This window comes from Panacibacter microcysteis, from assembly GCF_015831355.1.
Lineage (GTDB): Bacteria > Bacteroidota > Bacteroidia > Chitinophagales > Chitinophagaceae > Panacibacter > Panacibacter microcysteis.
This window is the reverse complement of sequence record NZ_JADWYR010000001.1, coordinates 692,057-749,727: the sequence shown is the minus strand read 5'-3', so window position 1 is coordinate 749,727 and position 57,671 is coordinate 692,057. Positions and strand designations below refer to the sequence as shown.

Genomic DNA, 57,671 nt, shown 5'->3' with positions numbered 1-57,671 from the left:
ATGCCATACGTGAGCAATACAAGGCGGTATTAAAAAAGGCTGACCCTTCTGTTGATACAAACGACACCAATTATATTTTTCTTCGTTTTGTGGTAGATACATTGCCTGCAGGCCTGGTCGGGCTGTTAATAGCAGTTATTTTTCTTGCATCGTGGGGTTCAATAGCCGCAGCGCTTAATTCTTTGGCATCCTGCACCATGATCGATTTTTACTGCAGGTTCCGGTACAAGAATGCACATGTAGACGATACAAAACTGGATGAAGAAAAAAAATACAGGCTTTCAAAATGGTTTACCTTTTTATGGGGACTCTTTTGTATCGTAATTGCTGAGTTTTCTACTAATATGGGTAGCCTGATACAGGCTGTTAACGAGTATGGTTCTCTCTTCTATGGTGTAATACTCGGTATTTTTCTTGTTGCTTTTTACATGAAAAAAATAAAAGGAAGTGCTGTTTTCTATAGTGCTCTTATTGGTGAAGTTATTGTTGTAACCCTTTACATTCTTGATAAAACAGGCGTTATTGGTTTCAGCTTTTTATGGCTGAATGTAGTAGGCGCAATGGCTGTGGTATTGATTAGCTACCTGGTGCAGGCCGCTGTAAAAAAGATTTAGCGCCACATTTATTCCCACACTTAATTATTTACTTTCCTGTAAACCCGGTTTATCTTTTTATATTACATAAAAAAATAAATTAAATAAATTTGTATCTATCGAGCAAACACCAAAATTATCATGCTTATGAATTGCCTTATTGCTGACGATAATGAGTTAGCGCTGATTATGTTGAATAGTCTTATCGGGCAGGCAAAAAATCTTACAGTTGTATCTAAATGCAGGTCATCTATAGAAGTATATGAATACCTGCAAAATAGCCATGTAGATATTGCTTTTCTGGATGTGGAAATGCCGGGAATGACTGCGATTGAACTTATAAAGGCTTTGCCCGTAAAACCTGTAGTAGTGTTATTAACTGCTAACCCTGCTTATGCGGTAGATGCTTACGAGCTCAACGTGGTAGATTATATAGTAAAACCTGTAACGCTGGCCCGTTTGTTACAGGCTATAGAAAAAGCAACAGCATGGATCAATAAAGAAAAGCAGGAACCGCCTAAGCAGCATGAACAGGCTTTTCTTTTTATTAAAGAAAAAAGTGTGTTGAAGAAAATTATATTGAATGATATACTGTTTATCGAGGCAATGGGTGATTATATTAAGATTCACTGCGCAGATAAATGGTATACCGCCAATAATTCTCTGCGGGCTATGGAAGAAAAATACGGGCACTATTTCCTGAAAGTTCACAGAAGTTACCTGGTAGCAATGAACAAGATTGAAAGTATAGACGAAAACGTTATACATATTGGTAGGAATAATATACCGGTAGCAGAGTCTTTTAGAAAAAAGTTAATGGAAAAACTGGATCTTATGTAACACCTGTTTATAAAGATGAAATCTTCAAAAAATATCCGTCTCCCCTTCTTCTTTGTAACGAGCCTGTCAATGGCCTTGATGGCAATTATTATTTATGCGCGATACCAGGCAGACAAAAGTATCACCAGTTTGCGGAAAGGAAATTTAAATGCGGTAAATGTATTCAAGGTACACGTGTTGAGAGACGAAATTATTGATGGCATTTACACCATCGACTTCGGTATAGCAAACCTGAATGCCACAAAAGATGCTACAAACCTGAAAGACACTTTAGAAAAAATAAAAACAAATTTACCGCTACTCGATAGCCTTATTGCCATAACAGAAAGCGAATCCACCGGCAGAAAATTTATAAGGCTGGTAAATGAAAAGGTTAAGTCATATAATGCTATCTTGTTAGACACTTATTCACCGCAGTCACTTCAAAATTTTAATGCCCGTACAGACCTGTTAACAGACAGCATATATTTTTCTGCTATAGAACTCGAAGATAAACTAAGCGATTACCTGCAGAAAAATATTGCCGATAACGAAAAGCTGGCCATCAAAGTTTCGCAGATAGACCTCCGTTTAACATTTATAATCATCGGCGCAATCGCAATATTGGCTACAATTATTATACTGCGCCTGCTGCAAAACTTTCAATTGTTAAAAGCATTTTATGCAGAACGGCTCGAAGCAGAAAAAGCGGCAAGGGTGAAAGAACAGTTTCTCGCAAACATGAGCCATGAAATAAGAACACCTATTAATTCCGTAGTTGGTTTTACCAACCTGTTGCAGAAAACTGACCTTAAACCAGAGCAACAGCAATATGTAAGTTTAATAACAACGGCCGGGCAAAACCTGTTATCCATTGTAAATGATATACTCGATATATCAAAAATTGAAGCGGGCATGTTACATTTCGACAAAAGCCCATTTTCAATTCGGGAAGTATGTTACAATATAGAGATGCTTTTTCAGCACAAAGCAAAAGACAAAAAGCTGTTCCTTAAAACACATGTTACAGATGATGTGCCCGAATTACTGTTAGGAGACAAAGAAAGACTTACACAGGTATTGATGAACCTCACTTCAAACGCGGTAAAATTTACCGCTGCAGGCGGGGTATACATTAATGTGCGTTGTAAAAAGTTTAGCACAAACGACGTTACGTTAGGTTTTGAAGTAAAAGATACCGGGATAGGAATAAAAGAAGACAAGCTAAACGTGATCTTCGAAAGGTTTGAGCAGGCAGAAACAGATACCACCATCAAATACGGTGGCACAGGCCTGGGGCTTGCAATTGTAAAAAGCCTTGTAACCATGCAGGGCGGAAAACTCAATGTACTTAGCGAAGAAGGAAAAGGTTCTGTCTTTGAATTCGAGATCAATTACGAGATCTACAAGCAAAAGAATCCCTCACCTCCCGCAACGGGCTCAGAAGTAAAAGCTGTTTTGATACCCCATCCTGCTTTCGAAGGAAAAACAGTACTCGTAGCAGAAGACAACAAAATGAACCAGCTTTTACTTAAAAAAATATTTCAGCAATTACAACTCAAGGCAGCTTTTGCTACAGATGGCGCACAGGCTGTAGAGCTGTTAAAGAATCACCATTATGATCTTGTATTAATGGACATACAAATGCCTGTAATGGATGGCTACACCGCCACACAGGAAATCAGGAAAACATTACAACAAGCTATTCCCATTATAGCAATGACTGCAAAAGTTTTACCGGGCGAAAAAGAAAAATGCATTGCCGCTGGTATGAATGATTACATATCCAAGCCAATAGACGAAACCAGTTTTTATAACGTACTTGTTAAAACACTGTCTGTTGGTACAGCCAGGCCAGATGCACCATGTTTTATAAGTACAGACTATCTCAACAATATGTTAGCGGGTGATACCCAAAGCCTCATAGAGATAATGTCACAGTTTATTAAGCAATATCCTCAGGAAATTCAGTTGCTTGCAGCAGCCATTAATGAACATGATTATGATAAAGTAAAACGACTCAGTCATCTGATGCAAACCACCGTAAGAACCGTAAGTAATGCAAGCACCCTGTACCCGCATTTACTCAATATTGAAAACGCTGCAGCGGCAGAAAATACAGAAAGCATACAGGAATCTTTTGCAGCCATAATATATACCGAACCTTTTGTTATGCAACAGGCAAGGGATATCCTCGCAAACGCATCAGGCAGCATAAAAAGCAACTTTGTATGATCAGGTGACCAGCTATAGCACTACTATTAAGCTTTGGTTGTGTCACTCACTTGTACTTTCAGCACTTTATTGTACACTGCGGCAACAGTCACGGGCATGTATTCACAGCCTCGCAAAAAAATGAGAACTGTATACAGGAAAACAACACCAGAATTCGAAAAACAAAGCAGGTTTCATATAAAAGCGAAGCCTTTTAGAAAAATGATAAAAAAAGGCACTACATATTATAAAAAAATATTTTATATCCTAAAAAAAATGACTTCTTTTGCAATGACCGATCTTATAAAGCTGCTAAATGATATCACGCTCAAACATAACCAGTGTCTCTCTTAGTAAAGCTGGAAAAGTAATCAGCAGTAAAATCTTTATATCTCTCTGGCTTATCTGGACAGCCTTTATCGCAGGCAGCATCTTTTTATTATTAACCAATAACGGCTGGGCCATCCTCACAAAGAAAAGGTTTAAACTAAGCAAGGTAGAAGCTATAACAACAGGGCAACAGGAAAAAAATAATAAAGGAGCATTTGTATTGGTTGTGCGCAATAAAAAACTAACCCTCACCCGTTATACCGCTTATGTTGACAAAAATCAGGGCGATAGAAAAAACAATGTTACGACCGGTAACCCTAATGAATCCTCACCTTCTGAAATAGATACAGACCAAAGCAACAACAAAAACATTGAAGAGAAAGAATCAGATTTCTCAGTAAAAAGAGTTCCATTCCAATGACCAATTTTGCAAGTATTATAAGGCAGGCATGTATTGTCTGCGCGTGTATTTATTTTACGTCTTGTTATAGTGCCAGGCGGGTAGCAGTGGAAAATGCTGTCAAAGACGCAAGGCAAAACCTTTTTGAAGAATCAGATCTTTTAAAAGAAACGTTCAGGAAAAGAGACCGTGCAATGGGAGAGGAACGAATTGATACGACTATTAGCAACAGGGTAAACTTGCGCCTTCGCCGGTATATTGCTGAAATGGATTCAATCAACAGTGAAATAATTGCGCTCGAAAAAACTTTAAACAATAAAAAGACTTTCAGAAGAACGTATAGCGATAGCATTAAATTAAAGCTCGAACATCTTGAGCTGCGTAAAAAGGAAAATGCACTAAGGCTAAAACGCTTTAAAATGCTGAATGAAGCGCTGGATATTTCAAGGCAAAATCCCTTCGACCTTGCAGCTTTCTTTGGTTCAGGAAAATATACTATACCACAGGAAAAATACAAACAGGCCATCAGTCTGTTTGCACCTGCAATTGATTCACTGATCCATTTTTCCAATAAGTATGCAGATATGCCCCGCACGTCTACACTTGTGGTAAATGGTTATGCAGACGGGCAGGCAATAGATACTTCTTCTGCCTTATACGCAACCTTACTTAGGTATCTTGGTAAACCCGATGCGGGCAGGTGGGAGCTAAACCTGGCACTTTCAGAATTGCGGGCCGCCGAAATCAGCAAGGTAATGGAGCAATTGCTGGAAAAGAAAAAGTCAGCTTTTGTAAATCATAATACGATCAACTTTAATTTTTATGGCTACGGACAGGGGGAAACGTACCCCAGTAAAAAAATATCAAACTACCGTGAAGATGATGAGCGCCGAAGAATAGTACTGGTATACTGGAGTGTTATTCCTGATTAAAGAAACGCCCTGCACTTTGCAGGGCGTTTTTGTTACCGGTATGCAAATGTTAAAATTATAAAAAACGTGCAGGCAAACCACAGTGGTTTACGAATATCATCGTAGTTTTATACGAACGAATTCGTAATATAATAAACTATAAAACCAAAAGAATGAGAAATGCATCCATTTATTCGAAAAGCTTGCTGGTGGCTTGCCTGCTTATCACTGTTATTGGTGCTCTTGCATGGCAGACAGATGATAAGAAAAAAAATAAAGGCTCCGCAAACAAAATACAACGAGACACTATTATACCCCGGCGATATGATTATGATTCGAATGAATTTAGAATAAAAGATCTTGATATTGCGCTGGACAATCTTGATATTGGCCTGAAGGAATTGAATGACGGTTTAAAAGATCTGCATATAGATATTGCCAAAACGGTAAAGGAAGCTATGGCTTCGATAGACCTGGATAAAATAAGCCGGGATGTAGAGATCGGGTTATCCAAAGTAGATTTTCAGGAGATTGAAAAAGAAGTTGAGAGAGAACTTAAGAATATTAACCTCGGGGAAATAAAGATCGAGGTACAAAAATCTTTAAAAGAAGCTCAAAACGAAATCAAAAAAATTGACAAGCAAAAACTTCAAAATGAAATGAAAGAACTTCAGATCACCTTGAATAAAAATGAATTAAAAGCCGACATTGACAAAGCAATGCAGGATGCGCGAAAAGAGATTGAAAAGGCAAAACAGGAAATTAAGGACTTAAAATCATTTACATCGGCACTGGAGAACGATGGACTGATTGACCGCAAAAAAGGTTATACGGTTGAGTGGACGAAAGACGGAGATTTGATCATTAACGGTAAACTTCAGCCAAAAGAAGTGGCTGATAAATACCGCCGTTTTTATAAAAAAGATGGCTACAAAATTAAGATAAGACCGGATGATGATCTTGAAATTGATGGTTTATAAAATAACAGGCCACCTGATACTTATCATTTAGTATTAATATCTCAGGCAGATCGTTAGCGCCGGAAGATGGATTGTGTTGCTGTACGAATGTTTGAAAGCCTGGATAACCGTTCTGCGTACTATTAAAATAAGCGCCCGGCGTTGCCGGGCGCTTATTTTGTAACCGTTATACAATCTTTAAAGTATAACCGGCAGGACAGCTACTCTTAAAACAACCGTATGTATAACCACGCCCTCTGCTGCCATAAAAGAGGAACCCTGAAGTGAGTGACACAACAGGCGATGCCCAATGTACAGCAGTTGGTGCACAAACATTACTATAAAACATGCCGCGGGTTATTGATTCAATATTCCTTTTTCTTACTTTAGCCGCATACACAACCGCCTGATAATAATGAAAGCAATAATGTTTATAAGTGCTATATGCCTGGCTTGCACGGTACTATTCAGTTCTTTTCGCCAACAAACCTTTGATTTAAAGGCCAGCATTGAAAGAGGGAAGGATGTGTACAGTGCTTATTGCCAGGCTTGCCACATGGATGAAGGGCAGGGTGTGGAAGGCGCGTTTCCTCCGTTGGCAAAATCGGATTACCTGATGGCTGATAAAAAGCGTTCTGTTGAGCAGGTTATATATGGCGTAAAAGGTGAAATGAAAGTAAATGGTGTAATATACAATGGTGAAATGCCGGAAAGCGACCTGAGAGACGAACAGGTGAGCGATGTTCTTAATTACATACGCAATTCTTTTGGCAATAAAGGTGCTGCCGTAACCCCGGCTGACGTAAAAGCGCTGAGAAAATAATAAAATAGCATGTTTAACGTTTACATATTATGTATTCTGTGAACTAACAGCTATTTTCTGAAACATTTGTAAAACCATGTTATCCCTTTTTTCTTCTATAACGCTTGCACTAATGCTGGTAACATTTCTGTTGAAGATGGCATTTATTCTTCATTATGGATTGAGGAGAAATAATCAACTCATTGAGCACTCGCTCCTGTTCCTTTTTTCGAGGGCAGAGATAAAAAACAGTTTTTATAAACCTGTAACAAGGTATATGCGGGCGAGCAACAGGATCACCTATGCGTTTTACCTGCTGGTACCTGTTTACTGCATTATAAAATTTTTTGAGCTTGCGATCTAAATATACTGTTCTATTTAGGAAGCGAACTATCGGGAATATTTCGTAGCCCTGAGCCGTTGAAAAGTGTATAGCTGTTGAAGTTCTGGTCTGCAATAATACTGTCTCCCCGCATATTTTGGTTGCCAGCCTGCTTTATGATAACCGGCTTACTGTTGTAAAAAATTTCTTTATTCTTATCCCACCACAATTCATTGGTAAGCATAGTGTCACCTTTTTTCATATTGAAAACAAATACACTATCCCGCAGAAAAACTTTGCCCTGTTTCTCCAGGTACTTTCCATAACGTGCAAAGAGATGGCTTTCCGGTTTTGTACTGTCATCATAAAACTCTACCTGCAGGCTTTTGGGAAACTCTACAAGGGGTGTGTCGGCATCTGTTCTTGTCATTACAGGTGCTGTAAGTTTTGCCTTAACGATGCCAGCCTGGCTCATATAGCTGGTTACACTGTCAACTACGTCTACGCTGGCACGTTTTACATTAAGACTGTTTACTTCTTCCATGCTGTTTTCACAACTGCATATAAAAAAGCAGCCCGATAAAAAGGCTGCTGTAAATATTCTTGCGGAAGAAAAAGTTTTAGTCATACTTACGCTTTATAAACCAAAGGTCGGCTAAAGATAACCCCAATGAAAATTTGAAAAAGTTTTCTGTTACATTATTAACGTTACTGCCTCTTTTACCAATTTCAAAGGCTGTATTAATGAACGTGGAGTTATTATCATAGCTCGTAAACTTTTTTACAAAAAAACCAAACCCAAAAGTAAGGGCTCTCAGGTTGTAAGTATTGCCATCAGCATTTATATAATCTTTACCGGTATAAAAACCAAGCCTGTAAGTAGAGCGGCTGAAAAGTCTTGGGCTTGTTAGTGAAGGCACAAACTCGCCGCCAACCCTTAACATCCAGTTATCTATTACCCTGTCTTTTGCACCATAATAACTAAAACCAGACCATTTGCCTGCGCTGTAATCTGCGCCAATGGCCCATTTGGTGGCGACAGCATTCTGGCCAATTACATATTTCTTGCTAAGCATGAAACCGGCATTGTAGGTCATTGGTATTTCAATATTGCCATTTACATGAGACACGCTGTGCACAGTGTCAATAGGTACGGTGCCGCCGCTGGAATTATAACTGAATGTTTCTCTCAAGGTATCTGTAGAACTCTTTAACGTGTGTGCAAGTGTTGCAGCAGCTCCAAACTTTAAAAAGTATGCTTCACTGTACGCATTGCCTTCTTTCTTGCTTTCGCTTAATTTAACATTGTAAGAAATACCAGGCATTACATAAAGACCCCAAAAACTTGTATTTTGAGCGGAGTTAGAAGGGTAATAGTTGAAAAAACTTCCGGTATCTGTAAGTATAACACGGGTATTTACATCTTTTCTGCCAAACTCGTAACCTGCATTTACACCAATACTAAGGTTATTGAAGCGTTTGGCCAGACCTACAAAAACCTGGTTAAGGCCACCATTGCCTTCGTATAAGGTCTGTTTCAGGTAAGTGCTTTCCGTTACAGTGTCCTGTATATTGTAATGAATTCTTGTAGCAGGTTTCAGGCCAAATACAAGTCCTGCATTTCTCTGCCTTGCATCAGCTTTGCTGCTGAGTGGTATGCCGACCTGTATATAAGAAGGCAGAAGATTGGTAGACTTATAGGTTTGTCCCAGCGAAACACTTCTCAATGTTCTGTTATCGATGGAGAAGCCAAGATCATATGTTATAAGGCCGCCGTTTGTACCATTTGCATAGCGCACATACTTCAAGGCGCTATAAGATGCAGGGTTGGCGGTATTGAGTGCCTGCTCATTACTGTATGCGGCAGAAACACCACCCATACCACGGGTTGCAATATTTTGGGAAGGATAAAGATCACCCAAACCATATCTTGAAAAAGGTGAGTTTTCCTGTGCTGATAGGTGTGCGGAGAAAATTAAACCAATTGCTAAAAAGGCACTAAACTCAACTGTTGCTTTTACTGATCGCATATAAACCTTTATAGATTAAGTGTGGGTCTGCAAATATCTTCTTTTTGAAATGAGGGGCAAAAAAGGCCATATCCCCCCCGGTTAAAAGCACGTTAAAGTTGGCATATCTTGCTGCATATTCATCTGCAATGCCTTCTATTTCTTTGGCCATGCCTAAAATAACCCCGCTGAGCATGTTGGTCCTCGTATCATACCCAACCAGCGGAAAGTTCCAGTCGGCCTTTATTAACGGCAGTTTTGCCGTAAACTGGTTCATAGCTTTCATGCGCATCTCAAGACCGGGCGAAATGCCACCGCCAAGAAATTCATGAAAGCGGTTAACAAAGTTGTAGGTAATGCACGAACCAAGCCCGATAACGAGGCTATGCATTTGCGGGTGTAGTTGTACGGCTGCTGCTATAAGTGCCAGGCGGTCTGCACCGATTGTCTCCGGTTTGCCCACCGGCGTTGTAAATGGCAGCCTGCTTGTATGATCCAACTTATGAAAAACTGTTTGCTGCTGCAGTATATTTTCAATAGCCACGTCATGATGAACAACAGAAGAAAGAATGCTGTGCGTGGCTTTGTGTTGCAGTATCAGATCTGCAATGGTTTGCGGATTTGCATCTGCCAATACATCGACAGTAATCAATGTATCATTTTCAAATACCGCACATTTAAGCCTGGTGTTGCCAAAATCGAAACAAAGGGTAATGCGCATGAATAGTTGCAGTTAGATTTTTGTTGACAGGCTTCAACTCATTACTCATCGCCTGTTGTGTCACTCACTTGTACGTTCAGAACATTGATCAGCTGTGCGTGCCTTTATTACAATCTTGTATATTGGCAAAGCGGCGTAATTTGTTTATTAACACCAGGCAGCCGGCAATAAAATGTGCCAGATGATGCTTCGCACTTGTCTTCGCTTTGCTCATTAATGCTTCAACAGTACAAGAGTGCGACGCAACGAAAGCTACATGCATATTCAACAGCCGGGTTACAAAAATTATAAATATTGGTCTCCAATATTTCTTTTTACTTCTGCCACGTAATCTTTTATTTGTTGCTCTTTGTCCTTTTTACAGATCAGCAACACATCTTTTGTATCTACCACTATAAAATCATCAAGGCCCTGCAGTACCACCAGCTTATCATTTGGCGCAGAAACCATGCATTTTGTTGCATCGATGATCATTACATGGTCGCCTGCTACAGCATTACCCAGGTAATCTTTTTCTAAGTTGTCATACGCACTGTTCCAGGTACCCAAATCGCTCCAGCCAAATGATGATGGTATAACATACACATTGTTTGCCTGCTCCATGATGGCGTAATCAATGGATATATTGGTACATAAAGGGTAAATACGCTCCAGTGCTTCTTGTTCCTGCGGGGTATTGTAGTGTGGTATTTCTGCGGCAAACACTTCGTACATTTCTGGCTGGTGCCTTTCAAAGGCTTCTACTACCTGTTTGGCCCTCCATATAAAAATGCCGGCATTCCACAGAAAATCACCACTGGCTATAAAAGCTTTTGCAAGTTCTGTATTTGGCTTTTCGGTAAATGTTTTAACCTTATAAATGTTATCTGCAACTGACATTGCCTCGTGCTGAATATAGCCGTAACCTGTATTTGGATACGTTGGCTTGATGCCGAGTGTAACGAATGCTTTCATATGCAAGGCAAAATCCAAAGCTATTGTGGCAACACGCTCAAACTCAGCATTATCCAGCACCAGGTGATCGCTGGGTGCAACAATAAGTGCAGCTTCCGGATCTTTTTGCATCAGCTTGAAAGCAATATACGCAATACACGGTGCTGTGTTTTTGCGGCTGGGTTCAGATAAAATATTTTCGTCGCTAACCTGCGGCAATTGTTTTTTTACAATATCCGTATAATCAGCAGATGTGATAATAAAAATGTTTTCTTTGGGAATAAAACCTGCATACCTGTCAAACGTAGACTGGATAAGCGTTTTGCCCGTATTTAAAATATCGAGGAATTGTTTTGGAAACGGTGTTCTGCTCTTTGGCCAAAATCTGCTTCCTATGCCTCCTGCAAGTATTGCAACATAATTGTGATTGTTCATCTAATATTGGTTTAAATGATGCCTTCCCTTATAAGATCGTGCAAATGTAGTATTCCAAGATAAATATTGTCTTTACTGGTAACAATTAACTGGCTTATATCGTACTGCTTCAGTAATTCAAGCGCCTCTATGGCCAAAACACCTTCCATTACGGTTTTGGGGTGTTTATTGTAAATGTCTGTAACCAACAGGTTTTTTACATCACTTGTTGTTTCCAGCATGCGGCGTACATCTCCGTCTGTAACCACAGCCAATAATGCATGGTTGTTGTCTACAACAGCGGTTGCGCCCAGTCTGCCTTTGCTGATTGAGATGATTACATCCTTAAGGGTAGCATGGCCATACACAAAAGGCTTTTCATTTTGTTTATATAGGTCATCTACTTTCAGGTAAAGGCGTTTGCCAAGGTTGCCACCGGGATGATACTTAGCAAAATCCTTACCACTGAATTCGTTTAAATGCATCAGGCAAATAGCCAATGCATCTCCCATAACCATTTGCGCTGTTGTACTGGAGGTTGGCGCAAGGTTATTTGGACAAGCCTCCTGCTCCACACTGGTGTTTAAAATATGATCGGCTTCTTTGGCAAGAAACGATTGCTTGCTGCCAATCATGCCTATCAATGTATTGCCAAAATTCTTTATCAATGGTACCAGCACCTTTATCTCGGGGCTTTCGCCGCTTTTACTAATCACAATCACAACATCATCCTGCTGAATCATGCCCAGGTCTCCATGTATAGCATCTGCAGCATGCATGAATAAGGCAGGCGTGCCGGTTGAGTTAAGTGTAGCTACAATCTTATGACCAACAATGGCACTTTTACCAATGCCCGTTACTACCAGTCTGCCTTTAGATGCATGGATAAGTTCAACAACTTTTGTGAACGTATCATCAATAAAGGATTTTAAACCACTAAGCGATTTGGTCTCAATATCAATAGTGCGCAAAGCAATATCTTTTATCTCCTTATTCATTGCCGCAAAGGTAAACTTTAACAAGAATGCTCATTTTAGTAATATATTTGCAAACTAACTTCGTCAGAATCTATATTATTTTTCAATAATATTTATCTCTGCTATCACATAGTAATAGCTAAAAAAGGTAACTATTTAATTGACCATTCCGATCGAAATGTAGTATCTTATCAGTTAAATTTAAACATCCCGGAATATGAGCGGGGATGGAAATTACGTGAACAATGGGAACCGTTAGTAAAAAGTCAACTTCAAAGAAAGCTGTAGCAAAACCAGCAGCTACAAAACCAGTATCAAAAAAATCACTAAGCAACATTGCACATAATCATGATATTCTCGAAGGGCTTAGAGAACACTTCGGGTTTGATCAGTTTAAAGGCAGGCAGGAAGAAGCCATCAACAGTTTGCTGGATGGTAACGACACATTTGTAATTATGCCAACCGGGGGAGGTAAAAGTTTGTGTTACCAGCTACCCGCTATGATTTTGGAAGGTTGTGCCATTATTGTGAGCCCTTTAATTGCGCTCATGAAAAACCAGGTAGACCTGGTGCGTGGTTACAGCGAAAACGATAATGTAGCGCACTTTTTAAATTCGTCTCTTAACAAAGGCCAGATTAAAGAAGTAAAAGATGATCTTACTGCAGGCAAAACAAAGCTGCTGTATGTAGCGCCTGAAACGCTTACCAAGCAGGAAAACCTCGATTTTTTTAGTGATCTTACCATTTCATTTTTTGCTGTAGACGAAGCACACTGTATATCTGAGTGGGGCCACGACTTCCGGCCGGAATACAGAAGGCTCAGGGAAATGATGGATATTATAAATCCTGATATTCCAGTAGTAGCTCTTACCGCAACGGCTACTCCTAAAGTGCAGAGTGATATTGTAAAAAATCTTGGCTTAAGGCAGCCCAATATTTTCATCTCGTCCTTTAACCGCCCTAATCTTTACTACGAGATTCAACCGAAAGTAAAAAAAGATCAAACGGTGAAAAATATAGTCCGCTTTATATCCCAAAACATGGGTAAAAGCGGTATAATCTATACACTTAACCGTAAAACAACAGAAGAACTTGCAGAGGTACTGGTGGCAAATAATATTAAGGCGGTTGCTTACCATGCCGGTCTCGATGCTAAACTGCGGGCCGACAGGCAAGATCAGTTTTTAAATGAAGATGTGCAGGTAATTGTTGCAACCATTGCCTTTGGAATGGGAATAGATAAGCCCGATATCAGGTTTGTAATACATTATAACATTCCAAAATCTATCGAAAATTATTACCAGGAAACAGGCCGCGCAGGTCGGGATGGTATGGAAGGAAAATGTATTCTTTACTACTCTCACAAAGATGTTTTAAAGCTCGAACACCTGATGCGCGATAAACCGCTCAGTGAGCGGGAGATCGGCGCACAGCTTATTAACGAAACAGTAGCTTATGCTGAAAGTTCTGTGTGCAGGCGCAAGATTTTGTTACACTATTTTGGGGAAGACAGGCACGACGAAAACTGTCAGAACTGCGATAATTGCCTGCATCCGAAAGAAAAAATAGAAGCAAAAGAAGAAGCCGTTAAAGTACTCAAAGTGGTGAAAGCTTTGGATGAACGTTTCCCTGCTGAATATGTAGTAAACGTGCTGATTGGTAAACTCACACCGCAGGTTACCATGTTCCGGCACGAAAAAATTGCTGAATTTGGAATTGGGAAAGACAAAGATGAACACTTATGGAACAGTCTTATCAGGCAAATGCTACTGGAAAACCTGATAAGAAAAGATATTGAAGAATACGGATTACTGAAATTTACAGATGGTGGTGCAAAATTCCTTAAAAAGCCTTCCAGCTTTAAAATTGTACTGAATAATCTCTTTGAAGAAGCTAATGCAGATGATGATGAAGGAGAATCCGGCGGTGCAGCCAGTGCTGCCGCAGATGATAAGCTTTTCGAAATGCTGAAAGATCTGCGCCAGAAAGAAGCACGGAAAAAAGGATTACCGCCGTTTGTTATTTTCCTCGAATCATCATTGCAGGACATGGCTACCATGTTTCCCACAACATTGCAGGAACTGGAGAAATGCCAGGGTGTAAGCAAAGGCAAAGCAATCAAGTACGGCAAACCATTTGTTGAGCTGATTGCAAAATATGTAGATGAAAATGATGTAGAAAAACCAGACGATTTTGTAATGAAAAGTGTTGCCAATAAAAGCAACAACAAGATCTATATCATTCAAAATGTTGACAAAAAAATACCGCTGGAGACAATAGCCCGTAACAAAGACCTCAGGCTGGATGCACTGCTCGAAGAAATGGAAACAATTGTTGCAAGCGGAACAAAGCTTAACCTGAATTATGCCATTGAAGAGATGCTTGATGAAGATGAGCAGGACGAAATAATGGATTATTTTAAAAGCTGCCAGACATCTTCTCTACAGGTAGCGCAGGAAGAACTTGCCGATGGTGGTTATGATTGGGAGCAGTTAAAAATAATGCGTATCAGGTTTTTAAGTGAATATGGAAACTAACATATACCATGGTAAAAAAGTAAACCCATTTGCATTGCAAATGGGTTTTTTAGTAAAAGTTTTTTGAAGCCGGCTTTTAGCTTTTCAATCAGGCAACTGTTGCGTCGCACTCTTCAACTGATGAAACTATATTGAGCAAAGCGAAGAACGAAGCGAAAGGCTATTCCTCATTTTATGTATGCTTATAACACACACATCCTTAATTCAGTTTTTTCTTCAGGCTTGACACCTGCTCCTGCAAATTACTTACAAGCCCGGCAAGTTGATTTACATCCCAGCGTTGTACAGTATTGGCCTTTGTAATAACCATTTGCGCTTTCCACATTTCTATGATGTCTGTGGTACTTACGTTATAAGGTGTATACTGAGGGTTGTCACTCACCAGCGTAAGCTTATCTTTCAAACGGTTATTCTTCATAATACGTTTGTAAACGATTCCTTCTCCCTTGGAAACAACTATGTAGGTATTATTTGCTTTTATATCTTCAATATCTTCTACTTTCTCACCCACAATTACACTGCCGCTTGGTGTAGGCAGCATACTGTCACCCACAATTTCAAATGCCCTGAAGTTTCCCGAACCGAGCATTGGCAACGTAAATGTGTTGAGCTCATCAATAAACTCAGGATCTGCATAACCCGCCAAATAACCGGCCGCAGCTTTTACAGGCACAAATTGAATAACCTGCGTTTCAGCAGACATCTTTAGCTGCCTTCTTTTTTCGAGATAATTATCTGTGTTCTTTGTTGCTGAAAGATCTTTCAACAACAGATCATCAAGACTGAGTTTAAACAGGGCGCATAAGTTCTCTAATACATCCAGTCTTGGTTCGGCACGTTCTTCTTCATAAGCCCCGATAAGAGAACGTTTAATTTTTAGTTTGTTCGCAAATTCTTCCTGTGTCCATCCACGCAGCTTGCGCAGGTAACGAAGATTTTTTCCGGCATAACTCATAACTAACGCATTTAGCGCAATATACTAATTTTTTTAGTTTGTCAAATATTTCTTTCAATGTTTAATATTTATTCTGCAGATGAAAGGATTGCGACGCAACGAAGATGCCATGAAAAACTATAGCTGGTACCATTCTCATATTAAAAAATAATTTATCGAACACTTGCATTTGTCGGTTTAAGTTTATATTTTACTACAAGCTAACGATAAACTGCTTTTTCAAAATCAAGGCAAAACCGGATACCAAAACGAATTCTTAAGCACACGAGGCAGGCACCCTTTTACTACACTTTTATTGCAGCAACCTAAATCAATTATCATGAATTGTAGTGTACACATTACAGTAAGGCACGTTGCTGTGTGCTATAAATATTTTACGGGTTGCGATATACCGCCGTAACCCTGTTGCCAGCCAACGCTAACTATTTTATTAATTTTTAAACATCAACTTATGAAAAAGTCTTTGTATCTCTCTTTGGTCGTTCTACTTGCAGGCACATCATCATTTTCACAATGGACGGTAGGTGGAAACAACTTACCGGTAGGTGGTGGGGCACTTGGTTCCAACAATAACCGCCCCGTAATTTTCGAAACCAATAATATAGAACGAGCACGTTTACTTAGTACCAGTGGTTTCTGGGGCTTTGGCCTGGTAGCACCAAATGCGCAGGTGCACATCAATGCTACTGCAGCGGGCACCAACCCCTTCCAGATAGATGTAGTGAATGTTGCCCGGATGATCGTTAACTCAAACGGCCAGGTTGGTATTGGAACCACGTTGCCAAACACCAGGCTTCATATAAACAGCGATGCAGGTGAAAACCCGTTCAGGGTACAGGTTGCCGGATTATCTAAATTGTATGTAGATGCTGGTGGCGGTGTGTCAGTGGGCAGTTCGGCAATACCACCGGCCAATGGCTTATATGTGTCAGGAAATGCTGGTATTGGCACTACGCTTCCTGAAGGTAATTTGCATGTATTAAGAGGAAGTGCCGGGGCCGTTACCGCTAACAGTAATGCGCCGCTGGTTATTGAAAACTCAACAAACAATTATATAAACCTGCTCACGCCAAGCGCCAGCGAAAGAGGGATTTTATTTGGGGATAATCTTAATGCAGCAGACGGCGGAATTATTTACGTTGGAACTTCCAATACGCTGCAATTCAGAACCAATGGTAACATTACGAGGATGAGTTTATCTGATGCAGGCAATCTTGATATAGCAGGCGGGACACTCAGTTTTGGTTCTGTTGAAACACTCGCTGATGCGGGTGCTAATACAATCAGCGCTAACTCTACATTTGTTCCCAGCACAGATAATGTACGAGATCTTGGTACATCATTACTCAGGTGGAATGAAGTATGGGCTGTTGACGGAACAATCAATACCTCAGACCTGCGTGATAAAAAGAATGTTGAAGAGCTCAAATATGGTCTTAAAGAAATCATGCAGCTTCGACCCGTCAAATTCCAGTGGAACAGTGCTACTGCCAGCGTAAGTGGCGACAAGTTTGGCGTAATAGCCCAGGAAATTCAAAAAGTGTTGCCCCAGGTAGTGCGCGATTATGAGTATAAAATAAACGAAGAAACAGGTGCAAGAGAAAAAGTGCCTGCTGCAAGAATGGGTGTAATGTATGCTGATATTATCCCGGTGCTTATCAAAGGCATGCAGGAGCAGCAAAAAATCATTAATGAGCTGCAGGAGCGCCTGGTAAAAGTAGAATCAGGCAGTGTGGCCGCATCTTCTTTAAACACATCTGGTTTAATGGCATCTTCTTCTGCAGTACTGGAGCAGAATAAACCTAATCCGTTTAACCAGTCAACTACAATACGCTACAGCATTCCGGCCGGGGCCAACGGCCAGATCAATATCTACGATGCTACCGGTGTACTGGTTAAAACTATGCGGGCCAATAACAGTGGCCAGGTACAGGTAAATGCGGGTGAACTAAGGTCTGGTTCATACACTTACTCATTACTCATAGATGGTAAATTGATCGCTTCTAAAAAAATGATCATGCTGCAATAAGCAAACAAAAAAGGGATGCACTGCATCCCTTTTTTATCAAAAATATATCTGGCTAAGGCGCTACAAGTCTAAAACCGTTGCCATGAATATTTACGATTTCAATCTGCTCATCATCCTTCAGGTATTTGCGCAATTTGGCAATGTAAACATCCATACTGCGGCCGTTAAAATAAGTGTCGCTGCCCCATATTTTTTTCAACGCACGCTCTCTTGGTAAAAGGTCATTTTTGTGTTCTGCCAGCATCTTCAGCAATTCATTTTCTTTTGGCGACAGTGTTTGTGTTTTACCATCATGTATCAGCTCACGCAATTTTGGGTTAAAGTGGTAACGGCCAAGATCAAACTGCATGTTTTCACTTTCCTTGTTCAACTCCTCGTTACGTTTTAGAATAGCTTTTATTTTCAGCAGTAATACTTCACTGTCAAAAGGCTTGGTTATATAATCGTCTGCACCCAGTTTATAACCCTGTATAATGTCCTCTTTCATCGTTTTCGCACTTAAAAAAAACAGCGGAACTTCAGGGTCAATATCGCGGATCTCTTCTGCCAGTGTAAAGCCATCCATATTTGGCATCATAACATCCAGCAGGCATATATCAAATTTTTCACGCTGAAAAGCTGCCAGTCCAAGGCGGCCATCTCTTTCCAGCGTTACATCATAATCGCTCAGTTCAAGATAATTCTTTAAGACCATTCCAAGATTCTGATCATCTTCACACAACAAAATTTTGTATTTATTTCCTTCCATAATTGTAAAATTTTTTCAAATAAATGTAACGCTTTTAACAAGGTAAGACAAACATCGGGCATTTTTTTGTTAAAGCATTTCCAATTATTAGCGCTTTTTTGAATGTATGTGTTAGCGCTGCTTTAATTGTTGTGTTTAATTTTGTAGAACAATTCATTGTATATGTTATTAACGCCCGACAATAAGCTGAAGAAGCTGATCGTAATAGGTGACCGGTTATTGATAAGGCCGTCAAAACCAAGTGAGCAAACAGCCAGTGGCCTCTACCTGCCACCCGGTGTGCAGGAAAAAGAAAAAGTACAACAGGGGTATGTTATCAAAACAGGTCCGGGTTACGCCATACCAATACCGGTAGAAAGTGAGTCCTGGAAAGGTGAGGAAGAGCAGGTAAAATATGTGCCGCTGCAGGCCAGAGAAGGAGACCTGGCAATATTTCTTTTAAGCGGCGCAACAGAGGTAATGTACGAAGGAGAGAAGTATTTCATTGTTCCTCAAAGCGCCATACTAATGCTCGAAAGAGAAGAAGACTTATGAGCCAGGCAAAAGAATAAGCATGAAGCTTTTGTTGCGTCGCACTCTTGTACGGCTGAAGCTTTATTGAACATGTGCGAAGACTGTAACCGGCTTTTCTTAATTACGTCAGTAATGTACAGTTGCCAAACAATATAGATAATATCACTAAATTGTTTTACCAGATGCAGCTAAAAGAGCATTATACAAACCTGTGGAATAATGCATTGTCAAAATTTGAGGCAAATGCATTCGAATTTGATACATTAATAGATTCGGTAAAAGACCACAGGTTTGGTGTAACGCTGGTTGCCAAGCCATCCGGGAATGTAAAAAAGAATATACATCAAATGCTGCTCGATCTTCGGGCCATTGAACCGGGCCAGTATTATTATCCAACCCCTGATATTCATGTTACGGTTCTTTCCATTATTTCCTGTTATAATGGCTTTAAACTGGCCAGTATTCATGCCCGGGATTATATTGCCATTATCAAAAAAAGCCTGCATGGCATTACATCTTTTCCTGTTTTTTTTGAGGGAATTACTGCATCTCCATCCTGTATTATGGTGCAAGGCTTTGCCGGAAACGAAATAGAAAACCTGCGCAATAACCTTCGCTCTAATTTCAAAAATACAGACCTGGAATCTTCAATTGATAAGCGGTACCAGATACACACGGCACATGCTACCGTTATTCGGTTCAGGCATGCACTGCAACAACCGCAAAAGTTTGTGGAGCGATTGAAGTACTACCGCAATTTTCATTTTGGCGTAACCGAGGTGCAAGAAGTAAGTTTTGTTTTCAACGACTGGTACCAGCGCCACCTTGACGAACATGTACTTGCCACATTCAGCCTGCCTTTGTACCTGTAACCTAAAAAACTTTAATGGCATAAAGCGATAAAAGGACCACAGTAAAAGCCCTGGTTCTGATGATCTTCTCTTCGTTCTACGCACTTGCCCAATGAAGCTCCAAACGTACAAGAGTGCGACGCAACAGGTGATGCCACCATGCGTTGCCGCCCGGTCACAAAAAAATCTCTCCGTTACTGTAACATTCAAAAGGCAGGCACGTATAACAAGTGTACTTTTAATGCACGAATCAGGAAACACTGTTTATGACGGAACGGGAATACAACGAATGTGTACATCAATATGCGGATAATGTTTTTCGCTTCATCGTAAAAAATTTACGGCACGAAGAAGATGCGAGGGATGTGGTGCAGAGTGCTTTCGAAAAACTTTGGCGCAACAGGGATGCAGTTGAAAACGGCAAGAGTAAATCTTACCTGTTTACTGTTGCCTACAACCAGATGATTGATCATTTGCGGAAAGCAAAACGGGTACACCTGCAGGAAGAATTTCCGGCGGAGCTGAAGGTACACCACCAGCCTGTAAACAATATGAAAAAAACATTGCAGGATGCGCTTAACCGGTTGAACGAGGTGCAAAAAAGCCTGGTAATGCTGAAAGATTATGAAGGGTACAGCTACGATGAAATAGCACAGATTACTGGGCTTAATGAAGGACAGGTCAAAGTATATTTACACAGGGCGAGGCTGGCATTAAGGAATTACCTGGTAAGTCCTGAAAATGTAATGTAAGAAACTAAACTAAGTGAACGGCCTTTGGCCCGAAACTTGAAATTTTGAAAAGATGATTACAAGGCATAATTATGAAGAGTTCTTTTTAATGTATGTTGACGACGAGTTGACAACAGAGGAACGTGCAGCGGTAGAATTGTTTGCCAGCCAGAACCCGGATCTTTTACCTGAACTGGAAATGCTGAACCAAACTAAACTGCCTGTTGATGAGTCGCAGGTATTTATGCATAAAAATGAGTTGCTTCAAAAAATTAACAGCATTGGTGCAGACAATTACGAGGAACAATTTTTATTGTATGTAGACAATGAACTTTCCAATGATTCGAAGAACGATGTAGAGAAATTTGTTTTACAAAATCCACAATTCCAGGATGAGTTTACGCTGTTGAAGCAAACAAAGCTGGAAGCGGAAACGATCATTTTTAAGGATAAAGACACTTTATTGCGCAAAGATAGGGATGGCAGCATAATACCTTTATTTATACGCTTTGCAATTGCTGCTGCCGTGGCAGGTGTAATTGCACTGCTGTGGTGGTCTGCAGGAGGTAATGCTGAGATAGCAAATAACCAGGTAGCTCAAAACATTGATTCCGTAACAACAGATAGGGTAGATGATATAGCTGCAGGCGGAAAAAAGCAAAACAATACACTACCTGAAGTGGTCGTAGCACCACAGCAACCGGAACAAAAAAATGAAACGGTGTTTGCAGATAAGCAGGCCACGCACAATAGCGTTAAAACAAAAACAACTGCCGGTAACAAAAATGCTTTAGAAAACAATGTGGCTGCAGTAAAGCGTAATGATCAAGTTGCAGTTGTTGCTGTTAAGAAACCTGTTGAAACCACAATAACACAACCAGTAGAAAATACAGATATTACATCAACAGATAAGCCTGGTTACGCTGTAGCAAAAAACAACACAAAGCAGGACAATGACAATAATGTTGTAACTGCAAAAAATACCAAACCAGAAACCAGTAAAAACTATGTATCTCACGCGGTTTACAAAGAGTTGAATACGGATGAAGATGAAAACAGGGAAGCACTTTATGTAGGCTCGTTACAGATAAATAAAAATAAAGTCCGCGGATTAGTTAAGAAAGTGGGCGGCCTGTTTGCCGGAAAGGCTAAAGAGGCGGCAGCAAGCGAAGATGGTAAACTGCAGATTGCCAATCTCGAATTAAATACCAATTAGTACAAATTTTAACCAAAAACAGATATGAAGCGCGTTATTTACTCAGCAGCATTTTTCCTGCTGACACTACCAGGATTTGCCCAGTCAGACACGGCCAGACAAAATGAACCCGATACAATTAAGGTTGGCAATTTCATCATCGTAAAAAAGAATAAATCGAGAGCAACTTCTACATCTTCTGCTTCGGACACAATACCGGTAAAAAAGTATTCGATAGATATCACGATCGGCGATGAAAGCAACATGGGTTCTACCAGTTATACAAGTTCGTGGAAAAGAAAGAATGTTAGTACCAACTGGCTGATATTTGACCTTGGCTTTGCCAATTGGAGGGATAAGACCGTATATGGCTCCCCGGAGGCAAACGCTTACCTCAATGCACAGGGCGGTGCGGATTTTACAAGCGGTGATCTTGATTTGCGAAACGCAAAATCGTCCAACGTAAATATCTGGCTGTTTATGCAAAAGTTGAACCTGGTGAGCCATGTGGTAAACCTGAAGTATGGTATTGGTATTGAACTGTACAACTACCGTTATTCAACCAACATTTCTTATAAGAAAAGTCCTGATGCATATATTTACCGTGATACCATTAGCTTTTCGAAAAATAAACTGGCAGTGGATTATGTAACAGTGCCACTTATGCTGAATATTGACCCTACACCAAATAAAAGACATGGTTTAAGTTTTAGCGTAGGTGTAAGTGCCGGCTATCGCTATGCCAGCCGCAGCAAACAAATAAGCGATGAGCGTGGCAAACAAAAAGTAAAAGGCGATTTTGATCTTGACCCATGGCGCCTTGCGTATATAGCTGAAGCAGGGTTAGGGCCAATAAGAATTTACGGCAGTTACAGTACCAATCCTTTGCATGAACAGGGTTTAAAGCAATACCCTTACGCGGTTGGTATAAGGTTTAGTAACTGGTAAAATACTGCAACAATGTTTTCTCGTTTGTGCATTAAGAAGGGTTCCGGTTCTCCGGGGCTCTTTTTTGTATTGGTGCTTGCGTAAAACCTGGTTGTGCAATAATCAGCCGCGCGGCAACAGCTCAGTAAAGAACCTAACGCACAAGTGAGTGACACAACAGGCGATGCCATAAGCACTACTGCCGGATTCACAATAATCACCGTTAGTTTAAGCGTGTTTGCTGATTATAAACGCTTGTATGCAGTGCGTTTATTGGTATTTAATCTTTTATGGGCTGCTATGCCTTAATTTTGCGGCTCAAAATATTTAGTAACCCCGCTGGAACTAAACGTAAAAAACTTATGAAACGAGTTGTAATAACAGGGATGGGCGCAATAACCCCTCTCGGCAATAATGTAAATGATTACTGGAACAACCTGATCAATGGCGTGAGTGGCGCAGGCCCTATAACACGCTTCGACGCGGGCAAGTTTAAAACAAGATTTGCGTGTGAAGTAAAAGGCTTCGACCCGCTTAATTATGTAGAAAAAGCAGAAGCAAGAAAATACGACCTCTATACGCAATATTCTATAGCAGCCTCGGACGAGGCTATTAAACATGCGAACATCGATTTTGAAACGCTGAATAAAGATCGGGTAGGTGTTATATGGGGTTCTGGTAATGGTGGTATTCAAACGTACCAGGACCAGATGTTTGAATTTGCCAAAGGAGACGGTACGCCAAGATTTAACCCGTTTATTATACCCAAAATGCTGATGAATATTGCATCTGGCATTATTTCAATACGTCATGGCCTGCGTGGCGTAAACTATGTTACTGCTACAGCATGTGCTTCGTCAAATACGGCTATGGTAGATGCACTGCACCAGATACGCTGGGGAAAAGCGGACATGATTGTTACGGGTGGCGCAGAAAACCCGATTATTATTGGCTGCGTGGGTGGCTTTAGTGTTATGAAAGCATTATCCAGCCTGAACGATAATCCGCAACTTGCATCTCGCCCGTTTGATGTAAACCGGGATGGTTTTGTAATTGGCGAAGGTGCCGGTGCACTGGTATTGGAAAGCCTTGATCATGCATTGGCACGTGGTGCAAACATTATTGCTGAAGTTGCAGGTGGCGGTATGGCATCAGATGCTTACCATATGACCGGAACCCACCCCGAAGGAACAGGAGCCTATCTTGGAATGATGGCAGCGCTTGATGATGCAGGCCTTACGCCGGAAGATGTAGATTATATGAATGCACATGCTACCTCTACACCGGTGGGGGACATTAGTGAATTAAAAGCCATTGAACGGGTATTTGGGAACAACGCAAAACTAAATATCAGCGCCACCAAATCTATGACCGGCCATTTGCTTGGCGCAGCAGGCGCTATAGAAGGCATTGCTTCTGTAAAAGCAATCACCGAAGGCATTATTCCACCTACCATTAATTCTGTAGATATAGAGCCTGAGTTTGCAGGCAGGTTTGATCTTACGCTGGGCAAAGCAGTGAAGCGGGAGGTAAACTGTGCAATGAGTAATACCTTTGGATTCGGTGGCCACATAGCTACAGTGGTGTTTAAAAAGTATACAGCATAAGCTTTATAGCACGTTATCATAAAAGCCGGGGTTTTTTATGAACCCGGCTTTTGTATTTCAATTAAGCATCGTTGCGTCGCACTCTTGTACCGCTGTACCAATATGCAGCAAACGCGAAGATTAGTCATTGTTGGCTATCCGTAGATGTTTACCGCCATCCTGAAAGTATTGCAGTGAGCTTCTACAATAGTTCTTATATGAGGCGAGTAACCACCCCCCATAGCAACAGTTACGGGTATTCCGTGTTGTTTTAACAGGGAAAACACTATTGCATCGCGCTGTTTACAGCCTTCCATACTCACCTTCAGCTTACCGTATTTATCTGTATTCAATATATCTACGCCGGAAAGGAAAAATGCAAAGTCAGGTTTTAGGTCGGTAAGCAGTTTTGGTAAATGCGTTTGCAATAATGCCAGGTAAGTTTCATCATCAGTATTATCAGCCAATGGCACATCAAGATCACTGTGCTCTTTATGAAACGGGTAATTATGTGCACCGTGCATGCTAAAAGTAAAAACACGGGGGTTGTGTTCAAATAACTTTGCTGTGCCATTGCCCTGGTGCACATCTAGATCAATAATTAATATTTGCCCTGCAAGATTTTGCCGCAGCAGGTAGTTTGAAGCAATGGCCATATCATTCAATAAACAAAAGCCCTCGCCCCTGTCTGCAAAAGCATGATGCGTGCCACCTGCCACATTCATAGCGGCCCCGTTTTCCATTGCATAAAAGCAGCAATCAATCGTGCCCTGTGTTATCATTAATTCACGCTGTGTCAACTCCGGGGTTTGGGGAAATCCGATTCGTCTTTGTTCACCGGCAGAAAGTGTTTGGTTTAGCAGTTTATCCAGGTAAGCTTTATCATGTGTAAGCAGTACTACATCTTCACTACATGCTGCGGGTGTAAAAATATTTGCTGTGGTAATAGTTCCTTCGTGCATCAGTTGCTCAGGGATCAGTTCATACTTTAGCATTGGAAAGCGGTGGCCTTCGGGTAATGTATGCGCAAATATTTTGTCGTAGGCTATTTTTATCAATGTACCTGTATGATTGACTGGTTTACGATAGCGAAAACGTGCTCGCCTTTTTTGGGTTTGATCATGTAATGCCCGCTGAAAGCGCTAAAGGCCGGTAGTACCGCGTATTGCTTCGTAAAGTAAAAACAGGGAAATCGCAGAGATTGCCTGCTTCCTCCATACAGGCTTATGCCGGGGTGCATGTGTCCGCTGAAATAAAATTGCTCCGCGGCATCATCTATCGCGGCATCTGAAATATCATGAATAAAACAAAACGAGCCCGTTGTAAAATGGTTTACCGTTTCTATTGCAGCATCGGTATAATACTGTTGATGGAGTATATCGTGATTGCCCTTGACCAGCCTGATGTGAAGTTGGGAAACATCGTTGCGCCACTTAAAAAAAAGATCCAGTTCTTTATTGGCCTTGCTGTGGAACATATCACCCACGATCAATAATTTTTCAGGCTTGTAATGTTGAATACCTGTAAACAAAGTGTGCAGGTCCTGTTTATATACATTTTGCGGCACCGGAATACCGGATTTCCGGAAATGCCCGGTTTTGCCCAAATGCAGGTCAGCAATAATGAGGGCCCGTTCTTTCGGATACCAGATCATTCTGCCAGGTGAAAGCCAGAACTCCTCTTTTCTAATCTCAAATTTTACCGGCGTCAAAAAAGTATAGTTTTCGCACAAAGATAGTCTGGCGATCATTTTGGTAAATCAATGTTTACAATTTATATGCGTTAACTGTTACTTGTTTGCATTCATTATTTTTACCGCAAAACAGGTATAATAGAAATAAGACATTCCATACTTGATTCTCCGATAGAATATCTTAAAGGTGTGGGGCCATTACGCGGAGATATGTTGAAGAAAGAACTAGGCATTTTTACCTACCGGGATTTGCTCGAACATTTCCCGTTAAGGCATATTGATAAAACTGCTGTAAATACCATTTCATCCATCTCTTTACAGACAGACTTCATACAGGTGGCAGGCACAGCAACCAGTGTAGAAATGATCGGGGAAAAAAGGGCAAAACGTCTTGTTGCAGAAATCAGAGACAGTACAGGATATCTTGAGTTGGTATGGTTCCAGGGTATAAACTGGGTGCAAAAAATATTGCATGTCGGCGGTGAGTACCTCGTGTATGGGAAAGTGAGTTTTTTTAATGGTAAACCGCAGATAAGTCACCCCGAGATTGAGCCAAAAACAACGGCAATACTGGAAGGCAAAAATTTCCTGGAACCCATCTATCCCAGCACCGAAAAATTAAAGGCAAGAGCCTTAAATGGCAGGCAGATTGGTAAGCTTACGTCTGCAATGCTTGCACAGGTTGCAGAGAGAGACATACCGGAAAACATTCCATTTCACATACTGGATAAATTAAAGCTGGTAAGCCGCTATAAAGCTTTTTGTGACATACACATACCCCGCACATTGCTCGATTACGAAGCCGCAGTAAACCGGTTAAAGTTTGAAGAGTTTTTTATAGCCCAGGTAAGGCTGGAACTTACTAAGCTCCGGCGGCATAAAAGCAGCAAAGGCGTTGTATTTGAAAAAGTGGGCAACCTCTTCAACGCTTTTTATAATCATTACCTGCCTTTTGAACTAACCGGTGCTCAAAAAAGAGTCATAAAAGAAATAAGGGCAGATACTGCGCAGGGCCACCAGATGAACCGTCTTTTGCAGGGCGACGTAGGCAGCGGTAAAACCATTGTGGCGTTATTGTGTATGCTGCTTGCTGCAGACAACGGCTATCAAAGCTGCATGATGGCGCCAACAGAAATTCTTGCCCAGCAGCATTACAACGGCCTGCAGGAGCTGCTGAAAGATATGCCGGTGCAGGTAAGGCTGCTGACAGGCAGCACAAAAATAGCAGAGCGCAGAAAGATGCACGCAGGCCTTGCCGATGGCAGTATCCACATGCTGGTAGGTACACATGCCGTTATTGAAGATGCGGTGCAGTTTAAAAACCTTGGTTTTGCTATTGTTGATGAACAACATCGCTTTGGTGTGGCGCAACGGGCGCAGCTTTGGAAAAAAGCCGTAATACCACCACATATATTGGTCATGACCGCAACACCCATACCACGCACACTTGCCATGACGGCCTATGGAGACCTTGATTACAGTGTAATGGATGAATTGCCGCCCGGCAGAAAACCCATTCTTACCGTACAGCGAAACGAAATGCAACGGGCGTCCGTAATGGATTTTGTTAAAACAGAATTAGAAAAAGGAAGACAGGCTTACATTATTTACCCGTTGATAGAGGAGAGCGAAAAATTAAGCTACGAAGATCTTATGCAGGGGTATGACCAGGTGAAGAGCTATTTTCCCGAACCCCGTTACAGCATCAGCATGGTGCATGGCCGTATGCCCGCCGGGCAAAAAGATGTTAATATGCAACGGTTCATAAACCATGATACAAACATTATGGTTAGTACAACCGTAATTGAAGTTGGCGTAAATGTGCCCAATGCAAGCGTAATGGTAATAGAAAGTGCCGAAAAATTTGGTCTTTCGCAATTACACCAGTTGCGTGGCCGTGTGGGGCGTGGCAGCGAAAAAAGCTATTGCATTCTTTTAACAGGCAGCAAAGTAAGCAACGATGCCCGGGAACGTATAAAGATCATGTGCGCTACCAACGATGGTTTTGCCATTGCCGAAAAAGATCTCGAATTGCGTGGTCCCGGCGATATTGAGGGTACAAAACAAAGTGGAGTGTTAAACTTTAAGCTGGCAAGTTTAGTCAATGACAAAGGCTTGTTAGATTTGGCAAAACATTATGCAGCAGCAGTATTACAGGCAGATGAGGAACTGGTTCATGAGACCAATGCACCGCTAAGGCATTTCCTGGTATCGCAGAAGGGAAAAACTGCATGGAGCCTTATTTCATGAGGCAACAAATGAAATAGCTAAGGCGTTATTCAAAACATTCCCTCCAATATCTTTTTTTAGATCAGCTTTTCTTTACTATTAAGCTTTGGTTGTGTCACTCACTTGTACTGCAACAAATAACTCAGCATGTGCAGCGCCGTTACACAAACAATAGTAGCCTGTAGCGCCGTTTTTCGTGTACGTACCAAATGCCCCGGAATGATCTGAACGTACAAGAGTGCGACGCAACAGGCGATGAAAGCAGTAATACAGCCTGGCTCATAAATAAATTAATACGTTTCCGCCGGCAATATGAATCGTAACTGTTAGAATATTCGTAACTTTTAAATAAATTCAATTGAACCTGATGACCAGATTTTGCTTCGTATTTATTGTGTTGCTTGCTTTTGCTTCGCCATCATATTCGCAGGCCCTTGAGTTTATACAGAACAAGGGTCAGTGGGATGAGAAAGTGAAATTTAAAAGTGATATGGGCGGCAGTGTATTCTTTTTACAACAAACGGGTTATCGTGTAAGGCTAAACAAAAAAGAAGATCTGGAGAAAATAGCTGCAAGTTATTCCGGCCATGTGCACGGTAAAAATGATAAGATGGTTAGCAGTGCTGCCCTGTCGCTCACCACTGCCGGGGCGCCAGACAATAAAACCAATCATGAGAATAATGGCGGCACACAAAGCCCTGTTGTTTTACATTCACATGCTTACGAAGTAAATTTTCTCAATGCATCAGCCAATGCTGTCGCCATTCCAGATAAACCGCTAGATACGTACAACAATTATTTTATAGGCAATGATCCTTCGAAATGGGCGTCGGGTTGCAGCATTTATTATGGCATTACATACAAAAACATGTATCCTGGTATAGATGTGCGGTATTACTCAGACAGAGGTAATCTTAAATACGACATCATTGTAAATCCAAACGCAGATATCAGCAAACTGGCCCTGAAATTTGATGGTGTAAATGGGTTGGCTGTAAAAAATGGTAACCTGGTTATCAAAACATCGTTGGGTGATGTTTCGGAACTAAGCCCTTACTCTTACCAGTTTGACGCAAAAGGAAAAACAGAAGTAGATGCAAAATATGTGGTGGATGGAAATATCGTACGTTTCAAGCTTGGTAATTATTCGAAAAATGCTACGTTGGTTATAGACCCTACACTTATCTTTTCCAGTTTTTCGGCAAGTATCAGCGATAACTGGGGTTTTACGGCTACGTACGATGGTGCAGGTAATTTTTATGGTGGTGGTATTTCATTTGCCACAGGATTTCCTGTATCACCCGGTGCTTTCCAGGAAACATTTGGGGGTGGTCAGGAATTTGAAAATACAAGCGGTTACGATATTGCGCTTATTAAACTCACGCCTAACGGTTTTAACCGCATTTATGCTACCTATATTGGCGGCTCTGGCAATGAGCAGCCACATAGCCTTATAGTAGACAATGCAGGAGACTTGGTAATCGCAGGAAGAACAAGCTCTCCCAATTACCCCACAACAGCCTCCACCTTTGGGCCAGGTGGCGGTTTTGACATTATTCTTACTATTCTAAACCCCACAGGTACAGCATTGGTAGGTTCAAGAAAAATTGGTGGCTCTGGTTCAGATGGTTTAAATATCCAGCAGAATAGCTCTGGTTCAATCAAGAGTCTTTTTCGCAACTATGGAGATGATGCACGAAGTGAGGTTATTGTAGACAGAAACAACAATATATACCTTGCATCGTGTACACAATCCACCAATTTTCCTGTTACGGCTGGTGCCGCACAGGGCAGCAGCGGCGGTGGCCAGGATGGAGTGGTTATAAAAGCTTCACCCAATCTATCCAATATACTTTTTAGTACTTATCTCGGCGGCAGTGGTGATGATGCAGCCTTTGTACTATCCATTAACCCTACCAATAATAATATTTACGTGGCAGGTGGCACAACCAGTAATAACTTAAGGGGCACGGGCGGAGTAAACGGGCCTGTATTGTTTAGCGCATTCAGCGGCGGCGCCTGTGATGGTTTTGTTTCTATTTTAAACAATGCCGGAAGTTCTCTGATAAAGACGGTATATGTAGCGTCAGCCAATGCAGGCAGCGATGATGTAGTGTACGGAATTCAGTTTGACAGGAAAGGTTTTCCGTACATAACAGGTACAACCACTGTTGCTTTTCCTTTAGCAGGTAACCCGGCGTTTAATTCGCAATCGTCAGGAAAACAGTTTATAACCAAAATGCAGCCAACACTCAACGGTGTGGTATACTCTACAAATTTTGGTAAAGCAGGTAGCAGTGTGCCGGATATTTCGCCCACAGCATTCCTGGTAGACCGGTGTGAAAATGTGTATGTGGCGGGTTGGGGTGGAGGTTTAAACCTTCGCTTTGCTAATGCCGGTACACAGGGATTGATAACAACACCCGATGCCATCAGGCCTACGTCAGATGGCAGTGATTTCTACTTTTTTATCCTCGAAAAAAATGCTTTAAGCCAGTTGTACGGAACATTCTTTGGAAATATTGACCCGATAGCCGATGTAGGAGACCATGTAGATGGTGGCACCAGCCGGTTTGATAGTGAAGGTATCATATACGAAGCGCTTTGTGCCAACTGTCGAAAAGAAGGAACGTTCCCCACAGCGCCGGCAAGTGTGTGGGGGCGCGTAAATCCTGCTCAGGGTGGCGCAGAGTGTAACCTGGCCATGGTAAAAATAGCTTTCGAATTTGCCGGTGTTGGCTCAGCCATCCGTTCCTCTATTGCTGGCGTGCCAAGAGATACTGCCGGATGCGTTCCCTTAACTGTAGACTTTACAGACACCATTGGTAATGCACAGAAGTATATCTGGAATTTTGGAGATGGCTCTGCTGATACCACCACACCTACGGCCAATGTAAGTCACACATTCAATTCCATCGGTAAATTCAGGGTAAGGTTAATATCAATAGATTCGAACACCTGTAACATTGCAGATACTTCTTACCTGACCATTAAGGTTGGCGCTAATAAAGCAGATCTTGCTATTAATGTACAAAAGCTCGATCCTTGCGAAGCATTACTTTACCAGTTTAACAACAACTCCGTTGCACCACCATCATTTCCTTTTGGGGCACAAAGTTTTGAATGGAGTTTTGGCGATGGCATAACGCTGATCAGCGATCAAACATCACTGACCCACAGTTATGCCGCTCCGGGGACCTATAAAGTTGTATTAAGACTTATTGATACATCGTATTGCAATTACCCGGATTCTATCGCTATTACTCTAAGGGTTGCCGTAAACGTAGATGCACTTTTTGAAACACCGGCATCGGGCTGTGCTCCGTATACGGCCGTATTTACCAATACATCAATCGGCGGGGCCCAGTTTACCTGGGATTTTGGTGACGGTACAACTTCAACAGAAGAGAACCCGGTACATGTATTTACCACACCCGGAACGTATACAGTGCGTATGATTGCCAGTGACCCTAATACCTGTAACAAAATTGATAGTACACTACAGACGATCATCGTCAGTGCTTCTCCTGCTGCTGCATTTACATTTTCACCACAGGTACCCAAAGAAAACCAGGAATATACATTTACCAATTCTTCTCTTGGTGCAGTAAAATATAAATGGGATTTTGGAGATGGCGACACAATTGTCACCACAAGGATTGATACTACCATCAAACACACATACAGTGCAACTGGCACATTCAACGTTTGCCTTACGGCAACCAACCAGTACGGGTGCGATAGCACAGTTTGTGCCCCCATCAGCGCAATCATTGTTCCACTTGTTGATGTGCCAAATGCCTTTACACCTAATGGCGACGGAACTAATGATATTGTAAGGGTGCGTGGTTTTGGTATAGCTAAAATGGATTGGCGCATTTACAACCGTTGGGGTACAATGGTATTCAGGGGTACCACTGTAAAACAAGCGTGGGATGGCAAATATAACGGCGTTTTACAACCACAGGAAGTCTACGTGTATGTGCTTGATATAACATATTCAGACGGTACCAAATACAGAAAATCGGGTGATATTACCCTATTGAGATAGCTAAAGAATGATGAGGATGAAGAAAAAATATATCTATGTTGCCATAACCTGCTTGTTAGCGGGCATACAATCACTTCGTGCGCAGGATTTGCATTTTTCGCAGTATTACAATTCGCCGCTGCTTATAAACCCTGCCAATACCGGCTTCGCGCCGGATGTAGATTACCGCGTGGGTATAAATTACAGAAACCAGTGGGCCAGCGTTACGCCCAACCCATACAAAACGATGAGTGCATGGGGCGATGTGCAGCTCTTCAACAATCGTTTTGATAATGGCTGGGTGGGTCTCGGCGGTTCGTTGTTGAGAGACCAGGCTGGCAGTGGCGGGCTCGTTTCTACCAAAGGTTTTGCATCAATCGCATACCACCAGTTACTGGGTATGAACAGTCTGCTGAGTGGTGGCTTTAATGTCGGCTTTGCCAATAAACGAATAGATATTGGTAAGCTCACCTTCGATAACCAATGGAATAACAAATTCTTCGATTCCAACATTCCAAGCGGCGAAGCTTTTGCTTACAATTCAGTCACCTATCTCGATCTTCAGCTCGGGCTTAATTACGCTTATTTCGCGGGTGATTACGCGTATTTCAACGCCGGGTTTAGCGCAATGCATATCAACAGGCCACGAGAATCTTTTTTTGCCAACAATATTACAGATGTGAGAATCGATCCGCGTTACACCCTGTTTTTAAATGGCAGTTTCCGCGTTAATGAACAATGGATCGTAAACCCAAATGTATATGTTAGTAAGATGGCGAATGCATGGGAAACGGTTGCCGGTTTAAATGCACACTACAACCTCAGTGGAGATGGCAGCTCCAGGCTTATCGGCGGCATTTATGTAAGGCTTAAGGATTCATTCATACCCATGTTTGGATACCAATGGAATAATATCGCAGCCACTGTAAGTTATGATGCTACCAGCTCCTCGCTTGGCACCTACAATCAAACAAGAGGGGCCTATGAACTTTCAATTGTAAAGAGTGGTTTTTTCAGTCCGGGGGGTAAAAATATCAAGTGTCCTACCGTGTCATTTTAAATAACAATTCCGCTGTGCAGCAGCGGAATTTTATTATGAACCAGGCTTTTGTATTGCTATGAAGCTTTCGTTGCGTCGCACTCTTCAACAGCAACAATACTATTGAGCAAGCGCGAAGACCGAAGCGTTTGTTATACAGGTTTCGGTTCGATAAATTAAAATATTAGTACGTAAAAAATCCCGCTTTGTCCGGCGGGATTTTTTTTTATGTTATAAGTCTCTTCCGTGGCAGTTCTTGTATTTCTTTCCGCTACCACAAGGGCAGGGATCGTTACGCCCGATCTTTGGGCCCACTTTCACCGGCTCCTGCCTTACCGCAGATTGCTCCTGGTATTGGTCTTTCTCATTGGCTGCATAATCTTCACCCGCAGCTTCAACCTCTGCTTTGTTAGACTGCATGCGGCTCATATCAGTCTTTTGTTCGCGGCCTTCTTTAATATCGGCAGGGCGCTGTTCCATCGGTATATCGGCATGGCACAGGAAATTCACTATATCCCGGTTTATCGCACTATCCATTTGCTTAAACAAAAGGTAGGCTTCCTGCTTATAGATAACCAACGGATCTTTCTGCTCATAGTGCGCTGTTTGTACACTTTGCTTAAGGTCATCCATAGAACGGAGGTGCTCTTTCCACGCATCATCTATAAAAGCAAGGGTAATGGTTTTTTCCACTGCATTGCTCATTTCCGCACCTTCTGTGGCTATTGTTTTATCCAGATTGGCAAGTACCTGTAAGCCTTTTTTACCATCAGTAAACGGTACCACTACGTTCTGTATGTGTTGTCCCTGGCTTTGGCGGATATTGCTAAAAACCGGTATAACGCGTTTACCCAATTCATTTCTTTTGGCCTGGTAATTTGCAGCAGCTTCATTGTATAATCTTAGTGCCAGGTCATTCTCATTGCCTTTATTAAAATCTTCCGGTGTAATAGCTGTATCAATACCAAAGTTTACAATTACTTCAAGGCGAAAACCCTCAAAATCATTGTTCTCTTTAAACGTATTTACCAGTCCTTCAGCAACATCATAAAATGCATTGTCAAGGTCAAGCGCCAGACGCTCGCCAAATAATGCGTGGTTGCGTTTTGTATAAACCACAGTACGTTGCTTGTTCATTACATCATCATATTCCAGCAAACGTTTACGAATACCAAAGTTGTTTTCCTCTACTTTCTTTTGTGCACGTTCAATGCTTTTGGTAATCATACTATGCTGTATTACCTCGCCTTCTTTATAGCCTGCAAAATCCATTACTTTGGCAATACGTTCACTGCCAAACATGCGCATCAGGTCATCCTCCAGCGAAACATAAAACTGGGAAGAACCCGGGTCTCCCTGGCGGCCTGCACGGCCGCGTAACTGCCTGTCTACACGCCGGCTTTCGTGGCGCTCTGTACCAATGATTGCCAAGCCACCCGCATCTTTTACACCTGGTCCCAGCTTAATATCTGTACCACGACCGGCCATGTTGGTCGCAATCGTTACAGCACCCGCCAGGCCGGCTTCTGCCACAACCTGAGCTTCTCTTGCATGCTGCTTTGCATTAAGCACATTATGCGGAACTTGTTTTTGCTTAAGCATACGGCTAAGCAATTCACTCACTTCGATTGAGGTAGTACCAACAAGTACCGGTCTTCCGGCATTACGGAGTTCTTCAATTTTTTCAATTACAGAACCGTATTTTTCTCTCTTGGTCTTGTATACAAGGTCATGTTCATCCACACGCACTATGGGAATATTGGTAGGTATAGACACAACATCCAGCTTGTAAATGCTCCAGAATTCGCCTGCTTCTGTTTCCGCAGTACCGGTCATGCCGCAAAGCTTGTGGTACATGCGGAAGTAATTTTGCAAGGTTACTGTTGCATAAGTTTGTGTAGCAGCTTCAATCTTTACGTTTTCTTTGGCTTCGATTGCCTGGTGTAAACCATCACTGTAGCGGCGGCCATCGAGAATACGGCCTGTCTGCTCGTCAACGATTTTCACTGCCCCATCCATTACAACGTACTCAACATCCTTATCAAAAAGGGTATATGCTTTCAGAAGCTGTTGCACGGTATGTATGCGGTCTGTTTTTATACCGTATTCATTTAGCAAAACTTCTTTTTGTTTTATCTTTTCTTCCTGTTGTAACGTAGTATTATTATCAATCGAAGCAAGGTCGACACCAATATCAGGAATTACGAAAAAGTTTACATCTTCTCCGGAACGGGTAATCAGTTGAATACCTTTATCAGTAAGTTCAACAGAATTATTTTTCTCGTCTATATAGAAGTAAAGTTCTTCATCTGCCTTGGGCATTTCTTTTTGCTGGTCTGCGAGGTAGTAATTTTCCGAACGTTGTAATTTCTGACGTATACCAGGCTCGCTCAAAAACTTAATTAAGGCAGTGCTTTTTGGCAAGCCACGATGCGCACGGAAAAGTGCCAGGCCACCATCTTTCGGATCATCATTGCCTTCCGCGATTTTTTTCTTTGCCTCGTTCAAAAACTGGTTCACGGCACGTTTTTGTGCATCTACCAGTTTTTCTATCCTTGGCTTAAGGTCGAAAAACTGTTGTGTATTGTCGCTGTGACCAACCGGGCCTGAAATAATTAACGGCGTTCTTGCATCGTCGATTAACACGGAGTCAACCTCATCTACCATTGCAAAATGGTGTTTACGCTGAACCATTTCATCAGGATTGTGTACCATGTTATCGCGCAGGTAATCAAAGCCAAATTCGTTATTGGTTCCGTAGGTTATATCTGCCAGGTAAGCATTTCTGCGTTGTTGCGTATTGGGTTGATGCTTGTCAATGCAATCAACTGTTAATCCAAGCCATTCATAAATCGTTCCGTTCCACTCAGAGTCGCGACGGGCAAGATAATCGTTCACCGTTACAATGTGTACACCTTCTCCTGCCAAAGCGTTCAGGTAAGCAGGCAGTGTAGAAACCAGCGTTTTACCTTCACCGGTTGCCATTTCTGCGATCTTTCCCTGGTGCAAAACGATACCACCGATAAGTTGCACATCGTAGTGAACCATGTTCCATGTAACCTGGCCGCCGGCGGCTGTCCAGGTATTATTGAAAACGGACTGCTCACCTTCAATCTTGATGTAAGATTTATTGGGCTTTACACTTAATTCCCTGTCAAGTTGTGTAGCCGTTGCAATCATTTGAGGGTTTTCTTTGAAACGGCGGGCTGTTTCTTTTACTACAGCAAAGGCTTCCGGCAATATTGCTTCAAGAGCTTTTTCTATTTCTTTGTCCCGGTCCTTTTTGAGATTATCTATCTCCGTATAAATTGTATCTTTTGACTGAATGTCAGACGCAGCCAGTGCCTCAGCCTGTTGTTTTTTTGATTCGATCTCGTTATCTATATCTTTTAGCTGGTCCTTGATACGCTGCCTGAATTCAAGGGTTTTGTTTCTAAGGGCATCGTTGGAAAGAGACTGGTATTGCTGAAAGTGCTGATTGATCTTAACGACAACCGGCTCAATCTGTTTTACATCTTTTTCGCTTTTATTTCCGCCTATTAGTTTTGAAATAAACTTCAACATATCCGTGTTATTGGGTATTGATAATTATATGTTTTAAAGAGACCTTCACGTTGCCAAAAACCATGCTATCGAAACAGTAAGGCCAAAATGGCAGCAGGTTTTCAATTTAAGCCGTCAAAGGTAATCAATTTGCAATCAGCGTAGGTAAAACCATATTTATAAGCAGCCTTTACACAATAATTAACGAAAGCTACGTTTTATGAAAACCATTGTAACTGTGTTTACCTTTGTAATGTGAAAAAGCAGTTTTAAACCGTGGCTTTCGGAAGATTGCAATGTTTAAGTAGTAACAAGACTGTTTTTTGTAATAATACCCGCTTTGCTGAATAGAGAATAAAGCCCTGAAGAGTGCGACGCAACCAAAGCTGACAATAGTACTACAGTCCGGCTCCAAAAAATTAACCCCCCAAATATCTACAACATGAAAAATGTTTTTTTTGTTTCCGCACTGCTAATGCTGTCTGTTGTATTGCATGCTCAAAAAACTGCAATTATTCACAACCTTACCGATGCATGGGGTATAAGTTATACCTATTGCGGTGAAATTGTAAACGGCAAGCCTGGAGGAATGGGTGTGGCAACTTATTCAAATGGCGTGGTACGCCGGTACGTGGGCGGATTTGAAAACGGTTTTTATAGCGGAAAAGGAGTGATGCTTTTTGAAAATGGTTCTTTTTCTGCCGGTAGCTGGAGTAAAGGAAAAATGAGCGGTAAGTGTGGTTACACCACTGCCGAAGGTGCTTTTTTTGCCGGCGAGCTTAAAGATGGCATGCGTAATGGCATGGGGCAGGTTATATATAAGGATAACAGTTTTGTGAAAGGCAACTATGTGAATGACAAGCTGAGTGGCCGCTGTATCAATGTATGGAAAGATGGCAATATTGTAAGCGACATATTTTATGCAAATGATCTAAGAAACGGCACGGGGTTTCAATATGAAGTTAATACCAACAAATTGTATGAAGGTGAATGGAAAGATGATAAATGGGTAGAGGCAAAAAGTGCCGGATTTTATAGTTTTTTGAATGTAAGCAATTTTAAAGGGGAAAAAACAGCTGATCATATTCTAATTGGTCCACTGACTGCTGAAGGATACCTGAGAGATACCGCCTACTTTTATGATCTTAACAAACGCAAACGGTACTTTGGCTATTACGAAAAAGGTTTTATAAAAGACGGTCTGCAGGTAAAGGACGATAGTACAAGATTTGTGGGGGCTACAGATAATGTTGGTGCAAAAGGTTATTGCTTCGATTTTAAATTTAATAAATTTTACACGCAGGGTTATTATGTCAACGATAAGATTAATGGTGATATTCTCGACATAGATCTTGTGAAGAAAACGGTTTACATAGGTGCGGCTGCCAACGGCGCGTTTACAGGCAAAGCATATTTCTTTAATGATAAAGGAAGTATGTATTATGGAGATTATGTCAATGGTACATTAAACGGGCAGGGATTCAGGTTGGAAAATGACGGACATCTGACGATAGCGTCATGGAAGAATGGCACGCCCGTAAATGTTGAATCTGTGCTAAGCCCTGACGGGGAGGTCTTTGCAGGCAATCCAAAGACATTTGAAGAGTCGTTGAATGCTGTCGTAAAAGATTATCCAAAATTTTTTGACAATATCATGGGGTTTGCAACCACGGACTATGATTATAATGAATGGATGGGTGCAGAAGTGGGTAAAGACAGTTATTATGATTACTTTCTTACGCTGATCAACTTTGCCGGCAGCACAAGACCCAACATAATCGCAGACGACCTGGATCTTACAAACTTATACATCGTGACGATGATCCACGGTGCCGACCAGGCAAAGGCCAAAGCCAAATATGAAGAAGTGGTGAAAAAGGTAGCTGCAACAAGCATTGCAAATAAATCTCTGCCAAAAGCTGTGCGCTTTAAAGGCACTATAACCGCACCTGATATGATGAAACGCATCAATAGTACAAAATTTCAGCTTGATACGGATAAGGCCGACTTTACTACGATGGGTGTGTGGGTAAAACTTAGAAAGGACAAAGATGGCACTTATGCTGTTTCACTGGAAATCGGAGAACAGGCGGAGGAGTAACGCCTTACCAATAGCATTACAATGTAGAATCCAGGTTGCCGAAACCTTTCTTCTTTTTGCGCCAGAAAGCATAGACAATACCTGTAAAGAGCAATGCACTCCCAAGGCCAATGAGCAGTTCATTTTTCTTCCAGAACCGTTTTGTTTCTACACCTGCGGCTTTTTGTATGGCGGGCTCCTGGCTTAAGCCCCTGTTAGAAATTACCAGGCACAATATCAGCAGCGATAATGTGGTGGTTTTTAAAAGTGAAGTTACTGTTTGCACTAAGCAATGATTTCGTTAGGAGAGTGTTGCCGGGCAACAAAAAATAAAGGTAGCTATTCCGCGTTTAAAAAAAATTCATAAAACCGTAATATTATACCCACACGTCATGAGATAACACTAAGCGCTTCTTTTTTACGGCGTGAAATGACTTATTCGATGGTCGTGAAGCCAGGCTTTACACAAGGGGAAAGCCGGCAACATAATTATCGCTGGCATACCAGAAATTTAAGCTGTTTCCGTTAACTTTGCCGCCAATTTCGGGAAAGTCCACTGCCGCATAACGGTACTGTATGAGCAAATCCCTGAAAATTAAAAAGTTATAACATGCCTGGTCAGTTAAAAGAAGTCCGCAACCGTATTAGTTCAGTACAAAGTACGCAACAAATAACCAAAGCAATGAAGATGGTAAGTGCTGCAAAATTGCGTCGTGCACAGGATGCCATCATTCAGATGAGACCTTATGCGCAAAAACTCCAGGAAGTATTGAGCAATATTATCAGCAATACTGAAGGCGGTGTAAATATGAAGCTTGCAGAGGAAAGACCTGTAGAAAAGCTACTATTGATTGTTGTAACGAGCGACAGGGGCCTTGCGGGTGCTTATAATGCCAATGTTATCAAAACCGCCAAACAACTGATCGCAGATAAATATGCTGATCAACAAAAAAAAGGTAATGTAACTATCTGGAACATTGGTAAAAAAGGTTTTGAAAGTCTTACCAAAAGCGGTTATAAAACAGATGCCGCATACAAAGATATTTTTCTCAATCTCAGTTTCGAGAATGTGCAGGCTGCTTCTGTTGCTGCCATGAAAGCTTTTGAGAACAAAGAATTTGATGCAGTATACATTGTCTACAGCGAGTTCAAAAACGCTGCAACCCAGGTATTTCACAGCGAGCGTTTTCTGCCTATTCCAAAAGTGGAGAAAAAAGCAGGTGCGAAAAAGGCCGACTTTATATTTGAACCGAATAAAGAACAGCTTATTGCAGAGCTGATGCCAAAGATCCTTAATACACAATTGTACAAAGCAGTATTAGACGCTAATGCCAGCGAACATGGGGCGCGTATGACGGCAATGGATAAAGCAAGCGATAATGCAAACGAATTGCTCAAGTCTCTCAAAATATCATATAACCGAGCACGCCAGGCAGCCATTACCACAGAGCTTACAGAAATCGTAAGCGGTGCTGCAGCATTGCAGGGATAATTGTTGATTTGAAAATTTGACATTTGAAAGTGAAAACGGCTTACTTTTCTGCGAGTTTCAAATTGACTAATTTTCAAATTTTCAACTGAACAACATGGAACTTTCCCAAATCATACCACATATAGAGGCATTGATCTTTGCCAGTGAAAAGCCTTTGACCAGTCTTGATATCGTAGAGCTGATCAATAATGCCTTTGGATTTATGGAAGAGCGTATTATGCTCGACCAGGTGGAAAGTTGTATAGAAGGTATTCGTGAAAAATACCAAAGCGAATTTTATCCCTTTGAAGTAAGGGAAAGCGGCGGCGGCTGGCAATTTCTTACTAAAAAAGACTTTCACAAAACACTCGCACAATTAAACGGGGAGAAGTTTTTAAAGCGACTGTCAACCGCAGCGCTCGAAACCCTGGCTATTATCGCTTACAAGCAACCCATAACAAAAGGTGAGATAGAAAGCATACGTGGTGTAAACAGCGACTACAGCATTCAAAAGCTGCTGGAAAAAGAACTGATCATCATTACGGGCCGCAACGAAAATATGCCGGGCAAACCCTTAGTGTATGCTACATCAAAAAACTTCATGGACTATTTTGGGTTAAATACGGTGAGCGATCTTCCCAAAATAAAAGAGGTGCTGGCGGAGCAACTGATAGAACCAACCATCATCAACGCAGCGCACTTTGGAGAAGCTGCACCAAAAGAGGTAACCATCCTGGCAGTGGATAGTAACGGAGACCTCATTGCACACGGAAACGAACAGCAAGAGAATGAAAACCATGTTGAACCTTCTGCCAGCGAACATGAAGACGCAGTCGGGAAGGCTGCCACGGACGAAGCTGCACCTGATGAACCAACCAGTGAGCAAAATGAAAATGAAGATAACACGTCTCAGGATGAGGATAACGAAAACGAAACAAAAGCTTAGTATAATAGCCCTTCACTGAAGGGCTTTATTTTTATAATACCTGTAAACAACTCATATCGTATCTTCGGAAATTATGTCGCAGCAACTAACAAAAGAGCAATTGATCAGTGTGGCCAATGAGTTTGGTACACCGGTTTATATCTACCATGCAGAAAAAATACAGGAGCAATTAGAAGAACTGCAAAATGCGTTCGCAAAGTGTAAGGCTAAGTTCTTTTACGCCTGTAAGTCTTTAACCAATATCAATATTCTTAAGCTGGTAAAGCAATACGGCGCTAACCTCGATTGCGTAAGCATTAATGAAGTACACCTTGGTTTAAAAGCAGGTTTCGAACCAAAACAAATACTGTTTACACCCAATTGCGTAGACTTTGAAGAAATAGAAGCAGGCATCAAACTTGGTGTTAACGTAAACATCGATAATATCTCTTTGCTGGAAAGATTCGGCAACAAATACGGATCGTCTTACCCTGTTTGTATCAGGCTTAACCCGCATATAATGGCGGGCGGTAATTTTAAAATATCTACAGGCCACATAGACAGTAAGTTTGGCATCTCCATACACCAGATGCGCCATATAGAACGCATTGTAAAAACCACCGGCATACACGTAGCAGGCCTCCACATGCACACAGGCAGCGAGATAAAAGACATCAATGTTTTTTTGCAGGGTCTTGAAGTAATGTTTGATATGGCACGCCATTTTCCAAAGCTTGAATTTATAGACCTTGGCAGTGGCTTTAAAGTGCCTTATCATGACGATGATGTAAAAACGGACGTGGCAGCACTCGGTAAAAAAGTTTGCGAAGCATTTGCCGCATACGAAAATGAAAATGGCCGCAGCCTCGAAGTATGGTTCGAGCCTGGTAAATTCCTGGTAAGTGAATCGGGTTATTTCGTGGTAAAAGCCAATGTTATCAAGCAAACCACTGCCACCGTTTTTGTTGGTGTAAACAGTGGTTTTAATCATCTCATACGCCCCATGTTTTATGAGGCCTATCACCGCATCGAAAATATCTCCAACCCAAACGGCCCGGAGAGAATTTATACTGTAGTAGGTAATATTTGCGAAACCGACACGTTTGCGTGGGATCGTAAATTAAACGAAGTACGGGAAGGAGATTTGCTGGTATTCTGCAATGCCGGTGCATATGGCTTTGAAATGAGCAGTAATTTTAACAGCCGTTTAAAGCCGGCAGAAGTGCTGGTCAAAAACGGGCAGGCACATTTAATAAGAAAGCGCGATGAGTTTGCAGACCTGCTCAAAAATCAGGTAGAAGTATTGTAGGAATTTTGTGATACCAGCTGCGGTTTTTCATGGCATCTTCGTTGCGTCGCAATCCGTTCATCGGTTGGTTCTTTACTCAGCAGGGCGGGCACAGTTTTCAAAATTTATTAAGCTTCAGCGTAATGATCGAATTAAAAAATATCAAAAAATCCTTTGGTGAAAAGGTAATCTTAAACGATATCAGTGCAGTAATGGAAGCGGGTAAATGTAACCTCATTATCGGTTCCAGTGGTAGCGGCAAAACCGTATTAACCAAATGCATGGTTGGCCTTTTTGCACCGGATAGCGGCGATATTTTGTACAGCGGGGAAGATATTGTAAAAATGGATGATGAAAAGCGGAAAGAACTTCGCCAGCAGATAGGCATGCTGTTCCAGGGCTCTGCTTTGTTCGATTCCATGACGGTAGAGCAAAACGTGATGTTCCCGCTGGAGATGTTTTCAAGAGAAGGTTATAAAGAACGTAAGAAAAGGGTTGATGAAGTGCTGGCGCGTGTAGAATTGAAAGATGCCCATAAAAAATACCCAGCAGAAATAAGCGGCGGTATGAAAAAACGTGTAGGCATCGCACGTTCCATTGTGCTAAATCCAAAATATCTTTTTTGCGATGAGCCCAATTCAGGTCTTGATCCGCAAACATCACTGGTTATCGATAAACTCATTAAAGAGTTAACAGACGAATTCAATACCACGACCATTGTTGTTACACACGATATGAATAGTGTAATGGAAATCGGTGATCATATCGTATACCTCTACCAGGGCAAAAAAGAATGGGAAGGCTCCAACAAAGAAATTATTTTCAGCAAGAACGAAAAACTCAACAGCTTCATATTTGCTTCAGACTTTCTGCAGGATGCAAAAGATATGCGTATGCTTGAAATGAAAGGAAAAATTGATAACGACAGAAATATGGATGACCTGTTAAATATGCCCGGTTCAATTACGTAACGCTAAACTTATTTTAACCCGCCAGCCGCTTCTGCATTAACTGCAATGCCTACCACAGACATTATTATTGTTTCAGCAATCATCATAGCCGGCATACTTGGAAGTGTGCTGTTTAAAAAACTTACCATAACTGCAGCTGTTACAGGTGGCGCTATTGCATACTTATTATTTTTTTCTGCAGGTTATACAGGCGTTGTTATGCTTGCTGCATTTTTTATATTGGGTTCCGCCGCTACTTCATTTAAACTACAACTAAAGCAGCAACAACATTTAGCGGAAGAAAACAAAGGAAAGCGCAGCGTAATGCAGGTATTCGCAAATGCAGGTGTAGCGGGCATGTTGGCAGTTTTAATTTTGCTGCAACCTGCTTATAAAGAAACATTGCAGCTAATGATTGCCGCATCATTTGCCTCCGCACTTAGTGATACATTTTCCTCTGAACTGGGAAATGTTTATGGAAAAAAATTTTATAACATTAGTACCCTGAAAAAAGACACTAGAGGTCTCAATGGTGTGGTAAGTATGGAAGGCTTGTTTTTCGGAATATGTGGGAGTATAATTATTGCAACAATTGCAAAGATTGGGTTCAATTACGGTCTCAAAGAATTACTTATCATTGCTGTGGCAGGGTTAACTGGTAATGTTTCAGATTCTATCATCGGTGCAGTAGCCGAGAGAAAAAAAATTATAGGCAACAATACTGTAAATATGCTGAATACTGCCATAGCCGCTGTAGCTGCAGCAGCTATATTGCAGATGTAAAATAAAAAGACCCTCACATCAGGTGATAATAATCAAAAGATGTGAAGGCCTTTATCGCTGCTAGTTCTTTGCAAGAAAATTTGCAAGTAAGATTGAATCTGGTTTATGCGTTGTATCAGATGTATCCTGCGGAACGGTATCTGTTATATTGTTCCAATGGCTCTGTGCAAATGCATAAGAAGTCTTATTGTCTTTGTTTGATGCGTAAGCTGCAACAAGCATTAAAGTCATGCCTGCAAATAGTAATTTTTTCATGGTTAACGCTTTTAAAAATAGTTAAGTAATTAATCGAAACTATATAGCCAACTACCATGCCATAATGGAACTTAACAAGCGCATTTTTTTATAAAGCAGCAAAAAAAATCTTTGATATTAAACTTCGTTTTTATATGTGTGCATTTTCTGAAACTGTTACAGGGCTTGCATTTGGGCTGTTTAACATAAGAATACCCTGTCCTGATTCATTATGTAAAATGTAGCGCGTTAATTACCAGTATATGAAACTTTTCAACATTATCTTTTGCATTTTGTTTGTGCTTTTTGCAGGGCTGCAATACAATGATCCTGACCCTTATGTTTGGGTACCAATTTATTTATATGGTGCGGTTTTATGCTGGTTGGCGTATAAGAATAAATACTATCCCAAAGCATATATTACAGGCATTGTATTATACACGCTGTATGCAGTGTATAAAATCTTTGATCGTAATGGACTGCTTGACTGGATCAATGAACACCACGCAGAAAACATAGCAGGAACAATGAAGGCAGAAAAACCCTGGATCGAAGAAAGCCGTGAATTTTTTGGCCTGCTGATACTGGTAATAGTATTAATAATTGATCTTGTGTTTGCCCGCAGGAAGCAACACCGCTGATATATTTTACCTGGTAGAATAAACATAGGAATGATGCAAAACGCCGGTGGCATTGGCCCCGCTTTGGGCAAATGAAGCGCTGCAGCTGCCATGAAAACAGAATGCACAAGTGAGTGACACAACAGGCGATGCCATAAAAACAACTGCCGGCCACCCCATATTCTTTCCTGTAATTTACTACCGCGCTTACAACCTATTTAGTAACTTAGTTGTTTACACCCCATCAAAACTCATCTATATGGCCGCATACGCTTTACAAATCAATGGTAAGACCTATAACATAGAGGCCGACCCCAAAATGCCTTTGTTATGGGCAATAAGAGACCTTGCCGGGTTAACAGGTACAAAATATGGTTGTGGTATTGCACAGTGTGGTGCCTGCACCGTACATTTAAATGGCACGCCGGTGCGCTCCTGCTCGCTACCTGTATCAGCAGCGGCCACTCAGAAAATAACCACTATAGAGGGTTTGTCAGACGACAATTCGCACCCGGTTCAAAAAGCATGGATAGCAGAACAGGTACCGCAATGTGGCTATTGCCAGAGCGGGCAGATAATGGCAGCTACTGCCTTGCTGAAAAAAAATCCGAAGCCTACGGATAAAGACATAGAAGTAGCCATGCAGGGAAACATTTGCCGTTGTGGCACATACCCACGTATACGCAAGGCAATACATACTGCCGCTGAGCTAATGGCCAAATCATAACCACCAAACTTTATTACCATGACGAAGATTGCTAAAAATATATCCCGCAGAAATTTTGTAAGAGCAGGAAGTATCACCGGCGCTGCACTTACCATTGGCTTTAATTTTTCTGCTGCTGCAAAAGATGAAACCGCAATTTTAACAGGTGAAGATGCAGACACCATGGGTATACCCCTTAATGCGTTTGTATCAATAGACACTTCCGGTAAAATAACCATTATGAACCACCGTTCAGAAATGGGGCAGGGTGCTTACCAGGTAGTACCACAAATGATAGCCGAAGAACTGGAAGTAAACCCGGAAAATGTAAACATTGTTTTTGCGCCCGGCGATAATAAAAAGTATGGCAGCCAGTTAACAGGTGGCAGCTCAACAGTAAGAGGCGCATACAAACATTTATTGCGTATAGGCGCTACGGCAAGGGAAATGCTCATTATGGCGGCAGCCAAAAAATGGAATGCTGATCAAAAAGATTGCTATGCAGCAAATGCACAGGTAATTCACCAGCCCACAGGCAAAAAATTTGGTTATGGCGAGCTTGTGGAAGAAGCCGCTAAAATAGCGCCCCCCAAAAATATTACCCTAAAAAACAGGAAAGACTACAAAATAATCGGCAAGCCACTCATAAGGCAGGATGCACCATTAAAAGTAAATGGTAAAGCCATATTTGGTATAGACAAGCGTGTAGATGGAATGCTCTATGCAGTAGTAGAAAGAAACCCACGTTTTTTAGGTAAAGTAAAAAGCTTTGATGCTGCTGCTGCGAAGGCTATACCAGGCGTAAAGCATGTTTTAAAAGTAAAAAGGCATGTTTTTGCCACAGAGCAGGAAGGTGTTGCTGTGGTGGCAGATAATCTATGGAGTGCCATGCAGGGTCGCAAAGCGCTAAAGGTAGAATGGGACGATAATGGTTTTGAGCATATGAGTACCGCATCTCTATACAACCGCATGAAAGAAGATGTAAACAAAGAAGCATTGTCTTTGCGCACCGGGGGCAATTTTGAAGGCGTTTTCGATAAAGGAACAAAGAAAATAGAAGCGGTTTATGAAACGCCTTACCAGTCGCACAGTTGCATGGAGCCGCTCAATTGCACGGCACATGTATACGATGACAAATGCGAAATATGGGGACCTATACAGGCACCCGATTGGATGCAGGGTATGATTGCACAGTACCTTGGCATAAAGCCTGATAACGTAATTATTAATATGACATTTCTCGGTGGCGGATTCGGTCGTAAGGCTTTTATGGATTATCTCGATGAAGCGGTGATGATATCAAAAGATATTAAAGCACCCGTGCAGGTAGTATGGACAAGAGAAGACGATATGGCTGCCGGACCCTTTAGACCGGGCGCAGTTTACCAGTGTAAAGCCGCTATTGGCGAAGGTGGAAATATTGCTGCTTTTCAAACAAAGATGGCCGCGCAAAATATGGATCACCAGTGGCCGGGTGCTGATACAAATGCTTATAACAGCAGCGCTTCGGAAGGCTTTTTAGAGCCATACTTTTTATCTATTCCAAATTATAGTTTTGGAGATGTTCCCACGAAATCTACTGTACCGGTAATGTGGTGGCGCTCGGTGTATGCATCCACCAACGGCTTTGCTTTCGAAAGTTTTATGGATGAACTGGCAGCAAGTGCCGGCAAAGACCCGCTCGAGTTCAGGCGCATGCACCTCGGCGACGAACGTTACCAATCGCTTATTGACATACTGGAAGAAAAATCAGGCTGGAAAACCAAAGGTAAAAATGAAGGATGGGGCGTAGCCATTACAGAATGTTTTAAAAGTATTGTGGGCGAAGTGGTGAAGGTTTCAAAAAAACCGGATGGCGGCATCAAGATTGATAAAGTAATCGCTGTTATGGATTGCGGCTGGTATGTAAACCCGGACATCATAAAAGCCCAGGTAGAAGGCAGCATTGTAATGGCACTCGGTGCTGCCACCATACACGAAACATTGTTTGAAGATGGACAGGCGGTACAAAAGAATTTCGATAAGTATAAAATGCCGCGTTTTACAGACACGCCCGAAATTGAAGTGTACGTTGTAGACAACGATGAGAAAGCCGGCGGGGTAGGAGAGCCCGGTTTACCGCCTTTGGCACCGGCCCTCGCAAACGCTGTTTACGATCTTACAGGAAAACGCATCAGGAAGTTGCCATTTAGCCTGAACGAAGTGTAGTGCCCAACACACGATTTGCCGGTTTTGAAAAAGAATGTTTTTTTGCCGGCTTTAGTATTTTATGGCATCGCCTGTTGTGTCACTCACTTGTACGTTCCAATTTTATGGCAGCAGAAGCGATCCGTTACAAGCAGTCTTGTTGTAAAACCGGCCGTTGCAAATATTATTTGAATGAAATGGAGTTTCCTGCGGAAACTCCATTTTTGGTTAATGGTTTGTAAGAAACGCTTTTTCTATTTTCTCTGCTATATTGTTTACCCGCTTCAACCTGTGTTTACAGTGCTACAGTTTTTTAATAGAAATGTATAGCAATAAAAAAACTCCGTTGCCGGAGTTCAATGCATTTGTGTTTGAGTGCTGCTAATTGTTGTTGCTGATAAAAACAAACGGTTTCAATTTCTTTTCCCGTAATGCCTGCTTTATCAAATGAGGTTTCTGAATGATCTTGTAACGGTTCAAATCAATTAATTCATTGGCGGTACAAAACGCATCCATCTGCTCCACGTGGTAAAGCAAATCTACGAGTAGCTCAACTTCATGTTCGAGCTCTCCCGGTTTCATCGATTCCTTTTTTGTAAGTACCAGCAAGTCTCTGTTTCGGGGGCTCATAACAAGTCTGGGTTACAATCGTTAAAAAAATTATTTCGGTTCATACAATCAAAGTTTAGGACATCTGCATTTACCAACATTTACATTGCTGCTATGTTTGCTTGCTCCACAAGATGCCATCGTCAACGTCACTACAATAAGCAACAAAAAAAGAATCGGTTTGTTTATCTTACGCATTGATTTGTAGTCTTTAAAATTAGGTATTTTTTACACAATAACAACTTTCTATTAAGTTTTGACATCCAAACTTTCAAAAAAAGTGCTGGTTGCACCGCTTGACTGGGGCCTGGGTCACGCTTCACGCTGTATTCCTTTGATCAGTACCCTCCAAAAAGAGGGATGTAACATCGTGATAGCGGCTTCAGGTGCTCAACAATATTTGCTTCAAAGAGAATTTCCAAACCTGGAGTTTATAACATTGAAAGGTTATAGTGTTAGTTATACCAGACATAAACGCTTTTTCAGTGCAAAAATATTGTGGCAGATTCCAAAAATTCTCCTAAGAATCAGGCAGGAACATAAATGGATTGCTAAAATCGTTGAAGAAAAGAAGATTGATCTTATCATAAGCGATAACCGCTACGGGTTGTATAGTACAAAAGTGCCCTGTGTTTTCATCACGCACCAGCTAACAATAAAAGCACCTGCAGCCTGGATGGAAAAACTGATGCAACGGGTAAACTACCGCTTTATAAACAGGTTTACGCAATGCTGGGTTCCGGATTTTGCAGGTGAAAAAAACATTGCCGGTATATTATCGCATCCGCAACAAATGCCTGTTATAAAAACCTGTTATCTCGGGCCGCTTTCAAGATTCAGTTATAAACCGGCAGAAGTTTACCTGTACAAATACCTGTTTGTTATATCAGGTCCTGAGCCACAACGCACAATGTTGCAAAACCTCGTGCTGGAGATATTGCCAAAGCTTGATGGCAATATAATGCTAGTCTTGGGACTGCCAGAAAAAAATGACACCTATACTGCTTCTGAAAATGTTATTATAAAAAGCCATCTTGATACTGCTGCACTTGAACAGGCATTTTTGCAAAGTGAATTTATTGTCAGCAGGTCTGGCTATACAACCGTAATGGAATTGCTGGCTTTGAGGAAAAAAGCAATCCTTGTTCCCACCCCTGGACAGACCGAACAGGAATACCTGGCACACAGGCTTATGGAACAACACTGGTGTTATACCTGCAGCCAGCATGATGATCTTGCAGAGCACATCCAACAAGCAACCACTTTTGGCTTTGAGTCACCCGGTTTTGAGCAACCGCTGTATGAAAAGGTGGTGAAGGAATCTTTAGGCAAGTATTGTAAATCCCAATAAACTATTGCACGCCTATTGCGTATTAAAAATATTCACTTTGAGGTATTGTAAAAGCATGATCGTTTTTCCATCTCTTATGTCGCCGGTTGAGATCATACCGTAAGCTTCTTCGAAAGGTAATTCCAGTACTTCAATGTCTTCATGTTCTTCAATTACTCCGCCACCTTCGTGCACTTTCATTGATGAATTGTAAGCGCCGATAAAAAAATATATTATTTCAGTAACCGACCCCGGCGACATATATGCATCGAATATCCTGGTTACGTTTTCCAGCTTATAGCCTATTTCTTCTTCAGCTTCGCGCCTGATGCATGTTTCGGCATCGTCTTTATCCAACAAACCGGCACAGGCCTCAATTAGCAACCCCGACTCGTTGCCATTGATAAACGTGGGTAAACGGAATTGCCTCGTGAGTATTACCGTTCCGTTGTATACATCGTATGGCATAATAACGGCTCCGTTGCCCCGGTCATAAGCTTCCCTGGTGGCAGTAATAAGGGAACCGTTCCGGCTTTTTTTTTCATAAGTAATTTTTCTTAAAACGTACCAGTTATCGGATAAAACTTTATTTTCTGTGATGATCACTTTTGACATTTTGATTGATTGTTTTTGATTATTTTAGAATTTTCCTGATTAATATAATTGTTCAATATGAATTTTGAAGAAAGGAAGCGGGAAATTTTAAAACTTACCGAAGCGCATAGCAGCGTAAGCGTTGCAATGCTTGCGAAAAACCTGCATACGTCTGCCATTACGATCAGGCGGGATCTTGCCGTACTGGCCGGGAACGGCCTGCTCTACAGAACCCATGGCGGCGCCATGAAAGTAAACGAGGCAGTTGCAACCGCAGGTTACATTGATAAATCAATAATTAATGCACAGGCAAAAGACGTGATCTGTAAAAAAGCGGCAACGTTTATAAAAGACGGCGATATAATATTTATGGATTGCGGCAGCACTGTATCAAGATTGTGCGCTTACATTAAGTATCGAAAAATAAGAGTTGTGACCAACTCTTTACCGGTTGTATACGAACTGATGAACAGCAGTGTTCAACTCACTGTTACAGGAGGGCAGGTAGATAAGGAACGCAGGGCGATACATGGCGTAATGGCCCTTGAGCAAATAGCGCGGTATAAATGTGATAAAGCTTTTATTGGTGTAGACGGCATCTCTCTTGCCAAAGGGTTATCTGCAAAAACAGAAAAAGAAGCTGGTGTTACAAAGGCAATTGCTTCAGGTGCAGGAGAGGTATTCCTGCTTTGCGATTCAGGCAAGCTCGAAAAGGATCAGTATTTCCAGTTTGGATCATTAAATATGATCAACTACCTGGTAACAGACGGTAATGCCGACAAAAAGCTTTTACAGCGTTATACAAAGCGGGGAATACATGTAATTGTTTAGTCGCCATTTTTTGGATAATCAATAAACCAGAAGGTTTTTTTCGCCTGCTCAAAGTTGCTCCAGTTATCTGTTTCAACTTGTACAGCAAAGACGCAGCAGGTTGGCATGTTATCGATCTGTGTATTCGTAAGCTTGTTCGCAAACATGGTAATGCCCGGGTTATGAGCAAAGATGGCCACAGACTGAAATTGGTTATTGAACTTACTGATCACATCAAAATACACATCATACGGTGCCTCGTATAGCGCTGGTGTTTTAATAATATTTTGCCCAGGGTAATTAAATGCTTTTGCAAAATATTTTGCTGTGGACAATGCTCTTACAGCCGTACTTGATACAAGCGCATCTGGTATGACGCCTTTTTCTGCAAGTTTTTCAGCCATTGCAGGAGCGTCTTTGTTGCCGCGGTTATTCAGCGGGCGGTCAAAGTCTTTTTGGGATGGGTTATCCCAACTGCTTTTGGCATGACGTACAAGTAGCAAGGTTTTCATTTCTTAAAGTTACAAAAGCTGGCAGATAAAAAAATCAGCACCGCGTGGTGCTGAAAAATATTGGCAATGATGTTTGTTTTTGTATGGGCAGCGGCATTGCACTTGCCCAGTAAAGATTCAACCGTACAAGAGTGCGACGCAACCACAGCTACATAGTAGCAATACTGCCGGGTACATAAAACTAATAACCCCTTACATTTTTACCCTCGTAATAATTGATAAACGCTTTATTTACCACGCGGTTACCGCCCGGCGTTGGATAATTGCCGGTGAAATACCAATCGCCGGTATTGGTTGGACAACTATCGTGGAGATCTTCAATCGTTTGGTAAATGACCTCTACGGGAAGTGTAACATCTTTTGGCGTGATAAGCTGTGCAATTTTTGCCGAGATCTCTTCTGTAGAAAATGGCTTATAAATCTGCCGCACCACATTTTCTGTATGCAACTGGTTATTGCGCTGCAGTTCTTTTATTTTCTCGTATACACTGTGCAACACATCTTCCTGGCCTTTTTCTTTGAGTAATTCGATGGCTGCGCGGAATGCGATAAAATCGCCAAGTTTACTCATATCGATGCCATAACAATCCGGGTAGCGTATTTGCGGTGCCGAAGAAACCACGATGATGCGTTTTGGATTTAACCTTGCCAGCATACGTACAATGCTTTCTTTGAGTGTTGTGCCACGCACAATACTGTCGTCTATTACAACAAGCGTATCCTGGTCTCTGCGCACAGTACCGTAGGTAATATCGTAAACGTGTTGTACCATTTCGTTTCTGCCGGAATCTTCGGTGATGAAGGTGCGCAGTTTTACGTCTTTGATGGCAATTTTCTCCTGTCTTATTTTACGATTGATGATCTCTTCAAGCTTTTCAGAGTCAATCTCGTTACCCCAGCTTAAAATACGTTCGAGCTTGCGTTTATTAAGGTAGTCTTCCATGCCTTTTACCAGGCCGAAAAAAGCTACTTCTGCAGTATTGGGTATGTAAGAGAAGATGGTATTTTTCAGGTCGTACTCTACAGATTCAAGCACGGCTTTACTAAGATGGTGACCAAGTGCAATACGCTCCCTGTAAATTTTTTCATCGCTACCGCGGCTGAAATAAATACGCTCGAAGCTACAGGCTCTTCTTTCTTTGGGATCGAGTATCTGCTCTACCCTGTAGCTTCCTTTATCGTCTATGATAAGTGCATTGCCAGGCATTAACTCAAGCACTTCATTTTCGCCCACGTTGAACGAGGTGCGTATAGAAGCACGCTCGCTGGCGGCAACAATTACTTCGTCATCTATGTAATAATAAGCCGGTCTTATGCCATGCGCATCACGCATAACAAAGCTGTTCCCATTGCCAATAAGACCACCGATGGTATAACCACCATCGAAGAGTGGTGTGGCTTTCCTGAGAACAGTTGCAATATCCGGCGCATTGGGACTTTTGTCGTCTTCTTTGCTTAGAAAATGATGCACTACTTCCATCATTGCTGCAAGATCGCTCTGGCGCTGAAACTCGCCGGGGTCTACGTTAATGAGCGCAAATAATTCTTCTGTATTTACAAGGTTGAAGTTGCCTGCAAGTGCAATATTTCTGCCGGGGATAAGATTTCTTTTAATAAACGGGTGACAGAATTCGACATTGTTCTTACCCTGTGTACCATAACGGAGATGGCCGAGCAGCAATTCACCCAGTGCAGGTACATGACCTTTCATTAAGCCGGGATGTTGTTTGATATCGGGCTGGTATTTTTCCAGCTCTTTTATTTCCTGCCCCAGTTTAAAAAAAATGTCTGCTATTGGCTGAGGAGCATTGCTACGGGTTCTGAACAAATATGGGTGACCTGGCTCTACATTTAGTTTTACAGCAGCAATACCGGCACCATCCTGGCCACGGTTATGCTGTTTTTCCATCAGCAGGTACAGTTTATTTAGACCGTACATTACTGTTCCATATTTCTGGAGATAATAAGAGAAAGGCTTTCGGAGGCGAATGAAGGCTAACCCGCATTCATGTTTTATTTCGTCGCTCATGTTTTACGAAAAGAAGCCGCAAATTTACGGTTAGTTGCCGTTAAAAAAAGTTATTTATTGTGCCGGCTGAAGTTCAGGCGCCAGTGCTTCTGCGAGCCAGAGAAATTCACTTACGAAGACATCGACATTTTTTTGAAAAGACAAATCTGTAAGATTGCCTTCGGCGTTAAATTTTTTATCTACCATAGGTGTAACCAGCATATGCGGCGATCCTATGCCAAACAATGCATTGATGAGTAATTGCATTTGTTGTGTAGCGCGCATGCCACCCATAATACCCGGCGATGCTGTTACGATGCCAAAAGTTTTATGCGTCTGCTTGGGAAAATGATCAAAAAGGTTTTTTAGTGCCGGGGTGTAGCTGCCGTTGTATTCGGGCGTAACCATGATAAACGCATCAGCGTCGAACATGCGTTTGGCAAGTGGTTGCAGTGCTTCAGGGGTACGCTCCACACTTGTAAAGACTTCCTGCTGCAATAACGGCAAAGACCATTCTCTTACATCTATCAGGTTAATGTTATGTTCCGTTTTCTCACGCATATATCTCTGGAGGAAGACCGCTACCCTGCGTGATAAACTCTCCTGCCTCGGACTTCCTGATATAATCTCTATGTTCATAAAACTGTTCCTTTTATTTGTATATGATCGTCTTTCCTTTTAGTACTACAGGCGTCATGCCCGGAGTAATCTGTAAAAGTAAAACTGAACTGTTTAACCCTATTTGTGTGAATTGCGTATTACCACCTCAATGATTGATGGGTATTTCTATTACAATAAATGATGATGCTTCAGCAGTTTGCAATGAGATATTACCGGTTTCCCATACACCAATCGCATCTCTTTTGCCAATGGTTTCATTCGCCACAGATACAGCGCCTTCCATTACAAAGATGTAAACGCATTTGTTCAATGGGTTTAATGTGTAGGTTATTGTATGGCCTGCATCAAAATAGCCCAAGCTAATTTTTGCATTCTGATTGATCCAGCAGTGCTCCTGTCCTTCTTCGTTGCTGACTACTGTTTTCAATAAATTTTTGCGGTTTTCCCGTGAAAAATTTCTACGCTGGTAGCGTGGCTCTATGTTCTGCAGTTTTGGTTCAATCCATATTTGCAGGAACTGTACATCTTCCTCGCCAATATTATACTCTTCGTGTTTAAGCCCTCTGCCCGCACTCATAATCTGCACCCAGTCTTTTTCAACAATATCGCTAAAGCCCATTGAATCTTTGTGGTTCATTTTACCCTGCAACATGATACTTACAATTTCCATATTGGTATGCGGGTGCAAACCAAAGCCGCCGCCAGGTTTAACTACATCGTCATTGAATGTATGCAGCAGGCCAAACCCTTTCTTTACAGGACTATAGTAAGATGAAAAGCTAAAGGAAAATTTGCTGACAAGCCAGCCAATATCTTTGGTGCCGCGGTCTTCTTTCCGATGAATGATGTATTGCATATTTGGGATTTTTGTAAATATAAAAGGCATGAGGTGTAAGAAAAGAAAGTACCAGGGTTCTCAATCCTGGTACTTTGCCGGCAGTTACTGTTTCACCATCTGTACCTGCACATTCAAACGCACATCATCACTTACCACTATACCGCCGGCCTCTGTTACTGCGGTCCACTTTAAGCCAAATTCTTTACGGTTTATTTTGCCTGTTATTTCAAATCCTGCCTTTGTCTGGCCCCACGGGTCTGTCATTGTACCGCCGTAAGCCACATCAAGTTTTACCGGTTTGGTAATATCCCGGATGGTGAGATTGCCATCCAGTTCATATTCTTCATCATTCTTTTTTGAGATAGCTGTTGATTCGAAGGTCATTTTTGGAAACTGTTCTGCATTGAAGAAGTCATCGCCTTTTAAATGACCATCTCGCTGTTCGTTATTGGTACTAATGCTGTCTATATCAGCTTCGAACGTAACTTTCGCATCAGTAAAATCTTCTTTATCTGCAGTAAGGGTTGCATCGAATTTTGCAAATGTTCCGGTTACATTGGTAATCATGAGGTGTTTTACTTTAAAAGTAACCTCAGAGTGTGATGGATCTACTTTGTACGTTGCCATAATATTTGGTTTATGTGATTTAAATTATAGATGTATATACATGTATCGGGCCAAAAAAATTTATGATTCATTTGTTCTCAGCTGTTCCAGCAAAGCATTTAACGCTGCTGCATCCTCATTGTTCATAGAGATTGTTGAATCGTATATTTTATTAATTTTTTCTGTTGTTATTTCCAGCATATTCATGCCAGCCTGTGTAATGGTAATTACTGTTTCTCTTTTATCTTCTGCAGAGGTATTACGCTTTACCAGTTTTTTCAGCTCTAGCCTGTCTATGATACGCGGCACGTTTGAATTTTTCTCTATCATGCGGCATGCTATATCTCTTACACACATTTGCTGTGGAAAACGGCCTTTCAATATCCTGAGCACATTATACTGCTCATGCGTAAGACCGTACTCTTTTAATGATTTACTCATCATTGTTTTCAGCCACCACGCTGTATATAAAATGTTCAATCCTGCTTTCTGCACTTCGCTCCTGAATTTTGTACTTTGTATGGCTTGCTCAAGTTTCACTTTGCAAATATATGTACGTACATCTATTTGTTCCAAAAAAATATGCTACAGGTTTTGTTAAAGCATTTTGGCGGGTAAACAGGAATAAAAAAATCGTGTAGTGAACCGGTAAGAAACCAGTAACTACACGATGTGTGCATTTTCGAAAGTACGCAGTTATTGATCGCTGCAGTTGCCATGAAAACGGAACGTTGAACCGAGCGTGGCAACAGCCGATGCCATAAAAATCTACTGCCGGTTACCAAAAAATTATTCCACCACTTCAACCATCTGCGTGGAAGGTAATTTTGCATTGCGTATAGCAATATTTCTTACTGCCATTGCCGCAAAATCTTCAAAGGCTTTTAGCGATAGGGCATCATTGCCTATCATTGCGGGAACACCGCTATCACCACCCTCCCTGATGCTTTGTACAATGGGGATCTGGCCGAGAAAAGGCAGATCATATTCGTCTGCAAGCCTTTTGCCGCCTTCTTTTCCAAAGATGTAATATTTGTTTTCGGGCAACTCCTGTGGGGTAAAATATGCCATATTTTCTACGAGGCCGATGATAGGCACATTGATCTGTGCCTGGCCAAACATGGCAATCCCTTTCTTAGCATCTGCCAGTGCTACGTTTTGTGGCGTGGTAACAATCACCACGCCGGTTACGGGCACTGTTTGCATAAGGGTCAGGTGAATATCCCCGGTGCCTGGTGGCATATCTATTACCAGGTAATCCAGTGCGCCCCAGTCTACATCTGTAACAAACTGACGTATGGCACTGCTTGCCATTGGCCCGCGCCACACCACGGCATTTTTTTCATCTACCAGCAAACCGATGCTCATTAGTTTTATGCCATACTTTTCCAGCGGAATAATCATACCCTTGCCATCAACATCTCTCATCATAGGTCTTTCGCCCCTTACGCCAAACATAATAGGTACGCTGGGGCCGTAAATGTCAGCG

General features: G+C 41.6%; 51 protein-coding genes (2 of these 51 running past the window's edge). 30 read left to right on the top strand and 21 right to left on the bottom strand.

The features are described from left to right. The 8 genes from I5907_RS03040 to I5907_RS03005 all read left to right on the top strand — a co-directional run. Nucleotides 1-614 carry the final stretch of a sodium:solute symporter family protein gene (locus I5907_RS03040; RefSeq protein WP_196989252.1) on the top strand. Its footprint begins 1,120 nt before the window's first position, so the window shows 614 of its 1,734 coding nt (coding positions 1,121-1,734); the start codon falls outside the window, past its left edge; its stop codon occupies nt 612-614. Nucleotides 615-740: 126 nt separating this feature from the next. Then, on the top strand, nt 741-1,433 hold the full coding sequence (locus tag I5907_RS03035) for a LytR/AlgR family response regulator transcription factor (protein WP_196989251.1): 693 nt from the start codon (nt 741-743) through the stop codon (nt 1,431-1,433). 15 nt (nt 1,434-1,448) lie between these two features. Then, nucleotides 1,449-3,647, top strand: coding sequence for a response regulator (locus I5907_RS03030; protein WP_196989250.1), 2,199 nt, complete (start codon nt 1,449-1,451; stop codon nt 3,645-3,647). Nucleotides 3,648-3,942: 295 nt separating this feature from the next. Continuing rightward, entirely contained in the window at nt 3,943-4,377 is a 435-nt protein-coding gene (locus I5907_RS03025) for a hypothetical protein (protein WP_196989249.1), read from the top strand. After that, nucleotides 4,374-5,288: a hypothetical protein gene (locus I5907_RS03020; protein WP_196989248.1), complete on the top strand. Its 915-nt coding sequence runs from the start codon at nt 4,374-4,376 to the stop codon at nt 5,286-5,288. The genes I5907_RS03025 and I5907_RS03020 overlap by 4 nt, the downstream gene beginning before the upstream one ends. Nucleotides 5,289-5,440: 152 nt before the next feature. After that, the gene (locus I5907_RS03015; protein ID WP_196989247.1) at nt 5,441-6,247 is read left to right on the top strand and encodes an AAA family ATPase; all 807 of its coding nucleotides are present in this window, start codon (nt 5,441-5,443) and stop codon (nt 6,245-6,247) included. Between the two features lie 394 nt (nt 6,248-6,641). Continuing rightward, nucleotides 6,642-7,049, top strand: a complete 408-nt coding sequence (locus I5907_RS03010; RefSeq protein WP_196989246.1) for a c-type cytochrome — start codon at nt 6,642-6,644, stop codon at nt 7,047-7,049. A gap of 76 nt (nt 7,050-7,125) precedes the next feature. Further along, nucleotides 7,126-7,392, top strand: coding sequence for a hypothetical protein (locus I5907_RS03005; RefSeq protein WP_196989245.1), 267 nt, complete (start codon nt 7,126-7,128; stop codon nt 7,390-7,392). 10 nt (nt 7,393-7,402) lie between these two features. On the opposite strand, the gene lptC is transcribed toward I5907_RS03005, so the two are convergent. The 5 genes from lptC to I5907_RS02980 form a co-directional block, all read right to left on the bottom strand. Next, nucleotides 7,403-7,978 (bottom strand): LPS export ABC transporter periplasmic protein LptC, encoded by a 576-nt coding sequence (gene lptC / locus I5907_RS03000; protein ID WP_196989244.1) that lies wholly within the window; start codon nt 7,976-7,978, stop codon nt 7,403-7,405. Continuing rightward, nucleotides 7,971-9,380 (bottom strand): hypothetical protein, encoded by a 1,410-nt coding sequence (locus tag I5907_RS02995; protein WP_196989243.1) that lies wholly within the window; start codon nt 9,378-9,380, stop codon nt 7,971-7,973. Before I5907_RS02995 ends, lptC begins: the two co-directional genes overlap by 8 nt. After that, entirely contained in the window at nt 9,355-10,080 is a 726-nt protein-coding gene (locus I5907_RS02990) for a type III pantothenate kinase (RefSeq protein ID WP_196989242.1), read from the bottom strand. Before I5907_RS02990 ends, I5907_RS02995 begins: the two co-directional genes overlap by 26 nt. Before the next feature lie 285 nt (nt 10,081-10,365). After that, nucleotides 10,366-11,448: a mannose-1-phosphate guanylyltransferase gene (locus I5907_RS02985; protein ID WP_196989241.1), complete on the bottom strand. Its 1,083-nt coding sequence runs from the start codon at nt 11,446-11,448 to the stop codon at nt 10,366-10,368. A gap of 11 nt (nt 11,449-11,459) precedes the next feature. Then, complete coding sequence (locus I5907_RS02980) at nt 11,460-12,425, bottom strand: KpsF/GutQ family sugar-phosphate isomerase (RefSeq protein ID WP_196989240.1); 966 nt, start codon at nt 12,423-12,425, stop codon at nt 11,460-11,462. 224 nt (nt 12,426-12,649) lie between these two features. On the opposite strand from I5907_RS02980, the gene recQ reads away from it, so the two are divergent. Next, nucleotides 12,650-14,941, top strand: a complete 2,292-nt coding sequence (gene recQ, locus I5907_RS02975) for a DNA helicase RecQ (protein ID WP_196989239.1) — start codon at nt 12,650-12,652, stop codon at nt 14,939-14,941. A gap of 199 nt (nt 14,942-15,140) precedes the next feature. Here recQ and I5907_RS02970 read toward each other — a convergent pair whose 3' ends face one another. Continuing rightward, nucleotides 15,141-15,896 (bottom strand): LexA family transcriptional regulator, encoded by a 756-nt coding sequence (locus tag I5907_RS02970; RefSeq protein ID WP_196989238.1) that lies wholly within the window; start codon nt 15,894-15,896, stop codon nt 15,141-15,143. A gap of 451 nt (nt 15,897-16,347) precedes the next feature. Between I5907_RS02970 and I5907_RS02965 the strand changes: the two genes are divergently transcribed. Continuing rightward, nucleotides 16,348-17,925, top strand: coding sequence for a tail fiber domain-containing protein (locus tag I5907_RS02965; protein ID WP_196989237.1), 1,578 nt, complete (start codon nt 16,348-16,350; stop codon nt 17,923-17,925). 52 nt (nt 17,926-17,977) lie between these two features. On the opposite strand, the gene I5907_RS02960 is transcribed toward I5907_RS02965, so the two are convergent. Next, on the bottom strand, nt 17,978-18,673 hold the full coding sequence (locus I5907_RS02960) for a response regulator transcription factor (RefSeq protein WP_196989236.1): 696 nt from the start codon (nt 18,671-18,673) through the stop codon (nt 17,978-17,980). A 162-nt stretch (nt 18,674-18,835) separates the two neighbouring features. Between I5907_RS02960 and I5907_RS02955 the strand changes: the two genes are divergently transcribed. From I5907_RS02955 to fabF, 6 genes are all read left to right on the top strand, one after another. Next, nucleotides 18,836-19,207: a co-chaperone GroES gene (locus I5907_RS02955; RefSeq protein ID WP_196989235.1), complete on the top strand. Its 372-nt coding sequence runs from the start codon at nt 18,836-18,838 to the stop codon at nt 19,205-19,207. A gap of 161 nt (nt 19,208-19,368) precedes the next feature. Beyond that, nucleotides 19,369-20,058: a 2'-5' RNA ligase family protein gene (locus I5907_RS02950; protein ID WP_196989234.1), complete on the top strand. Its 690-nt coding sequence runs from the start codon at nt 19,369-19,371 to the stop codon at nt 20,056-20,058. A gap of 245 nt (nt 20,059-20,303) precedes the next feature. Then, the gene (locus I5907_RS02945) at nt 20,304-20,789 is read left to right on the top strand and encodes an RNA polymerase sigma factor (protein ID WP_196989233.1); all 486 of its coding nucleotides are present in this window, start codon (nt 20,304-20,306) and stop codon (nt 20,787-20,789) included. Nucleotides 20,790-20,841: 52 nt separating this feature from the next. Continuing rightward, entirely contained in the window at nt 20,842-21,984 is a 1,143-nt protein-coding gene (locus I5907_RS02940; protein WP_196989232.1) for an anti-sigma factor, read from the top strand. A gap of 24 nt (nt 21,985-22,008) precedes the next feature. Beyond that, entirely contained in the window at nt 22,009-22,911 is a 903-nt protein-coding gene (locus I5907_RS02935) for an outer membrane beta-barrel protein (protein ID WP_196989231.1), read from the top strand. A gap of 341 nt (nt 22,912-23,252) precedes the next feature. Beyond that, nucleotides 23,253-24,497, top strand: a complete 1,245-nt coding sequence (gene fabF / locus I5907_RS02930; RefSeq protein ID WP_196989230.1) for a beta-ketoacyl-ACP synthase II — start codon at nt 23,253-23,255, stop codon at nt 24,495-24,497. Nucleotides 24,498-24,631: 134 nt separating this feature from the next. Here fabF and I5907_RS02925 read toward each other — a convergent pair whose 3' ends face one another. Beyond that, nucleotides 24,632-25,534, bottom strand: a complete 903-nt coding sequence (locus I5907_RS02925) for a histone deacetylase family protein (protein WP_231401948.1) — start codon at nt 25,532-25,534, stop codon at nt 24,632-24,634. Beyond that, nucleotides 25,531-26,226 (bottom strand): ligase-associated DNA damage response endonuclease PdeM, encoded by a 696-nt coding sequence (gene pdeM, locus I5907_RS02920; RefSeq protein WP_196989229.1) that lies wholly within the window; start codon nt 26,224-26,226, stop codon nt 25,531-25,533. The genes I5907_RS02925 and pdeM overlap by 4 nt, the downstream gene beginning before the upstream one ends. Nucleotides 26,227-26,262: 36 nt before the next feature. Between pdeM and recG the strand changes: the two genes are divergently transcribed. The 3 genes from recG (at nt 26,263) to I5907_RS02905 (ending at nt 33,488) form a co-directional block, all read left to right on the top strand. After that, nucleotides 26,263-28,419 carry an ATP-dependent DNA helicase RecG gene (recG, locus tag I5907_RS02915; RefSeq protein ID WP_231402049.1) on the top strand — a complete coding sequence of 719 codons (2,157 nt, stop codon included), beginning with the start codon at nt 26,263-26,265 and terminating at the stop codon, nt 28,417-28,419. A gap of 346 nt (nt 28,420-28,765) precedes the next feature. Next, a complete protein-coding gene (locus I5907_RS02910) occupies nt 28,766-32,449 on the top strand; it encodes a DUF7948 domain-containing protein (RefSeq protein WP_196989228.1) in 3,684 nt (1,227 codons plus the stop codon). A gap of 16 nt (nt 32,450-32,465) precedes the next feature. Beyond that, the gene (locus I5907_RS02905; RefSeq protein ID WP_231401947.1) at nt 32,466-33,488 is read left to right on the top strand and encodes a PorP/SprF family type IX secretion system membrane protein; all 1,023 of its coding nucleotides are present in this window, start codon (nt 32,466-32,468) and stop codon (nt 33,486-33,488) included. A gap of 210 nt (nt 33,489-33,698) precedes the next feature. Here I5907_RS02905 and secA read toward each other — a convergent pair whose 3' ends face one another. Beyond that, nucleotides 33,699-37,031 (bottom strand): preprotein translocase subunit SecA, encoded by a 3,333-nt coding sequence (gene secA / locus I5907_RS02900; protein ID WP_196989227.1) that lies wholly within the window; start codon nt 37,029-37,031, stop codon nt 33,699-33,701. A gap of 421 nt (nt 37,032-37,452) precedes the next feature. Between secA and I5907_RS02895 the strand changes: the two genes are divergently transcribed. Then, nucleotides 37,453-39,111 (top strand): MORN repeat-containing protein, encoded by a 1,659-nt coding sequence (locus I5907_RS02895; RefSeq protein WP_196989226.1) that lies wholly within the window; start codon nt 37,453-37,455, stop codon nt 39,109-39,111. Between the two features lie 16 nt (nt 39,112-39,127). Here the strand turns inward: I5907_RS02895 and I5907_RS02890 are convergent, their stop codons facing one another. Next, on the bottom strand, nt 39,128-39,376 hold the full coding sequence (locus tag I5907_RS02890) for a hypothetical protein (RefSeq protein WP_196989225.1): 249 nt from the start codon (nt 39,374-39,376) through the stop codon (nt 39,128-39,130). Nucleotides 39,377-39,700: 324 nt separating this feature from the next. Between I5907_RS02890 and atpG the strand changes: the two genes are divergently transcribed. From atpG to I5907_RS02865, 5 genes are all read left to right on the top strand, one after another. Continuing rightward, nucleotides 39,701-40,582, top strand: coding sequence for an ATP synthase F1 subunit gamma (gene atpG, locus I5907_RS02885; RefSeq protein WP_196989224.1), 882 nt, complete (start codon nt 39,701-39,703; stop codon nt 40,580-40,582). 94 nt (nt 40,583-40,676) lie between these two features. Beyond that, entirely contained in the window at nt 40,677-41,507 is an 831-nt protein-coding gene (gene scpB / locus I5907_RS02880) for an SMC-Scp complex subunit ScpB (protein ID WP_196989223.1), read from the top strand. Between the two features lie 73 nt (nt 41,508-41,580). Further along, nucleotides 41,581-42,795 carry a diaminopimelate decarboxylase gene (gene lysA / locus I5907_RS02875; protein WP_196989222.1) on the top strand — a complete coding sequence of 405 codons (1,215 nt, stop codon included), beginning with the start codon at nt 41,581-41,583 and terminating at the stop codon, nt 42,793-42,795. Nucleotides 42,796-42,917: 122 nt separating this feature from the next. Beyond that, nucleotides 42,918-43,745 (top strand): ABC transporter ATP-binding protein, encoded by an 828-nt coding sequence (locus I5907_RS02870; RefSeq protein ID WP_196989221.1) that lies wholly within the window; start codon nt 42,918-42,920, stop codon nt 43,743-43,745. 45 nt (nt 43,746-43,790) lie between these two features. Next, nucleotides 43,791-44,507, top strand: a complete 717-nt coding sequence (locus I5907_RS02865) for a DUF92 domain-containing protein (protein ID WP_196989220.1) — start codon at nt 43,791-43,793, stop codon at nt 44,505-44,507. A gap of 60 nt (nt 44,508-44,567) precedes the next feature. On the opposite strand, the gene I5907_RS02860 is transcribed toward I5907_RS02865, so the two are convergent. Continuing rightward, nucleotides 44,568-44,762 (bottom strand): hypothetical protein, encoded by a 195-nt coding sequence (locus tag I5907_RS02860; protein WP_196989219.1) that lies wholly within the window; start codon nt 44,760-44,762, stop codon nt 44,568-44,570. Nucleotides 44,763-45,004: 242 nt separating this feature from the next. On the opposite strand from I5907_RS02860, the gene I5907_RS02855 reads away from it, so the two are divergent. The 3 genes from I5907_RS02855 (at nt 45,005) to I5907_RS02845 (ending at nt 48,275) form a co-directional block, all read left to right on the top strand. Then, entirely contained in the window at nt 45,005-45,382 is a 378-nt protein-coding gene (locus I5907_RS02855) for a transmembrane 220 family protein (protein ID WP_196989218.1), read from the top strand. Between the two features lie 109 nt (nt 45,383-45,491). Then, nucleotides 45,492-46,088, top strand: coding sequence for a (2Fe-2S)-binding protein (locus I5907_RS02850; RefSeq protein WP_428842555.1), 597 nt, complete (start codon nt 45,492-45,494; stop codon nt 46,086-46,088). An 18-nt stretch (nt 46,089-46,106) separates the two neighbouring features. Then, entirely contained in the window at nt 46,107-48,275 is a 2,169-nt protein-coding gene (locus I5907_RS02845) for a xanthine dehydrogenase family protein molybdopterin-binding subunit (RefSeq protein ID WP_196989217.1), read from the top strand. 360 nt (nt 48,276-48,635) lie between these two features. Here I5907_RS02845 and I5907_RS02840 read toward each other — a convergent pair whose 3' ends face one another. Then, nucleotides 48,636-48,884 carry a hypothetical protein gene (locus tag I5907_RS02840; RefSeq protein ID WP_196989216.1) on the bottom strand — a complete coding sequence of 83 codons (249 nt, stop codon included), beginning with the start codon at nt 48,882-48,884 and terminating at the stop codon, nt 48,636-48,638. A 235-nt stretch (nt 48,885-49,119) separates the two neighbouring features. Here I5907_RS02840 and I5907_RS02835 point away from each other — a divergent pair, with 235 nt between their 5' ends. Beyond that, a complete protein-coding gene (locus I5907_RS02835; RefSeq protein ID WP_196989215.1) occupies nt 49,120-50,214 on the top strand; it encodes a glycosyltransferase in 1,095 nt (364 codons plus the stop codon). A 12-nt stretch (nt 50,215-50,226) separates the two neighbouring features. Here I5907_RS02835 and nudK read toward each other — a convergent pair whose 3' ends face one another. Then, complete coding sequence (gene nudK / locus I5907_RS02830) at nt 50,227-50,808, bottom strand: GDP-mannose pyrophosphatase NudK (protein ID WP_196989214.1); 582 nt, start codon at nt 50,806-50,808, stop codon at nt 50,227-50,229. A gap of 57 nt (nt 50,809-50,865) precedes the next feature. On the opposite strand from nudK, the gene I5907_RS02825 reads away from it, so the two are divergent. Continuing rightward, nucleotides 50,866-51,618 carry a DeoR/GlpR family DNA-binding transcription regulator gene (locus tag I5907_RS02825; protein WP_196989213.1) on the top strand — a complete coding sequence of 251 codons (753 nt, stop codon included), beginning with the start codon at nt 50,866-50,868 and terminating at the stop codon, nt 51,616-51,618. Here I5907_RS02825 and I5907_RS02820 read toward each other — a convergent pair. The 7 genes from I5907_RS02820 to I5907_RS02790 all read right to left on the bottom strand — a co-directional run. Next, on the bottom strand, nt 51,615-52,109 hold the full coding sequence (locus tag I5907_RS02820) for a SixA phosphatase family protein (protein ID WP_196989212.1): 495 nt from the start codon (nt 52,107-52,109) through the stop codon (nt 51,615-51,617). The two genes, I5907_RS02825 and I5907_RS02820, sit on opposite strands and share 4 nt — an antisense overlap. Before the next feature lie 181 nt (nt 52,110-52,290). Then, nucleotides 52,291-54,138, bottom strand: coding sequence for an amidophosphoribosyltransferase (locus tag I5907_RS02815; RefSeq protein WP_196989211.1), 1,848 nt, complete (start codon nt 54,136-54,138; stop codon nt 52,291-52,293). A 54-nt stretch (nt 54,139-54,192) separates the two neighbouring features. Further along, nucleotides 54,193-54,756 (bottom strand): NADPH-dependent FMN reductase, encoded by a 564-nt coding sequence (locus tag I5907_RS02810; protein WP_196989210.1) that lies wholly within the window; start codon nt 54,754-54,756, stop codon nt 54,193-54,195. Nucleotides 54,757-54,883: 127 nt separating this feature from the next. Continuing rightward, on the bottom strand, nt 54,884-55,594 hold the full coding sequence (locus I5907_RS02805; RefSeq protein ID WP_196989209.1) for a pirin family protein: 711 nt from the start codon (nt 55,592-55,594) through the stop codon (nt 54,884-54,886). A gap of 84 nt (nt 55,595-55,678) precedes the next feature. Beyond that, on the bottom strand, nt 55,679-56,203 hold the full coding sequence (locus I5907_RS02800; protein ID WP_196989208.1) for a YceI family protein: 525 nt from the start codon (nt 56,201-56,203) through the stop codon (nt 55,679-55,681). 60 nt (nt 56,204-56,263) lie between these two features. Further along, entirely contained in the window at nt 56,264-56,722 is a 459-nt protein-coding gene (locus I5907_RS21600; protein WP_196989207.1) for a transcriptional regulator, SarA/Rot family, read from the bottom strand. Between the two features lie 249 nt (nt 56,723-56,971). After that, a protein-coding gene (locus I5907_RS02790) for an Mrp/NBP35 family ATP-binding protein (RefSeq protein ID WP_196989206.1) crosses the window boundary here: on the bottom strand, nt 56,972-57,671 show its 3' portion. It continues 395 nt past the right edge of the window; 700 of the gene's 1,095 nt are visible here — the last part of the coding sequence; its start codon lies beyond the right edge, outside the window; its stop codon occupies nt 56,972-56,974.

Coding starts and splice junctions, on each gene's coding strand:
- lysA (WP_196989222.1), top strand. CDS start 41,581: ATGTCGCAGCAACTAACAAAAGAGCAATTGATCAGTGTGGCCAATGAG.
- fabF (WP_196989230.1), top strand. CDS start 23,253: ATGAAACGAGTTGTAATAACAGGGATGGGCGCAATAACCCCTCTCGGC.
- lptC (WP_196989244.1), bottom strand. CDS start 7,978: ATGACTAAAACTTTTTCTTCCGCAAGAATATTTACAGCAGCCTTTTTA.
- I5907_RS02960 (WP_196989236.1), bottom strand. CDS start 18,673: ATGGAAGGAAATAAATACAAAATTTTGTTGTGTGAAGATGATCAGAAT.
- scpB (WP_196989223.1), top strand. CDS start 40,677: ATGGAACTTTCCCAAATCATACCACATATAGAGGCATTGATCTTTGCC.
- I5907_RS02905 (WP_231401947.1), top strand. CDS start 32,466: ATGAAGAAAAAATATATCTATGTTGCCATAACCTGCTTGTTAGCGGGC.
- I5907_RS02805 (WP_196989209.1), bottom strand. CDS start 55,594: ATGCAATACATCATTCATCGGAAAGAAGACCGCGGCACCAAAGATATT.
- I5907_RS02845 (WP_196989217.1), top strand. CDS start 46,107: ATGACGAAGATTGCTAAAAATATATCCCGCAGAAATTTTGTAAGAGCA.
- recQ (WP_196989239.1), top strand. CDS start 12,650: ATGGGAACCGTTAGTAAAAAGTCAACTTCAAAGAAAGCTGTAGCAAAA.
- I5907_RS02990 (WP_196989242.1), bottom strand. CDS start 10,080: ATGCGCATTACCCTTTGTTTCGATTTTGGCAACACCAGGCTTAAATGT.
- I5907_RS02895 (WP_196989226.1), top strand. CDS start 37,453: ATGAAAAATGTTTTTTTTGTTTCCGCACTGCTAATGCTGTCTGTTGTA.
- I5907_RS03035 (WP_196989251.1), top strand. CDS start 741: ATGAATTGCCTTATTGCTGACGATAATGAGTTAGCGCTGATTATGTTG.
- I5907_RS03015 (WP_196989247.1), top strand. CDS start 5,441: ATGAGAAATGCATCCATTTATTCGAAAAGCTTGCTGGTGGCTTGCCTG.
- pdeM (WP_196989229.1), bottom strand. CDS start 26,226: ATGATCGCCAGACTATCTTTGTGCGAAAACTATACTTTTTTGACGCCG.
- I5907_RS02860 (WP_196989219.1), bottom strand. CDS start 44,762: ATGAAAAAATTACTATTTGCAGGCATGACTTTAATGCTTGTTGCAGCT.
- I5907_RS02865 (WP_196989220.1), top strand. CDS start 43,791: ATGCCTACCACAGACATTATTATTGTTTCAGCAATCATCATAGCCGGC.
- I5907_RS02800 (WP_196989208.1), bottom strand. CDS start 56,203: ATGGCAACGTACAAAGTAGATCCATCACACTCTGAGGTTACTTTTAAA.
- I5907_RS02945 (WP_196989233.1), top strand. CDS start 20,304: ATGACGGAACGGGAATACAACGAATGTGTACATCAATATGCGGATAAT.
- I5907_RS02910 (WP_196989228.1), top strand. CDS start 28,766: ATGACCAGATTTTGCTTCGTATTTATTGTGTTGCTTGCTTTTGCTTCG.
- I5907_RS02940 (WP_196989232.1), top strand. CDS start 20,842: ATGATTACAAGGCATAATTATGAAGAGTTCTTTTTAATGTATGTTGAC.
- I5907_RS02820 (WP_196989212.1), bottom strand. CDS start 52,109: ATGAAAACCTTGCTACTTGTACGTCATGCCAAAAGCAGTTGGGATAAC.
- I5907_RS02950 (WP_196989234.1), top strand. CDS start 19,369: ATGCAGCTAAAAGAGCATTATACAAACCTGTGGAATAATGCATTGTCA.
- I5907_RS02980 (WP_196989240.1), bottom strand. CDS start 12,425: ATGAATAAGGAGATAAAAGATATTGCTTTGCGCACTATTGATATTGAG.
- I5907_RS02840 (WP_196989216.1), bottom strand. CDS start 48,884: ATGAGCCCCCGAAACAGAGACTTGCTGGTACTTACAAAAAAGGAATCG.
- I5907_RS02970 (WP_196989238.1), bottom strand. CDS start 15,896: ATGAGTTATGCCGGAAAAAATCTTCGTTACCTGCGCAAGCTGCGTGGA.
- I5907_RS02870 (WP_196989221.1), top strand. CDS start 42,918: ATGATCGAATTAAAAAATATCAAAAAATCCTTTGGTGAAAAGGTAATC.
- I5907_RS03005 (WP_196989245.1), top strand. CDS start 7,126: ATGTTATCCCTTTTTTCTTCTATAACGCTTGCACTAATGCTGGTAACA.
- nudK (WP_196989214.1), bottom strand. CDS start 50,808: ATGTCAAAAGTGATCATCACAGAAAATAAAGTTTTATCCGATAACTGG.
- I5907_RS02995 (WP_196989243.1), bottom strand. CDS start 9,380: ATGCGATCAGTAAAAGCAACAGTTGAGTTTAGTGCCTTTTTAGCAATT.
- I5907_RS03025 (WP_196989249.1), top strand. CDS start 3,943: ATGATATCACGCTCAAACATAACCAGTGTCTCTCTTAGTAAAGCTGGA.
- I5907_RS02985 (WP_196989241.1), bottom strand. CDS start 11,448: ATGAACAATCACAATTATGTTGCAATACTTGCAGGAGGCATAGGAAGC.
- I5907_RS02825 (WP_196989213.1), top strand. CDS start 50,866: ATGAATTTTGAAGAAAGGAAGCGGGAAATTTTAAAACTTACCGAAGCG.
- I5907_RS02965 (WP_196989237.1), top strand. CDS start 16,348: ATGAAAAAGTCTTTGTATCTCTCTTTGGTCGTTCTACTTGCAGGCACA.
- I5907_RS03010 (WP_196989246.1), top strand. CDS start 6,642: ATGAAAGCAATAATGTTTATAAGTGCTATATGCCTGGCTTGCACGGTA.
- secA (WP_196989227.1), bottom strand. CDS start 37,031: ATGTTGAAGTTTATTTCAAAACTAATAGGCGGAAATAAAAGCGAAAAA.
- I5907_RS02815 (WP_196989211.1), bottom strand. CDS start 54,138: ATGAGCGACGAAATAAAACATGAATGCGGGTTAGCCTTCATTCGCCTC.
- I5907_RS03020 (WP_196989248.1), top strand. CDS start 4,374: ATGACCAATTTTGCAAGTATTATAAGGCAGGCATGTATTGTCTGCGCG.
- I5907_RS02935 (WP_196989231.1), top strand. CDS start 22,009: ATGAAGCGCGTTATTTACTCAGCAGCATTTTTCCTGCTGACACTACCA.
- atpG (WP_196989224.1), top strand. CDS start 39,701: ATGCCTGGTCAGTTAAAAGAAGTCCGCAACCGTATTAGTTCAGTACAA.
- I5907_RS03030 (WP_196989250.1), top strand. CDS start 1,449: ATGAAATCTTCAAAAAATATCCGTCTCCCCTTCTTCTTTGTAACGAGC.
- I5907_RS02955 (WP_196989235.1), top strand. CDS start 18,836: ATGTTATTAACGCCCGACAATAAGCTGAAGAAGCTGATCGTAATAGGT.
- I5907_RS02855 (WP_196989218.1), top strand. CDS start 45,005: ATGAAACTTTTCAACATTATCTTTTGCATTTTGTTTGTGCTTTTTGCA.
- I5907_RS02810 (WP_196989210.1), bottom strand. CDS start 54,756: ATGAACATAGAGATTATATCAGGAAGTCCGAGGCAGGAGAGTTTATCA.